Source organism: Devosia riboflavina (assembly GCF_000743575.1).
Taxonomy (GTDB): Bacteria; Pseudomonadota; Alphaproteobacteria; order Rhizobiales; family Devosiaceae; genus Devosia; species Devosia riboflavina.
Genome location: NZ_JQGC01000019.1, coordinates 57,672 through 108,661, shown reverse-complemented (window position 1 = coordinate 108,661; position 50,990 = coordinate 57,672). Strand labels below are relative to the sequence as shown.

At 62.4% G+C, this 50,990-nt stretch carries 53 protein-coding genes and 1 riboswitch (1 of these 54 only partly in view); of the genes, 29 read left to right on the top strand and 24 right to left on the bottom strand.

Annotation, left to right across the window (positions count from 1 at the left end):
- Window positions 1-254: 254 nt before the first annotated feature.
- Window positions 255-902 carry a glutathione S-transferase family protein gene (locus JP75_RS18380; RefSeq protein WP_035085792.1) on the bottom strand — a complete coding sequence of 216 codons (648 nt, stop codon included), beginning with the start codon at window positions 900-902 and terminating at the stop codon, window positions 255-257.
- A gap of 269 nt (window positions 903-1,171) precedes the next feature.
- On the opposite strand from JP75_RS18380, the gene JP75_RS18375 reads away from it, so the two are divergent.
- Window positions 1,172-1,501, top strand: coding sequence for a putative quinol monooxygenase (locus JP75_RS18375; RefSeq protein ID WP_051960908.1), 330 nt, complete (start codon window positions 1,172-1,174; stop codon window positions 1,499-1,501).
- Here the strand turns inward: JP75_RS18375 and JP75_RS18370 are convergent, their stop codons facing one another.
- Together JP75_RS18370 and JP75_RS18365 are read right to left on the bottom strand one after the other, a co-directional pair.
- Window positions 1,502-1,711 (bottom strand): 2TM domain-containing protein, encoded by a 210-nt coding sequence (locus JP75_RS18370; protein WP_035085790.1) that lies wholly within the window; start codon window positions 1,709-1,711, stop codon window positions 1,502-1,504. It lies immediately after the preceding gene.
- A 151-nt stretch (window positions 1,712-1,862) separates the two neighbouring features.
- On the bottom strand, window positions 1,863-2,606 hold the full coding sequence (locus JP75_RS18365; RefSeq protein ID WP_035085788.1) for an alpha/beta fold hydrolase: 744 nt from the start codon (window positions 2,604-2,606) through the stop codon (window positions 1,863-1,865).
- 152 nt (window positions 2,607-2,758) lie between these two features.
- On the opposite strand from JP75_RS18365, the gene JP75_RS18360 reads away from it, so the two are divergent.
- Window positions 2,759-3,751 carry an AraC family transcriptional regulator gene (locus JP75_RS18360; protein WP_035085786.1) on the top strand — a complete coding sequence of 331 codons (993 nt, stop codon included), beginning with the start codon at window positions 2,759-2,761 and terminating at the stop codon, window positions 3,749-3,751.
- A gap of 118 nt (window positions 3,752-3,869) precedes the next feature.
- Window positions 3,870-4,820 carry a ring-cleaving dioxygenase gene (locus tag JP75_RS18355; protein WP_035085785.1) on the top strand — a complete coding sequence of 317 codons (951 nt, stop codon included), beginning with the start codon at window positions 3,870-3,872 and terminating at the stop codon, window positions 4,818-4,820.
- 45 nt (window positions 4,821-4,865) lie between these two features.
- Here the strand turns inward: JP75_RS18355 and JP75_RS26880 are convergent, their stop codons facing one another.
- The 3 genes from JP75_RS26880 to JP75_RS18340 are packed head-to-tail and all read right to left on the bottom strand — an operon-like array spanning window position 4,866 to window position 8,193.
- Window positions 4,866-5,567, bottom strand: coding sequence for a hypothetical protein (locus tag JP75_RS26880; protein ID WP_035085783.1), 702 nt, complete (start codon window positions 5,565-5,567; stop codon window positions 4,866-4,868).
- A gap of 26 nt (window positions 5,568-5,593) precedes the next feature.
- A complete protein-coding gene (locus JP75_RS18345; protein ID WP_035085781.1) occupies window positions 5,594-7,642 on the bottom strand; it encodes a vWA domain-containing protein in 2,049 nt (682 codons plus the stop codon).
- Window positions 7,639-8,193 carry an RNA polymerase sigma factor gene (locus tag JP75_RS18340; protein ID WP_244446352.1) on the bottom strand — a complete coding sequence of 185 codons (555 nt, stop codon included), beginning with the start codon at window positions 8,191-8,193 and terminating at the stop codon, window positions 7,639-7,641. The genes JP75_RS18345 and JP75_RS18340 overlap by 4 nt, the downstream gene beginning before the upstream one ends.
- Window positions 8,194-8,300: 107 nt before the next feature.
- Here JP75_RS18340 and JP75_RS26635 point away from each other — a divergent pair, with 107 nt between their 5' ends.
- Complete coding sequence (locus JP75_RS26635) at window positions 8,301-8,474, top strand: hypothetical protein (protein ID WP_160194722.1); 174 nt, start codon at window positions 8,301-8,303, stop codon at window positions 8,472-8,474.
- A gap of 284 nt (window positions 8,475-8,758) precedes the next feature.
- On the opposite strand, the gene mnmA is transcribed toward JP75_RS26635, so the two are convergent.
- Complete coding sequence (mnmA, locus tag JP75_RS18335; protein ID WP_051960907.1) at window positions 8,759-9,910, bottom strand: tRNA 2-thiouridine(34) synthase MnmA; 1,152 nt, start codon at window positions 9,908-9,910, stop codon at window positions 8,759-8,761.
- Window positions 9,911-10,192: 282 nt separating this feature from the next.
- Here mnmA and JP75_RS18330 point away from each other — a divergent pair, with 282 nt between their 5' ends.
- On the top strand, window positions 10,193-11,620 hold the full coding sequence (locus JP75_RS18330; RefSeq protein ID WP_152565907.1) for a flagellar hook-length control protein FliK: 1,428 nt from the start codon (window positions 10,193-10,195) through the stop codon (window positions 11,618-11,620).
- Between the two features lie 12 nt (window positions 11,621-11,632).
- On the top strand, window positions 11,633-12,334 hold the full coding sequence (locus tag JP75_RS18325; protein ID WP_035085778.1) for a flagellar hook assembly protein FlgD: 702 nt from the start codon (window positions 11,633-11,635) through the stop codon (window positions 12,332-12,334).
- A gap of 31 nt (window positions 12,335-12,365) precedes the next feature.
- Here the strand turns inward: JP75_RS18325 and JP75_RS18320 are convergent, their stop codons facing one another.
- Entirely contained in the window at window positions 12,366-13,289 is a 924-nt protein-coding gene (locus tag JP75_RS18320; RefSeq protein ID WP_035085776.1) for an SDR family oxidoreductase, read from the bottom strand.
- Between the two features lie 83 nt (window positions 13,290-13,372).
- Between JP75_RS18320 and JP75_RS18315 the strand changes: the two genes are divergently transcribed.
- Together JP75_RS18315 and sciP are read left to right on the top strand one after the other, a co-directional pair.
- Window positions 13,373-13,969 carry a TetR/AcrR family transcriptional regulator gene (locus JP75_RS18315; RefSeq protein ID WP_084587784.1) on the top strand — a complete coding sequence of 199 codons (597 nt, stop codon included), beginning with the start codon at window positions 13,373-13,375 and terminating at the stop codon, window positions 13,967-13,969.
- A 130-nt stretch (window positions 13,970-14,099) separates the two neighbouring features.
- Window positions 14,100-14,378 (top strand): CtrA inhibitor SciP, encoded by a 279-nt coding sequence (sciP, locus tag JP75_RS18310; RefSeq protein ID WP_035085775.1) that lies wholly within the window; start codon window positions 14,100-14,102, stop codon window positions 14,376-14,378.
- Between the two features lie 192 nt (window positions 14,379-14,570).
- Here the strand turns inward: sciP and JP75_RS18305 are convergent, their stop codons facing one another.
- Window positions 14,571-15,191, bottom strand: a complete 621-nt coding sequence (locus JP75_RS18305) for a glutathione S-transferase family protein (RefSeq protein ID WP_035085774.1) — start codon at window positions 15,189-15,191, stop codon at window positions 14,571-14,573.
- A gap of 150 nt (window positions 15,192-15,341) precedes the next feature.
- Between JP75_RS18305 and fliF the strand changes: the two genes are divergently transcribed.
- From fliF to flhA, 6 genes are all read left to right on the top strand, one after another.
- Window positions 15,342-16,994: a flagellar basal-body MS-ring/collar protein FliF gene (gene fliF / locus JP75_RS18300; protein WP_035085773.1), complete on the top strand. Its 1,653-nt coding sequence runs from the start codon at window positions 15,342-15,344 to the stop codon at window positions 16,992-16,994.
- A gap of 6 nt (window positions 16,995-17,000) precedes the next feature.
- Window positions 17,001-18,080, top strand: a complete 1,080-nt coding sequence (fliG, locus tag JP75_RS18295; RefSeq protein WP_084587782.1) for a flagellar motor switch protein FliG — start codon at window positions 17,001-17,003, stop codon at window positions 18,078-18,080.
- Between the two features lie 4 nt (window positions 18,081-18,084).
- Window positions 18,085-18,768 (top strand): FliH/SctL family protein, encoded by a 684-nt coding sequence (locus JP75_RS25485; RefSeq protein ID WP_051960905.1) that lies wholly within the window; start codon window positions 18,085-18,087, stop codon window positions 18,766-18,768.
- A complete protein-coding gene (gene fliN / locus JP75_RS18285) occupies window positions 18,765-19,115 on the top strand; it encodes a flagellar motor switch protein FliN (RefSeq protein ID WP_035085772.1) in 351 nt (116 codons plus the stop codon). The genes JP75_RS25485 and fliN overlap by 4 nt, the downstream gene beginning before the upstream one ends.
- Before the next feature lie 20 nt (window positions 19,116-19,135).
- Window positions 19,136-20,503, top strand: coding sequence for a sigma-54-dependent transcriptional regulator FlbD (gene flbD, locus JP75_RS18280; RefSeq protein WP_035085771.1), 1,368 nt, complete (start codon window positions 19,136-19,138; stop codon window positions 20,501-20,503).
- 92 nt (window positions 20,504-20,595) lie between these two features.
- Window positions 20,596-22,752, top strand: coding sequence for a flagellar biosynthesis protein FlhA (flhA, locus tag JP75_RS18275; protein WP_035085770.1), 2,157 nt, complete (start codon window positions 20,596-20,598; stop codon window positions 22,750-22,752).
- A 60-nt stretch (window positions 22,753-22,812) separates the two neighbouring features.
- Here the strand turns inward: flhA and JP75_RS18270 are convergent, their stop codons facing one another.
- Together JP75_RS18270 and JP75_RS18265 are read right to left on the bottom strand one after the other, a co-directional pair.
- A complete protein-coding gene (locus JP75_RS18270; protein WP_035085768.1) occupies window positions 22,813-23,010 on the bottom strand; it encodes a DUF2934 domain-containing protein in 198 nt (65 codons plus the stop codon).
- Between the two features lie 79 nt (window positions 23,011-23,089).
- Window positions 23,090-23,701, bottom strand: a complete 612-nt coding sequence (locus JP75_RS18265) for a LysE family translocator (RefSeq protein ID WP_035085767.1) — start codon at window positions 23,699-23,701, stop codon at window positions 23,090-23,092.
- 96 nt (window positions 23,702-23,797) lie between these two features.
- Here JP75_RS18265 and JP75_RS18260 point away from each other — a divergent pair, with 96 nt between their 5' ends.
- The 3 genes from JP75_RS18260 to JP75_RS18250 all read left to right on the top strand — a co-directional run bounded on the left by JP75_RS18260 (window position 23,798) and on the right by JP75_RS18250 (window position 26,403).
- The gene (locus tag JP75_RS18260; protein ID WP_051960904.1) at window positions 23,798-24,889 is read left to right on the top strand and encodes a zinc-binding metallopeptidase family protein; all 1,092 of its coding nucleotides are present in this window, start codon (window positions 23,798-23,800) and stop codon (window positions 24,887-24,889) included.
- Window positions 24,890-24,930: 41 nt separating this feature from the next.
- On the top strand, window positions 24,931-25,389 hold the full coding sequence (locus tag JP75_RS18255; RefSeq protein WP_035085766.1) for a GNAT family N-acetyltransferase: 459 nt from the start codon (window positions 24,931-24,933) through the stop codon (window positions 25,387-25,389).
- Window positions 25,390-25,761: 372 nt separating this feature from the next.
- Window positions 25,762-26,403, top strand: a complete 642-nt coding sequence (locus JP75_RS18250) for a PRC-barrel domain-containing protein (RefSeq protein ID WP_051960903.1) — start codon at window positions 25,762-25,764, stop codon at window positions 26,401-26,403.
- An 87-nt stretch (window positions 26,404-26,490) separates the two neighbouring features.
- Here JP75_RS18250 and fliJ read toward each other — a convergent pair whose 3' ends face one another.
- Window positions 26,491-26,904: a flagellar export protein FliJ gene (fliJ, locus tag JP75_RS18245; protein WP_035085765.1), complete on the bottom strand. Its 414-nt coding sequence runs from the start codon at window positions 26,902-26,904 to the stop codon at window positions 26,491-26,493.
- A 58-nt stretch (window positions 26,905-26,962) separates the two neighbouring features.
- Window positions 26,963-28,291: a flagellar protein export ATPase FliI gene (gene fliI, locus JP75_RS18240; RefSeq protein WP_035085764.1), complete on the bottom strand. Its 1,329-nt coding sequence runs from the start codon at window positions 28,289-28,291 to the stop codon at window positions 26,963-26,965.
- Window positions 28,292-28,721: 430 nt separating this feature from the next.
- On the opposite strand from fliI, the gene ctrA reads away from it, so the two are divergent.
- The gene (ctrA, locus tag JP75_RS18235) at window positions 28,722-29,429 is read left to right on the top strand and encodes a response regulator transcription factor CtrA (protein WP_035085763.1); all 708 of its coding nucleotides are present in this window, start codon (window positions 28,722-28,724) and stop codon (window positions 29,427-29,429) included.
- Between the two features lie 59 nt (window positions 29,430-29,488).
- Here the strand turns inward: ctrA and JP75_RS27240 are convergent, their stop codons facing one another.
- Window positions 29,489-29,617, bottom strand: a complete 129-nt coding sequence (locus tag JP75_RS27240; RefSeq protein WP_280114001.1) for a hypothetical protein — start codon at window positions 29,615-29,617, stop codon at window positions 29,489-29,491.
- 163 nt (window positions 29,618-29,780) lie between these two features.
- Between JP75_RS27240 and JP75_RS18230 the strand changes: the two genes are divergently transcribed.
- Window positions 29,781-30,647: an alpha/beta fold hydrolase gene (locus JP75_RS18230; protein ID WP_035085762.1), complete on the top strand. Its 867-nt coding sequence runs from the start codon at window positions 29,781-29,783 to the stop codon at window positions 30,645-30,647.
- 81 nt (window positions 30,648-30,728) lie between these two features.
- Window positions 30,729-31,994 (top strand): RNA polymerase sigma factor, encoded by a 1,266-nt coding sequence (locus tag JP75_RS18225; RefSeq protein ID WP_035085760.1) that lies wholly within the window; start codon window positions 30,729-30,731, stop codon window positions 31,992-31,994.
- Here JP75_RS18225 and JP75_RS18220 read toward each other — a convergent pair.
- From JP75_RS18220 to JP75_RS18210, 3 genes are all read right to left on the bottom strand, one after another.
- Entirely contained in the window at window positions 31,991-32,362 is a 372-nt protein-coding gene (locus JP75_RS18220) for a response regulator (RefSeq protein ID WP_035085758.1), read from the bottom strand. The genes JP75_RS18225 and JP75_RS18220 overlap by 4 nt on opposite strands.
- A gap of 76 nt (window positions 32,363-32,438) precedes the next feature.
- Window positions 32,439-33,149, bottom strand: a complete 711-nt coding sequence (gene chpT, locus JP75_RS18215) for a histidine phosphotransferase ChpT (protein WP_035085756.1) — start codon at window positions 33,147-33,149, stop codon at window positions 32,439-32,441.
- Window positions 33,150-33,218: 69 nt separating this feature from the next.
- Window positions 33,219-33,716, bottom strand: a complete 498-nt coding sequence (locus tag JP75_RS18210; RefSeq protein ID WP_152565906.1) for a YHS domain-containing (seleno)protein — start codon at window positions 33,714-33,716, stop codon at window positions 33,219-33,221.
- Between the two features lie 97 nt (window positions 33,717-33,813).
- Here JP75_RS18210 and JP75_RS18205 point away from each other — a divergent pair, with 97 nt between their 5' ends.
- Both JP75_RS18205 and JP75_RS18200 read left to right on the top strand, forming a co-directional pair.
- Window positions 33,814-34,386 (top strand): DUF1134 domain-containing protein, encoded by a 573-nt coding sequence (locus tag JP75_RS18205; RefSeq protein WP_035085754.1) that lies wholly within the window; start codon window positions 33,814-33,816, stop codon window positions 34,384-34,386.
- Between the two features lie 183 nt (window positions 34,387-34,569).
- A complete protein-coding gene (locus JP75_RS18200; protein ID WP_152565905.1) occupies window positions 34,570-35,739 on the top strand; it encodes a hypothetical protein in 1,170 nt (389 codons plus the stop codon).
- Window positions 35,740-35,750: 11 nt separating this feature from the next.
- Here the strand turns inward: JP75_RS18200 and JP75_RS18195 are convergent, their stop codons facing one another.
- Window positions 35,751-36,104, bottom strand: a complete 354-nt coding sequence (locus JP75_RS18195) for a DUF6476 family protein (protein WP_035085750.1) — start codon at window positions 36,102-36,104, stop codon at window positions 35,751-35,753.
- Here JP75_RS18195 and JP75_RS18190 point away from each other — a divergent pair.
- Entirely contained in the window at window positions 36,103-37,131 is a 1,029-nt protein-coding gene (locus JP75_RS18190) for an RluA family pseudouridine synthase (RefSeq protein ID WP_051960901.1), read from the top strand. The two genes, JP75_RS18195 and JP75_RS18190, sit on opposite strands and share 2 nt — an antisense overlap.
- Here the strand turns inward: JP75_RS18190 and JP75_RS18185 are convergent.
- On the bottom strand, window positions 37,128-37,712 hold the full coding sequence (locus tag JP75_RS18185; protein WP_051960900.1) for a TetR/AcrR family transcriptional regulator: 585 nt from the start codon (window positions 37,710-37,712) through the stop codon (window positions 37,128-37,130). The genes JP75_RS18190 and JP75_RS18185 overlap by 4 nt on opposite strands.
- Window positions 37,713-37,793: 81 nt before the next feature.
- On the opposite strand from JP75_RS18185, the gene JP75_RS18180 reads away from it, so the two are divergent.
- Window positions 37,794-38,627, top strand: coding sequence for an N-acyl homoserine lactonase family protein (locus JP75_RS18180; RefSeq protein ID WP_051960899.1), 834 nt, complete (start codon window positions 37,794-37,796; stop codon window positions 38,625-38,627).
- Window positions 38,628-38,863: 236 nt separating this feature from the next.
- Window positions 38,864-39,733: an RNA polymerase sigma factor RpoH gene (rpoH, locus tag JP75_RS18175; protein ID WP_035085749.1), complete on the top strand. Its 870-nt coding sequence runs from the start codon at window positions 38,864-38,866 to the stop codon at window positions 39,731-39,733.
- A 60-nt stretch (window positions 39,734-39,793) separates the two neighbouring features.
- Here the strand turns inward: rpoH and JP75_RS18170 are convergent, their stop codons facing one another.
- The gene (locus JP75_RS18170) at window positions 39,794-40,471 is read right to left on the bottom strand and encodes a thiamine diphosphokinase (RefSeq protein ID WP_160194720.1); all 678 of its coding nucleotides are present in this window, start codon (window positions 40,469-40,471) and stop codon (window positions 39,794-39,796) included.
- A 33-nt stretch (window positions 40,472-40,504) separates the two neighbouring features.
- Window positions 40,505-40,604: riboswitch (TPP riboswitch) on the top strand.
- Window positions 40,605-40,674: 70 nt separating this feature from the next.
- Between JP75_RS18170 and thiB the strand changes: the two genes are divergently transcribed.
- From thiB to JP75_RS18155, 3 genes are all read left to right on the top strand, one after another.
- Entirely contained in the window at window positions 40,675-41,679 is a 1,005-nt protein-coding gene (gene thiB, locus JP75_RS18165) for a thiamine ABC transporter substrate binding subunit (RefSeq protein WP_035085747.1), read from the top strand.
- 136 nt (window positions 41,680-41,815) lie between these two features.
- Window positions 41,816-43,411: an ABC transporter permease family protein gene (locus tag JP75_RS18160; protein WP_051960897.1), complete on the top strand. Its 1,596-nt coding sequence runs from the start codon at window positions 41,816-41,818 to the stop codon at window positions 43,409-43,411.
- Complete coding sequence (locus JP75_RS18155) at window positions 43,398-44,036, top strand: ATP-binding cassette domain-containing protein (RefSeq protein ID WP_051960896.1); 639 nt, start codon at window positions 43,398-43,400, stop codon at window positions 44,034-44,036. The genes JP75_RS18160 and JP75_RS18155 overlap by 14 nt, the downstream gene beginning before the upstream one ends.
- Here the strand turns inward: JP75_RS18155 and JP75_RS18150 are convergent, their stop codons facing one another.
- Both JP75_RS18150 and JP75_RS18145 read right to left on the bottom strand, forming a co-directional pair.
- Window positions 44,037-46,067 (bottom strand): hypothetical protein, encoded by a 2,031-nt coding sequence (locus tag JP75_RS18150; RefSeq protein ID WP_035085745.1) that lies wholly within the window; start codon window positions 46,065-46,067, stop codon window positions 44,037-44,039.
- Between the two features lie 48 nt (window positions 46,068-46,115).
- Entirely contained in the window at window positions 46,116-47,405 is a 1,290-nt protein-coding gene (locus JP75_RS18145; RefSeq protein WP_035085744.1) for an adenylosuccinate synthase, read from the bottom strand.
- Window positions 47,406-47,585: 180 nt separating this feature from the next.
- On the opposite strand from JP75_RS18145, the gene JP75_RS18140 reads away from it, so the two are divergent.
- A complete protein-coding gene (locus tag JP75_RS18140; protein WP_051960895.1) occupies window positions 47,586-48,533 on the top strand; it encodes a DMT family transporter in 948 nt (315 codons plus the stop codon).
- Between the two features lie 64 nt (window positions 48,534-48,597).
- Here the strand turns inward: JP75_RS18140 and JP75_RS18135 are convergent, their stop codons facing one another.
- Together JP75_RS18135 and serA are read right to left on the bottom strand one after the other, a co-directional pair.
- Window positions 48,598-49,527, bottom strand: a complete 930-nt coding sequence (locus JP75_RS18135) for an aldo/keto reductase (protein WP_035085742.1) — start codon at window positions 49,525-49,527, stop codon at window positions 48,598-48,600.
- 134 nt (window positions 49,528-49,661) lie between these two features.
- Window positions 49,662-50,990, bottom strand: the 3' portion of a protein-coding gene (serA, locus tag JP75_RS18130) for a phosphoglycerate dehydrogenase (protein ID WP_035085740.1). It continues 255 nt past the right edge of the window; only the last 1,329 of its 1,584 coding nucleotides appear in the window; its start codon lies beyond the right edge, outside the window; its stop codon occupies window positions 49,662-49,664.

Here is a 50,990-nt window from a genome sequence, read left to right as displayed (position 1 = left end):
GCCCGCGGCAAACCATTCAAACTTGCTATGATCGCAACCGTCCGGAAACTCATCACAATCCTCAACGCCATCGCCAGAACCGACATAGCTTTTGCAGACTGATCCACGGTTGCTTGACCCGAGGGCGCTGTACTTGCCGGCGGCGCATGAAGTGAAGTGTCCTCGGGTCAAGCCCGAGGATGACGGGCGGTGGGTGGGGCGAGTGGCGTGATTAGGGCGGAGGGGTGGTAGGTGATTTATATGCGTATCAACCATCACCCTGCCCTTGCCGCGTCAGCCACCGCCTTTTGCGCGGCGAAGGCGCGTTGATAGGCTGGACGGCGTTCGCCGCGGGCTACATAGGCCGAGAGGTTGGCGTATTCCGCGAGCATTTCGGGTTCGAGCCGACGCAGGACCATGACCATCATCAGGTCGCCGACGCTGAAGGCACCATCGAGCCAGTCGGCATCGCCGAGGCGCGCCGAGAGAGGGTCGAGGCGCGAACGGATCTGTTCGTCGATGAACGGCAGGCGGGCCCGGTACCAGGACTCGTCGCGCTCGGTAAAGTAAACCCGCTCGCGTTCGACGATCGTTGGTTCGATGCTGTTGAGGGCGGCAAAGAGCCAGGCCATGGCGCGAGCCTGGCCAGGTTCATCGGCGGGCAAGAGGCCAGGATGATGCTGGGCGATGTGGAGAACGATAGCACCGGATTCGAAAATTACGATACCGCCCTCCTCATAGGTCGGGATCTGCCCGAAGGGCTGGCGCGATGTGTGCGCCTGCTGCTTCATGCTCTTGAAAGAGACGAGGCGCACGTCATAGGCGAGCCCGACTTCTTCCATGGCCCACCGCACGCGCATGTCGCGGGCGAGGCCCTGGCCGCCATCGGGTGAATTCTCGAATGCGGTAATGATCGGCTTCATTGCAGTGTCCTCCTTGGATTCAGTCATAGGACGAACGCCGCGCCGGCATTTCGACTAATATTTTTTGCCAGTAGTTTGACTGACCAGGTGCTCATGGGGAGCAAGATGTGGGCCTTTCTCGTTGATAACGAAGGGTTGCCGAAGCGCTTCATCACTTACTGTCTGTCATCCCGGCGAAGGCCGGGATCCATCCTGAGATTTGGAGATGGGCCCCGGCCTTCGCCGGGGTGACAATCGAGGTTGGAACGAGATCACTGCCAGGAGCAAAGATGGACATTTTGAACAACCTGCCGGAGCAGGGTCCGGTTTCGCTGATTGCCGAATTTACGGCGCGGGCGGGGTACGTCGAAAGGGTGGCTGTTCTGTTGGCGGGGTTGGCGGCCGATGTGCGGCGCGAGCCCGGCAATGTGGCCTTTGATTGCTTCCAGCGGCTGGACGATGAAGGCAAATTCGTCGTCTATGAAATCTATCGCGACAAGGCCGCTTTCGCCGCCCATATCGCCGCGGACTATGGAGCCGTCTTCAACGCGAAGCTGCGCGAGCTTATTGTCGAACCCAACTCCATCCTGACGTTTCTGACGCCGCTGCGGGCCGGCTGATCAGGCGCGTGCCAGCTTGTGGCGGCGCGTTGCTGCAAAGCTGATGGCGTGGGCAGCAAGGCCGATGCCCCAGGCGAGGAAGACCCACAGGGCCCAGAAGGGGGCGCCGGTGAAGAGATTGATGGCAAAGAGCAGAGCCATGGTTGCCGCGAAGACGATTGCGTGAATTTGGAGGCCGAGGCGGCCGTCGCATTTTTCTGTGTTGGTCATGATGATCTCCTGTGGGTTGAGTGGCTCCCCGCCCCCACCCTTGATCCCTCCCCACAAGGGAGAGGGAGACGAAGGAACCGGGGCATCGAGGCCAGCGCCTCCCTCCCCCTTGTGGGGAGAGAATGAGGGTGGGGGGGTAGAAGGACCCGCCTTAGCGAGCCGCGTCTTCGATGACTTTCGCCACCGCTTCGGCCTGCGAGACGAGGCCGGAATGGCTGGCGGCGATCTCGGTGGTGGTGGCGCCTATACGGCCGGCAAAGAAGCGCTGGGCATCGGGCGGGATCACCAGATCCTCGGAGGTAACGACGTAGAAGTTCGGCTTGCCATGCCAGGCGGCAACTTCGGCGACGGCGTCGAAATTGGCCGGGTTGGACGGCAACTGGCTTGCGGCCATGGCTTCGGCTTCTTCCTGGGGCAGATCGCCGGCAAAGAGCGCCGGGAAACTGGCGGGGTCAAAAATCAGGCCGCCCTGTTCATTGGGACGGATGGCTTTGACGCCTTCACTGGGTTCGCCGCCCGAGAGCAGCGCATTGAGCGTTTCGCCCTTGTCCGGCGCGAAAGCCGAGACATAGACCAGCGACTTCACCTTCTCGTCGGCACCGGCTTCGCCGATGACCACACCGCCCCAGGAATGGGCGACAAGGACGGTCGGGCCATCCTGGGCGTCGAGGGCAGCCTTGGTGGCGGCGACGTCATCGGCCAGCGAGGTCAGGGGATTCGCGACCTGGGTGACATTAAAACCCTTGGCCGAGAGGATGGCGGCAACCTTGTCCCAGGAGCTTTCATCGGCAAAGGCGCCGTGCACGAGGACGATGTTCTTGGCTTCCTGAGCCGTGGTGGCGGTAACCCCGATTGCGGCGGCGGCAAGCATGAGGGCGGATAGTGCGGTTTTCATTTTCATCTCCAAAATTTGGGCGAGGTTGGACGATCGGCAAAGTTCCCCTGCCGCTGGCTTTGCGCTAGCGTGTGCTTGTTGGATTTTGCGTTTCGGCCGAGGATTGCTTGATTTCCTCGCCAAGTGATGGGCTCTATTTAGAGGCTTGCAGCATGAACAGCCATGACCGCGCCTCCGGACCTCTTGCTCCGGAATCCGACGCCGCTTTTCCCATGATGGCATCGCGCGTTGATCTGCTCTCGCAGGTCCTCACACTGATCAAATTGCGCGGTGAACTGGTCTTTTCAGCCGAACTCACCGCGCCCTGGGCGCTGAATTTTGATGCCGGTTCGGCCTATTTTCACGTCATGCAGGATGGCGCGATGCGCGTCAGTGCCAGCGACGGGCGCGTGATCGAGGCCGGGCCGGGTGACCTCCTGGTCTTGCCGCAGGGGCGCGGGCATGTGATCGGCACGCCGGATGGCAAGCCGGTTTCGGCGCGGCTGGTGCTCTTTGCGCAGATGAAGGAAGAGAGCCTGACCATCAGCCTTGGCGGCGGCGGGGCTGCGACCAACCTGATCAGCGGGGCCTTTCGCTTCGAGGGCGACAACCTGCCCTCCATGCTCGCCGTGCTGCCCTCGATCATCCATATTTCGCGCGAGGCGCTGGCCGAGGAGGCTGGCTGGCTCGACGGGCTGGCGCATTATCTCCATGCCGAGGCCAGGGCGCCGCAATCGGGCGCGGCCATCATGATTTCGCGGCTGATCGACGTGCTGGTGATCCGCGCCATGCGGACCTGGGTGCACAAGGCGCCGCCCGAGAACAAGGGATGGCTGGGGGCGCTGGCCGATATCCGGATCAGCCGGGCGCTCAAAACCATTCACGACGCACCATTCGAGCGGCGCAGCGTGGCCGAACTGGCCGATATTGCCGGCATGTCGCGATCGAGCTTTGCCGAGCGGTTTACGAGCCTGATCGGGGCGGCGCCGCTGCACTATCAGACGCGCTGGCGGCTGCTGCTGGCCAATGAAATGCTCAAGGGCGGACGGACGCGGGTGAGCGATGTGGCGCGGCGGGTGGGCTATGAATCGGACGCGGCCTTCAGCCGGGCTTTCAAGGCGCAGTTCGGGGTTTCGCCTGTGAGCGTTGCGCACCCGGAGGAGTAGTCGTTCAATAATCGACACCAGTGCGTTGCAATTGTATCGCTGGGAATAGCGGATGGGGTCGCCTACATTCATATTCGAACACGGCGCAGGACGCCGCGATATTGGGAGTTTTGGAAAAATGACCCTGGAACTTGGCGGCATCCACCACCTGACAGCCGTAACCGCGGACGCACCGCGCAACCTCAAATTTTATACCGAAACGCTGGGCATGCGCCTGATCAAGAAGACGGTGAACCAGGACGATACCTCGGCCTATCACCTCTTTTATGGCGATGGCGTCGCTTCGCCGGGCGCGGACCTGACCTTCTTCGATTTCCCCACCATGCGCGAACAGCGCGGCAACCATACGGTGGGCCGCACGGGCCTGCGCGTCGATAGCGAAGAGACGCTGCAGTGGTGGAAGGAGCATCTGGAAGCAAGCAAGGTGTCCACGAGCGGCATCAAGGAACGCTTTGGCCATGTCTCGATGGATTTCGAGGATTTTGAAGGTCAGCGGTTTCGCCTGGTTGTCGATGGCGCCAACAAGGTGATCCCCTGGGCCAAGTTGCCGCTGCCGGCGGACAAGCAGATCATTGGCCTTGGCCCGATCACCCTGTCGGTACCAAAGCTCGAGCCGACCGATGCCATGCTCACCCGCGTGATGAACATGCGGCAGGTGCGGCACTATCCGGCCCGCGAACGCGGCGGGGAAACCTTCGTCTATGAAATGGGCCCGGGCGGCCCGTCGGCGGAACTGCATGTGTCGGTCGATCCGAGCCTGCCCAACGCTCGGCCCGGTGCCGGCGGTGTGCACCATGTGGCCTTCCGCACGCCGGACGAGAATTCCTTACGCGAATGGATCGAGCGGGTGAATAGCTTTGGCATCCGCTCTTCGGGCGAAGTCGAGCGGTTCTACTTCACCTCGCTCTATTTCCGCGAGCCGAACGGGATCTTGTTCGAAATCGCCACCGATGTTCCTGGCTTTGCCGCGGACGAGCCGATGGAAACGCTGGGCGAAAAGCTGTCGCTGCCGCCCTTCCTCGAAAGCCAGCGGGCGCAGATCGAGGCTGGCTTGAAGCCGCTGGTCTAAAGATTGAAGGCTGGTCACTTTGGTGGCCGGTCTTTTTGTTGGGTGTCAGCGGGAGGCCTCGGGATCATCGGCGCTTCCGCCGCCCATACCCATACCCATTCCCATGCCGCCGCCACCTCCTCCTCCTCCTCCACCGCCGCCCTGGCGGCCACCTTCGCCGCCGCCTTCACCCTTGCCCCGACCAGAGCTGGCGGAGGGGCGTTTGGGGCCCTGGACGGGAATGGCGAGATCGGCGGGGACGGGATCGAGGTCGAGCGCCTTGCGGATGAAATCGCGCAGGGAAACGACCAGGGCATCGGTGCGGACGGCTTGGCCGGCGACGAGGTCGCGCGCGGCCTTTTCGGCAAGGCGCACATGCTCCTCGGTGCCGAGCAGGATGATGTCGGAAAGCGAGGCCTCGACATCGTCGCGGATGCGGCGCTGGCGGTCGGAGCCGGTGATGATTTCGGTGGTCTCGTCTTCCCCAGCGCGCTTTTCATCGCGCTTGTGAGCAGGGTTGACGGTGAGATTGCCGGTGAAGGACCCGCCCAAGACCTTATAGGCGGCAATCAGGGTGCGCAGGCGCTCGTTGATCTGGCGGTTCATCCGCTGCTGGCGCTGCTGGATGGTGGTCATGACCAGAAGGCGGATGCCGATGCCGACCAGGGCGAAGAGGGCGATGCCGATCAGCGTGCCGAGCACGCTTTCCCAGGAACTGAAATCGAAACTGCGCAGTCTGGCCTCCTGTGATTGGGGCCAGACTGGCATGGTTTGGCAGGACTGGGAATTGCCCCTTACCTGGCGTCGGGTTCGAGCAGCGCGGCGTCCCCGACAAGACGGATGAACTCGGCGCGGTAGCCGCCTTCGTCTTCGCCACGGCCGGACTTGGCCAAGGCTTCAATTTCGGCCCAGGTCATGTCGGCTCCATAGACGCTGCCCTTGAGCTTTTGGCCGAAGGCGGCGACGGCGGTGGCGAACTGGGCGTCACTGCCGGCGAGATTGATGTCGTCGTAGACGACCTCGGGGGTAACCGGTTGTTCAATCAACTGGCTGACGCTTTCGCCCGGCAGCTTGTAGCGCATTTTGAGGAACGCGATTTCATCGCTGCCGCCGGTCGCCGTTTCGCCGCTGCCATAGCGCAGGGGATCGACCTGGCCGGCGCCGACCGGGGTGATTTCATAAAGCGCGGTGACCGTGTGGCCGGCGCCGATATCGCCGGCATCCACCGCGTCATTGTTGAAATCTTCGCGTTCCAGATGCCGGGTCTCGTAGCCGATGAGGCGATATTCCGACACCAGGGCCGGGTTGAACTCGACCTGGATTTTCACGTCCTGGGCAATGGTGTGGAGCGTGCCGCCCACTTCCTCGACCAGCACTTTCTTGGCTTCGGCGAAGTTTGAAATGTAGCTGGCATTGCCATTGCCGTTCTGGGCCAGGGCCTGCATGGTCGCATCGTCGAGATTGCCGCGGCCAAAGCCGAGCACCGAGAGGCTGATGCCCGACTGGCGCTTCTTGGCGATGAACTGCTTCAATGCATCGGGATCGTCGATGCCGACATTGAAGTCGCCATCGGTGGCGAGGATGACGCGATTGGTGCCGTTGGTCTTGCCTTCTTCGGCGAGGCGATAGGCCAATTCGATGCCTTCGGCACCGGCTGTCGAGCCCCCTGCCCCGAGTTCGTCGAGCGCAGACAGGATTTTTGCCTTCTCGCTGGCCGCAGTGGGTTCGAGCACGACGCCGGCCGAACCGGCATAGGCAACGATAGACACCGTGTCCTTTTCCGAAAGCTGGTCGAGCAGCAGCGCGAAGGAGCGCTTCAGCAAGGGCAGCTTGTCGGGCTCGTCCATGGAGCCGGATGTGTCCACGAGGAAGACGAGATTGCTCGGCGCAATGGCTTCCGCCGGCGGCTCAAAGCCGCGGATACCAATGGAGAGGATCTGCGTCTTGTCGTTCCACGGCGTCGGGAAGACTTTCAGGGTCGGCTGGAACGGCACCTCGGCGCTGGGCGCGGCGGGGTAGTCATAGGGGAAATAATTGATCAATTCCTCAATGCGCACGGCATCGGGCTCGGGCACATAGCCGTCTTCGAGCATCCGACGGGCGTATGAATAGCTTGCGGTGTCGACGTCGATGGAAAAGGTCGAGACCGGCTCTTCGGCGGCGACCTTCAGGCGCTGCTCGTCAAAGCTGGTGAATTCGTCGCCGCTGGGCAGCGGCGCGATGCGACCCATCTCGTCGGTGACGACGCTCTGCTTGGCAAGGCCGGTGGCTGGTGCGCCGCCATAGGCTTCGTTCTGGACGGCCGAGAGAGAGGGCGCAATTGCTGGCGTCGGGGCTGGCATCGGCGGCGGAGCGACCATGCGCATTTCCGGCGCGGCTTCGGTTTCGAGCAGCATGGGTTCGGGAGCCGCCAGGGCATCGCTATCGGCGGCGACCTCGGCCGGCGCTTGCTGCACGGTGATGTCGACCACCTCTTCGCGGGCGCGAGGGGAGACCGGCTCGACGGCAGGCGTTGCAATCTGCGGGCGCGGCGGCGTCTCGAGCGAGGTCATCGCGGTCGTCGAATAGAGCTGGTAGCCGAGCGGCAGGAGCAGCAGGGCCACGGCGGTGGTGCCGAGAGGAATGCGGATGTCCATGATCGAAAGTCCCTTCAGGATTTCTTTGATGGACATGTGACGGCAGCCGCGATCCGATCCTTGGGTCGAACCAGCGTTTTTTTTGGTTTCGGCTTCGGCATAGGCGGCGCGGGCGGCAGCAAGCGCTGCGGCCTTGGCAGAGGCACGCGGCGGCGGCACGGGCGACTGGCCCAGAGTTTCGAAGGGATCGGGGCGGTGATCGGTCATAGTAGCCCCCTCAAGGTCTTGCGGGCTTCGTGGACGTGAAAGGAAACGGTGGCCTCCTTGATCCCCATGATCTCGGCGGCCTGGGCGTGGCTCATCTCTTCGGCATAAACGAGCAGCACGGCATCGCGCTGCTTTTCCGGAAGGTTTCGCACGGCGGCCCAGAGCTGGCTGCTGGTGGCGGCGTCTTCCTGGGTTGCCGCCTCTTCGGTCGGGGCGATCTCGGCATAGGCGTCGACATGGGCGCCCCGGCGGCGGCCGGCGCGTTGCCAGTCGCGGACCATGTTGAGCGTGATGCGATAGACCCATCTTGAAAAGGCGCTGCGGCCATCGAAAGATTGCAGCGCCGCCCCGAGGCGGACGCAGACATCCTGCGCTATGTCCTCGGCATCGTGACCATTGCCGCACCATCGCCAGGCGGTGCGGTAGATGCGGTCATATTGGTCCTCGATCAGCTCGGCAAAAGCCTCGGCATCGCCATTTTGCGCGCGCCGAACCAGCGCCTCGGTAAGGGCGGCCAATGGATCGGGTATGGATGCGGCAGTCAGTCCCACCAATCGTGCCTGCACAGAAAGCCTCTTTGCAGCTAGTTTAGCTGTAGGACGCCGGTGCTGCTGCAATCCTTTGGTCGTCGCCGAAATTTTTCTGTATGGAGACGAGCATGTCCGAAAGCCCCTTCAAGCTGAACCGTACGCGCATCTTCATTCTCGCCATGGGCGCGGTGGTGGTGCTGATCGCCATTTCCATGATGATGGGTGGGCTGGGGCAGTATCAGGCGCTGCGGGAGGCGGCCAATGCGGCGAAGGAGCCGACGGTGGAGCAGTCGGGGCAGTAGGGGCTGCGAAGGCCGCGAGGGGCATCGGTCACTTGTGGAATGGGCGGGATATGGCGGAGGGAAGGCCCTAATGGCCGGCTTCACCGTCGACCTCGCCAAAGGGCGAGATGCGCTCTGCGCGAGATTTCCGGCCCGAGCTCCCACACCCACCGCCGTCACCCCGGCGAAGGCCGGGGCCCAGCCCCGGTTGACGGCAGGCCCCGATAGATTGGTGAGGACCAAAACACCTCAGGATGGGCCCCGGCCTTCGCCGGGGTGACATCCTGTGATTGGTGGCCGAGGTTTCAGGCCACCAGAGCCTGCGGTACCGCTTCAGCGATAAACCCGCCACCCAAGACTTCCGCCGTCTGGCTATCATCTGCATAAAAGACGCAGGCCTGGCCCGGCGAAATGCCGTACTCACCAGTGACGAGGGTCACGAAAACCTCGCCGCCCTGCATCTGGATCACGGCCGGCTGGGGACCGCGGGTGGAGCGGACTTTTACTTCGACAGGGGCGCCATTGCCGGCGCTGGCTTCGGCCAGCGGGGTGGCGCCGAGCCAGTTGACGTCGCGGAGCCTGACCGTGTGCGTCTTGAGCGCTTCGCGCGGGCCGACGATGACGCGGCCGCTGCGATGGTCGAGTTTTACGACATAGAGCGGCTCGCCCGCGGCGACACCGAGGCCCTTGCGCTGGCCGATGGTATAATTGACGATGCCTTCATGCGTGCCCAGCACGCGGCCATCGAGATGCACGATTTCGCCCTGGGCCAGGGCCTCGGGATGCATCTTGCGGATGATGTCGGCATATTTGCCCTGGGGCACGAAGCAGATGTCCTGGCTGTCGTGCTTTTCGGCGATATCGAGGCCGAATTCACGGGCGAGTTCACGCACCGCCGGCTTGCTGAGGCCGCCAAGCGGGAAGCGCAGGAAATCGAGCTGTTCCTGCGTGGTCGCGAAGAGGAAATAGGTCTGGTCACGATCGCTATCGACCGGGCGGAAAAGCTGGCGGCGACCATCTTCGAGAAGGCGCGTCTGGACATAGTGGCCGGTGGCCAGCACGTCGGCGCCGAGATCGCGCGCAACGGTCATCAGGTCGACAAACTTTACCGACTGGTTGCAGGCAATGCAGGGCACCGGGGTTTCGCCCTGCTGATAGGCATTGGCGAAAGGCTCGATGACCGAGGCCTTGAAGCGCTCTTCATAGTCGAGCACGTAATGCGGAATGCCGAGCTTGGCGGCGACGCGGCGGGCGTCGTGGATATCCTGGCCGGCGCAGCACGCGCCCTTCCGATGGGTGGCTTCACCATGATCGTAAAGCTGCAGGGTGACGCCGATGACTTCATAGCCCTCTCGGGCGAGTACACCGGCAACGACGGAGGAGTCGACGCCCCCGGACATGGCGACAACAACGCGCGTGTCCTCGGGACGCTTGGCGATATCAAGCGAATTCAACATGTCTTTCCAATCCGGATGGGGTCAAGGGCCAACGGATAAGTGTGAGGCCGCGTCATACCGCCATTGTGCAATTCTGGCAATTGCCCTGCCCGGCAGGAATTGCCGGGTTGAGGGCGAAACTGACCCAAAGGGCATCGGAAACCGGGCGGGCGGCATGGGGATTTGGAAAGGTTTGGGGTGAGTAAAGCCTTGAAAATACTGTGATCTCGGCGTGCGGAGAGAACTTGGCAAGGCTCTTGCATTGTCCGGCAGGAGTTCTTTCGTGTTCGAAGAGGCGCAATCGTGGCTTCACAACTGGCAAATCTTTTGGTCTCGGCCGTCGGCTCCGCCGCAAAGCCGGTGCAACCGCCCGTCAAATCCAACAATGACGACCAGTTCGCGCGCCTTCTCGACGCTCCGGCGACCCCGGCCAAGCGCAATGATGCGCCGGCGGCGCCGAGCAGCACGACCAGCAGCGACAACAAGCCGACGACGCCCGAGACTGCGCCCAAGGATGCGGCTGAAACCACCGAGACCGCAGCCGCCGCACCGGCAGAGACGGAAACCGAGGACGACAGCACCGAAGATACCGGCACGACTTCGCTGGCCGATACGCTGCTGGCCGCACTTGCCGCGCTGGGCCTGACGACCGAAGGCGCAACCGATGGCGAAGCCGGCGAGGACGATCTCGTCGACGCCACCGCGCTTTCCGACATCAAGGATGCCATCGGCGAGCTCTCGCAATTGCTGGGCATGGACGTGAAGACGCTCATGCAGCAGCTTGCGGCACTGGCCAAGGGCGTTGCGGCGGAAGGCGGCGGCGAGGCGGAACTGGCGGCCAAGCTCAATGGCTGGCTCGGCGAGCGCCTTGGTGCTGCCGGCCTGACGCTCGACGTCAATGCCGAGGCAAGCCTTGCCAAGCTGATGGACGGGCTCGGCGAATTTGCCAAGGCCATCCCGGCCGAACCGGAACTGGCTTCGGCCCAGCTCAAGATGCCCGAACCGGTATTGGCGCCGAAAACCGCCGCGCCTGAGCCGAAGATCGAGGCCAGCGAACCCGCACTCAAGGTCGAACCGCAAAGCCTCGAACGCAAGGCCGACGCCAAGCCGACGGAACCGGCCGAGGCCCCGAACAAGGGCCAGAATACCCAGGCCCATGCGGCCCGCACCAATGGCGGCCAGGACAATAACCTCAACCTGACGCCGACCGCGCCTGCTGCGGCGGCGCAGGCCGATGCGCCGCAGCGGGTGGATGCGGCAACGACGCCGCGCGTGGTGCAGACCGGCTACCAGACGAGCCAGCAGCAATTGAACCTGCCGCAGATCGCCTTCGAGCTGTCGCGCCAGGTGACGGACGGCAATACGCGCTTCCAGATCCGGCTCGACCCGGCGGAACTGGGGCGGATCGACGTCAAGCTCGACATCGACAGCAATGGTCAGGTGCATGCGCGGCTGACGGTGGAAAAGGCCGAAACGCTCGACCTGATGCAGCGCGACCAGCGCGCGCTGGAACGTGCGCTGCAACAGGCCGGCCTCGACCAGAGCAAGACCAATCTCGAATTTTCGCTCAAGCAGAACCCGTTTGCCGGTGATCAGAACCAGCGTTCGGGCGAGGAGCGAAGCGGGTCGGGCAGCGGCCAGGATAGCCAAGAGGAGACAGAAGTCTCCGCCCCCGCCATCACCCTTTATCGCGGCGCGCTCCAGGCGAGCGGCCTCAATATCCTGGCATAAGGACGTTTCACCATGGTCGACGGCGTTTCCGGTTCGTCCTCAGCAAATAACAGCTCGCTCGCCGGCTCGCGCCAGACGATCGCGCAGAATTTCGACACCTTCCTGTCGATCCTGACCACGCAGCTCAAGAACCAGAACCCGCTCGATCCGCTGGATACCAATCAGTTCACCCAGCAGCTCGTGCAGTTCACCGGCGTCGAACAGCAGCTCAAGACCAATACTTTCCTTGAAAGCCTGCTCGCCTCGACCCAGACGGCCGGCCGCATGGACGCGGTGGGCTATATCGGCAAGCAGGTGACGATCTCGGGCAAGACCACGCAGCTCAGCGGCACCAATGCCATGTGGGGCTACAATGCCGAGGCGAACGTGGCCAATGCCACGATCACCATCAAGAACGCTTCGGGCGACACGGTCTATTCCCAGAATGGGTCGCTCAATATGGGCGACGGCGTCTTCACCTGGGACGGTATTTCCACCGACGGCCAGCCGCAGCCGGATGGCCTCTACACGATGACCATCGAAGGCACGAACCTCTCGGGCAAGCCGGTCAAGGTCACGACCTCCGCCATCGGCATTGTCAGCGCCGTCGACTTCTCCAGCGGCCAGCCCATGGTCACCGTTGGCGCTGCCAAGGTGCCGCTGAGCGACGTTTCGGAGGTCCGTATTCCGGACGCGCCGACGACGCCCGACAAGGACGACGAAACCAAGGCTTGATGCATGGTGGCGCGAGGCCGGCGCATGAGCGTCAGGCCTCCGCGCTAACCCCAATTCCGGCCAATTGCTCGGACACCTGCCAGAGACGCCGCGCGACAGCCTGGTCTGCCGCCCGCTCCGGAACCTTCGAGAAGGCCGGATAGCCACGAATCTCGCCGAACGCGTGCGGCCCATAATAGGCGCCCGGTACGGCGGCAGGCGATGTTGCGGCATAAAGGGTCGGCAAGGCGCCCTGCGCTGCCGGCTGGAATATGAACCACATGGCGGAGCGCGCGGCGCTTATCAGGCTGCCCCGTCCCGGCGCATTGTGCAAAAGCTCGGTGCGGGAAACGCCGGGATGGGCCGCAAGGCTCGTCACGCCCCAACCCTCGGCCGTGCTTCGGCGCTGCAGCTCGAAGGCGAGCATCAGGCAGGCGAGCTTGGATTGGCTATAGGCCTGCATGGGTTTATAGGTCTTGCGACTCTGCAGGTCATCGAAATCGATCTTTCCCGGACGGGCAGCGATGCTGGACAGGGTGACGACACGAGCCTCCTTTCCGCGCCGCAGGAGCGGCAACAGATGCGCCGTGAGTGCGAAATGGCCGAGATAATTGGTACCGAACTGCAGCTCGAAACCGTCAGCGGTCTCCTGCCTTTCGGGCGGCACCATGACGCCGGCATTGTTGACGAGCAGGTCGAGGCTGTCCAATTGGCCATTGAGGCGCGTGGCGAAGTTTTCGACAGACTTGAGGCTGGCGAGATCGAGTTGCTCGAAGCGGACTTTGGCGGCGGGGACGGCCGCACGAATGCTGGCAACGGCATCGGCACCCTTTTGGGCATTGCGGCCAGCGACGATGACATCGGCTCCGGCGAGCGCCAGCGCCAGCGCATCTTCATAGCCCAAGCCGCCCGTGCCGGTGACGATGGCCGACCGGCCCTGTTGCGACGGGATATCTTTTGCAGTCCATTTTTCCATGGGACGCGTCCTTCCTTGCAATTATGCACTCAGTGCAAAAATATATATTGCACTGAGTGCATAAATTTCAAGAGGCTTGCACAATGACCGTGATGGGTGACGATGAAGGCGTGCGGGAGAGGAAACGGCGGGAGACTCGGCAACGCATCGTGGATGCCGGATTGAAGCTCTTTGGCCGCCATGGCTATGAGGCGACGACCTTGGACGCCATTGCCGCCGAGGCCGGCATTTCGCGCCGGACCTTCTTTCACTATTTTAAGTCCAAGGACGAGATCCTCATCTCGATGCAGGCGGGCCTCGGCGAGCAATTGTCGGCAGCGCTCCGCGCTCAGCCTGCCCACCGGCCCCCGCTTGACGCCATGCGCGCCGCCCTGCTGGCTCTGGTCGCGCCATATTCGCCCGAGAGCCTTTTGGCCATCGACAGGCTGATGCACTCGAGCGAGACCGTGCAGGCCCGCAAGCAGGCAAGTTATATCCGCGATGAGGCCATGGTGTTTGCAGCGCTGCGCGAGCACTGGCCCGACGAGCCCGAGCCGCAGATGCGCCTATTGGCGTCATTCGCCATAGCGGCAGTGCGCCTCTCGCTCGATACTCTGAGCCGCGAGGAAGGAAGGCGCCCGCTGGGCACATTGCTCGAGGAAAGCTTCGAGGCTCTCGAAGCGCTCGCCCGGCACAGATGAAGTCCCCATGACGGATCAATTGATTGATTTTCCGTCGTAATCTTAACTGGTTGTAAGTTTCCCTTTAGCGGTATCTTAAGGTCACCGTCCTACTCTCTTGGTCATATGGTCAGGTTGAGTAGAGAGTAAAATGACCGTACAGATGCGTCCTCGCGTAAAGTACGTTATCGGTCCGGACGGTAGCCCGCTCACCATTGCGGATCTGCCTCCCGCCAATACCCGTCGTTGGGTAATTCGCCGCAAGGCGGAAGTCGTTGCCGCCGTGCGTGGTGGCCTTCTAAGCCTCGAAGAGGCTTGTGAACGCTATACGCTGAGCGTCGATGAATTTCTTAACTGGCAGGCTGCCATCGACAAGCATGGCCTTGCCGGTCTCAGGACAACCTGGATTCAGCACTACCGAGAAGGCTGACATCCCGGTCACGACGATTGCGTTGCCCCCACGGCCCGAGGCCATGGGGGTTTTGCGCATTTGGGGTGGGCCGTCCTGCGAAGCGCCACCGATTTCTCCCATTCCCCCGTGTCATCCCCGCGAAAGCGGGGACCTCCGTTTCAAAACAGGGGTTCCCGCTTTCGCGGGAATGACACCGTGAGCGGGATGACTCTAAACCATATCGTCCGGCATCCAGCGGGCACCCGCGGGACGCTGCTTCAGCCGTTCGTAATAGGCCTGCGCATGCGGCATGGGTTTATGGTCGAAGGGGACGATGAACCAGCGATGGATCGAGAGTCCGAGGACGATATCGGCAATGCTGAATTCGTCGCCGGCAATGAAGGCGCTCCCCTTCCCCAGTTCCGCCTCGAGCAGGTCCATCCGCGCCGTCCATGTGGCGATTGATTCGGCAATTTTTGCCGGGTCTTCGTAACCGGGACGCTTTCGCACCAATGCGTTGAGCGCATATCCCCAGGGTGGATTGAGCTCGGTTGCCTGCCAGGTGAACCACTGCAGCGCAAGGCCAAGGGCCTGCGGCGCCTGGGGCAAGAGGGCCTTACGGGTCTGGGCGAGGTAAACGAGAATGGCATTGCTCTCCCAGAGCGTGCTGCCATCGTCTTCGACGAAGACCGGCACCTGCGCATTGGGATTAAGCGCCAGAAACTGGGGCTCCCTGGGGTCGCGCAGCGGCAGGCCCCAATCCTCGCGTTCATAGGAAATCCCCAATTCGTCCAGTGCCCACAATACCTTGCGCACATTGATCGAGGTTACGCGGCCGAGCACCCGAACCATTTTTAACTCCTGAATCGACTAGGCAGTTTTTGCCTGATTTTTCGTTTTGGTTCGAGTGGTTAAGAGATTGTTTACCATCTGATGGGTAATTTTTGCCCAGCGGTCGACGGGGGCTCCGACGATTGCACTTGACCAAACTCGAGTGGCAGCGTGGAAAGTCTAACTACTCTCATCAACCGCATCGGTATGGCGCGCCTGGCCGCCATGGCGACGGTCGCCGTCCTGATCATGGGCTTCTTCGTCTTCCTGATGATGCGAGCCCAGACGCCGAACCTTTCCCCGCTTTATAGCGGGCTCAGCCTCGAAGACTCTTCGGCCATCATCTCCCAGCTCGAAACGGCCAATGTGCCTTACGAACTGCGCGGCGATGGCGACACCATTCTCGTGCCGCGCGACCAGATCACCACGCTGCGCATGAACCTGGCCGGTGAAGGCCTGCCCACGCGCGGCCAGGTCGGCTACGAAATCTTCGACCAGCAATCGACCCTGGGTGCCACCAGCTTCGTCCAGAACATCAACAATGTTCGCGCCCTCGAAGGCGAACTGGCCCGCACCATTTCCTCGCTCTCGCGCATCAAGGGTGCGCGTGTCCACCTCGTCCTGCCCGAGCGCGAACTTTTCCGCCGCGAGCGCAAGGACCCGTCGGCATCAATCGTTCTTTCCGTGCGCGGCGCGCTTTCGAACGGCGAAATCCGCGCTATCCAGCACCTCGTGGCTTCGGCCATCGAGGGCCTGAGCCCCCAGCGCGTATCGATCGTCGACGATGCCGGCAATCTTCTCGCCTCCGGCACCGAGGACGACGGCCTCGGCGCCATGTCGGGCCAGGCCGAGGAACGCTCACTCGCTTTCGAAAACCGCCTGCGCACCCGTGTCGAAGACATGCTGGCCAATGTGGTCGGCGCCGGCCGGGCCCGCGTCGAAATCTCGGCTGAGATGGATTTCAACCGCTCGACCGTGACCGAAGAAACCTTCGATCCCGAAGGCCAGGTGGTGCGCTCGACCCAGACCCGCGAAGCCCAGAACCAGTCCGGCGCGGCCGCGGGCCAGGTGACCGTGGCCAATGAACTGCCCGGCGCCAGCGGCAACAATGCCGCCAATGGCAATACCGAACAGGGCAATTCGACCGAGGAAGTCGTCAACTACGAGATTTCCAAGAAGACCCAGACGGCCGTGACCGAAGCCGGCGCCTTGAAGCGCCTGTCGGTGGCCGTGGTGGTCGACGGCACCTATGCCGACGATGGCGCGGGCAATATGACCTATACCGCCCGCTCGGCCGACGAGATCGCCCAGATCCTGACGCTGGTCCGCTCGGCCGTCGGCTACTCGGCCGAACGCGGCGACAATGTCGAAGTCGTCAACATGCAGTTCGCAGAGCGTCCGGAACTGGCGCCGCCCGGTACCGACCAGCAGGGCGGTCTCCTCGACTTCACCCGCGACGACCTGATGAATGGCGCGGAAATGGCCGTGACCCTGCTCATCGCCCTCGCCCTCCTCTTCTTCGTGCTGCGTCCGCTCTTGAAGAAGGTGATCAGCCCCGAACCCGCGCCGCTGGCCCTGCCGGCCGCAGTGGAACTGGGTCAGGGCACGACGCTCGATGCCGAAGGCAATGTCATCAGCAACGACAATGGCGAGCCGATGAGCGATGCGGCCCGGGCGGCTCTCGCCAACCACGACTGGATCGAAGACGCCAAGGCGCTGGGCGAGCAGCAGCTTCAGCAGCTCAAGTCGGTCGGTTCGCTCGTCGAAGAAAACCCCAAGCAGGCAGCGCTGATCGTGCGCGGCTGGCTCTCCAACGCAGCGTGATCTGACATGGCCCTTGTAGCTCAAGCCGTTGAAACCCCAGAAGCCCGCGCAGGCGGCCCCCAGCTCAAGATCGGCGGCGCTTCGAACTATCGCGCCCTCAAGGGCGACGAGAAGGCCGCGGCCCTGATGCTGGCGCTCGGCCCCGACCACGGCAAGCCGATCTTTGAAGAACTCGACGAACACGAGATCAAGACGCTCTCGCGCGCCATGGTCAAACTGGGTCCGATCACCCCGGCCATGCTCGACGAACTGATGGCCGAATTTGTCACCAACATCGCCTCCAACGGCAATGTGGCGGGCAATTCGGACTCCACCGAACGCCTGCTGCTGAGCTTCCTGCCCCAGGACCGCGTCGATGCGATCATGGAAGAAATCCGCGGCCCGGCCGGCCGCAACATGTGGGAAAAGCTTTCCAACGTGCAGGCCGACGTGTTGGCGGCCTATCTCAAGAACGAATATCCACAGACCGTTGCCGTGATCCTCTCCAAGATCGCGCCGGAGCACGCCTCCGACGTGCTCGCCTCGCTGCCCGAGGAACTGGCCATGGAAGTCGTGCAGCGCATGCTCGGCCTCGACGTGGTGCAGAAGGATATTCTCGAAAAGGTCGAGCAGACCTTGCGCACCGAGTTCATCTCGACGCTCAATACGTCCAAGCGCCGCGACAGCCATGAGCTGATGGCCGAAATCTTCAATACCTTCGATCGCCAGACCGAAGCGCGCTTCATCACGAGCCTTGAAGAAAAGAGCCGCGAAGATGCCGAGCGCATCAAGTCGCTCATGTTCACCTTCGAGGACCTTGCCAAGCTCGACATGTCGGCGATCCAGACCCTGCTCTCTCGCGTCGACAAGCGCGAACTGGCGCTCTGCCTCAAGGGCGCCAACGACGAGATCAAGGATTTCTTCCTGAAAAACATGTCGAGCCGCGCAGCCAAGCTGATGCAGGACGACATGATGGCCATGGGCCCGGTGCGTCTGAAAGACGTCGACGAAGCCCAGGCGCGCATGGTGTCGGTTGCCAAGGACCTGGCGGCGAAGGGGGAAATCCTCATCGTCAAGTCCAAGGGCGACGACCAGATGATCGGTTGACGCCATGGCCGCCCTTGCCCGTTTCACCTTCGATCTCGATCTGGCCGACCGCCCGGTCCTGCCCCAGAGCGTCGTGCCGGAGCTGCCGCCCGAGCCTGTCGGCATTCCCGAGGACGTGGTCGAGCGCCTCGTGCGCGAGGCCCGCGAAGAGGGCTATGCCGAGGGTCTGGTGGCCGGCGAAGGCAATGCTACGTCCATGGCAAGCCAGACCATTGCCGCCGCCGCGGGTACGCTTGCAGCGCACGCCGCCAGCATGACCGCCGCACTCGATGAGGCACGCGCCGAAAGCCACGCGGAAGCCGTGGGCCTCGCCGTCAGCATCGGTCGCAAACTGGCTTTCCATCTCGTCGGCCGCGAGCCGACGGCGGAGCTCGAAGCGCTGATTGCCGAATGCATGCCGAGCCTTTCGGGCGTGCCGCATCTGGTGATCCGCTGCCACGAAGACCTGGCCGACCAGATCCGCGACATCGCCACGGCCCAAATCGCCACCTCCGGCTATGCCGGGCGACTGGTGGTGATGGGGGAACCCGATATCCGTCTCGGCGACGGCAGGCTCGAATGGGTCGATGGCGGTCTCATCCGCGATTCCGACGGCCTCGACACCGAGATCAACGAAACAATCGCCGCCTATCTCGCCGCCAAGGCGAACAAGGCCGGATCACATATAGCCAAGGAGAGCGGTGAATGAACCCGACCGATCCTGAGACCAACGCAGCGGAAATGGAAGACTTTGGCGCGGGCGATATCCCCGTGCCCGGTTCCGACACCCGCGCCGAGGCCTATGTCGAGCGTACCGCGGACGACCTCGAAGCCGTGTTCGACGTGCCCGTGCGCGTCTCGGTCGTGCTCGGCCGCACCAAGATGCCGGTTGCGAGCCTCCTCAAACTCAATACCGGCACCGTGGTCGAACTCGACCGCCAGGTTGGTGAAGCCGTCGAAATCTACGTCAATGACCGCCTCGTGGCCCGTGGCGAAATCGTGCTGGTGGAAAACCGGCTCGGCGTCACCATGACCGAGATCATCAAGCCTCAATAACAAGAACGGGAGTGACTGGTATGCGTCTCCTCATCGTCGGAGCCCTCGAAGGTCAACTGAGCCAGGCCACCAAAATGGCCATGGATGGCGGCGCCAAGGTCGCTCACGCCCCCGGCATCGATATCGCCATGGCCGCGCTACGCACCGGCCGCGGCGCTGACCTGCTGCTCGTCGACGTGATGATGGACATTGCCGGTCTCATCGCCGCTCTCGAAGCCGAACGCATCGCCATTCCCGTCGTCGCCTGCGGCGTCGAGACCAATGCCGCCGCCGCCGTCAACGCCATTCGCGCCGGCGCCAAGGAATATATCCCCCTGCCCCCCGATGCGATGCTGATCGCGGCGGTCATCCAGGCCGTGTCGCGCGACAGCGAAGATTTCCTCTTCCGCGATCCGGCCATGCAGCGCGTCGTCAAGATGGCCGAGCAGGTCGCAGCCTCCGAGGCGTCGATCCTGATCACTGGCGAGAGCGGCACCGGCAAGGAAGTTGTCGCCCGCTTCGTCCATTCCCGGTCCAAGCGCGCCAATAAGCCCTTCATCTCGGTCAATTGCGCCGCCATTCCCGAAGCCCTGCTCGAATCCGAACTCTTCGGCCATGAAAAGGGAGCCTTCACCGGCGCCATCGCCCGCCGCGTCGGCAAATTCGAGGAAGCCACGGGCGGCACGCTGCTGCTCGACGAAATCTCGGAAATGGATGTGCGCCTGCAGGCCAAGCTCCTGCGCGCCATTCAGGAGCGCGTCATCGACCGCGTCGGCGGCACCAAGCCCGTGCCGGTCGATATCCGCATTCTCGCCACCTCGAACCGCAACCTGACGGAAGCGGTGCGCGAGGGATCGTTCCGCGAAGACCTGCTGTTCCGCCTCAACGTCGTCAACCTCAAGCTTCCGGCCCTCCGCGAGCGTCCGGGCGATATCGTGGCGCTGGCCGATCACTTCGTCGCCAAATATGCCAAGGCCAATGGCCTCCCGAAGCGCGAGCTTTCCGAAGATGCACGCACGGCGCTGCTCCATGCGCCCTGGCCGGGCAATGTGCGTGAACTCGAAAACACGCTGCATCGCGCGGTGCTTCTTGCCACCGGCACCATGATCGGGTCCGAAGCCATCGTGCTGCCCGACGGCATGGGCCTTAATGAAGCCGCGCGCATCCATTCGCCGGCCCAGCAACTTGCCGAAACCGCCGAAGCCATGTCGCGGGCTCTGGTCGGCCGCACCGTGGCCGATGTGGAGCGCGAACTGATCCTCGATACGCTCGACCACACCTGGGGCAACCGCACGCATGCGGCCAATATCCTCGGGATCTCGATCCGCACCCTGCGCAACAAGCTCAACCAATATTCCGACGAAGGGCTCAACATTCCCGAGCCCGGCGAACGGCGGAACGTGGCTTGAGCGCCCGCCTCGCTCACATCGATCTTTCTTCCCCCTCTCCCATCCTGGGAGAGGGGTTTTCGACTTTGGCCTGAGGCCATAGGACCGGCACGATGACCGATATTTCTTCTTCGCCTTCCCGCCTCAGCTTCAAGCTGCCGTCAGTGAAGTCCATTCTGGATACGCTGCGCTCGGGCGACATCGCGCTGGCCACCGGCGTGATGGGTCTCATCGTCATCCTCATCGTGCCGCTGCCGGCGCTGCTGGTCGACGGGCTCCTCGCCATCTCGATCGTCTTCTCGGTGATGATTCTGATGACGGCCCTGTTCATCCAGAAGCCGCTCGAATTCTCGTCCTTCCCGACGGTGCTGCTGATCGCAACCATGTTGCGACTTGGCCTCAACCTCGCGACGACGCGCCTGATCCTCTCGGAAGGCCACAACGGTCCGGCCGCTGCCGGTCACGTGATTGAAGCCTTCGGCAACTTCGTGACGCGCGGTAATTTCGTCATCGGTATCGTGATCTTCATCATCCTCGTGATCGTGAACTTCATCGTCATCACCAAGGGTTCCGGCCGTATCGCCGAAGTCGCGGCGCGCTTCAGCTTGGACGCCATGCCCGGCAAGCAGATGGCCATCGACGCCGACCTCTCGGCGGGCCTCATCGACGAAGACACCGCCAAGAAGCGCCGCGCGGAACTCGAAGGCGAAAGCGCCTTTTTCGGTAACATGGACGGTGCGTCCAAGTTTGTGCGCGGCGACGCCATTGCCGGCCTCATCATCACCTTCATCAACGTCTCGGCCGGCATGGCCATCGGCATCATGCAGGAAGGCCTCTCGCCCGGCGAAGCAGGCAGCGTCTATACGCTGCTGACGATCGGCGATGGTCTCGTCTCGCAGATCCCGGCCCTGATCGTGTCGACCGCAGCCGGTATCCTCGTGTCGAAATCCGGCGTTTCGGGCGCTGCCGACAAGGCCCTTACCACGCAGTTCGGCGGCTATCCCAAGGCGCTGGGCATGGCATCGGCCGTGATGGCCGCGCTGGCCCTCCTGCCCGGCATGCCGCTTATTCCCTTCCTCGCGCTCTCGGGCGGTGTCGGCTATGCCGCTTTCCGCGCCTCCAAGAGCAAGGCCGTCCGTGACGTGGCCGAACGGGCCAAGGCCGTGGCTGATGCTGCCGCCAAGGCGCCCCAGGGCGCTCCCGGCCAGCCGGGTGCTGCTCCCGCCGGTGAACCGCCGATCAGCGACAGCCTCAAGATCGACGATCTCAAGCTCGAACTCGGCTATGGTCTTCTGGGCCTCGTCAAGGAAGACGAAAGCGGCACCGACCGCCTCACCGAGCAGATCAAGGCCCTGCGTCGGCAACTGGCGCTGGAACTGGGCTTCGTCATGCCTCCGGTTCGCATTCTCGACAACATGCAGCTCGAGCCCAACGACTACAAGGTGCGCATCAAGGAAGTGGAGGCCGCCCACGGCCAGATCCACGCCAACCTCCTCATGGTCATGGACCCCTATGGCAATCCCATCGACCTGCCGGGCCACCAGACGACCGAGCCGACCTTTGGCCTGCCGGCCACTTGGATCGACCCGGCGCTGCGCGACGAAGCGGAATTGCGTGGTCTCTCGATCATCGATCCGTCGACCGTGATCTCGACCCACCTGACCGAAGTGCTGAAGGCCAACGTCGCCGAACTCCTCAGCTATGCCAATGTGCAGACCCTGCTTTCGGGCCTGCCCAAGGACCAGCAGAAGCTGGTGGAAGACATTATCCCAAGCCAGATTTCTGTTTCGGGCGTGCAGCGCGTCTTGCAGGCCCTCCTCACCGAACGCATTTCCATTCGCGACCTTTCGACCATTTTGGAAGGCATTGCGGAAGTGGCGGCGCCCGGCCGCTCCATCCAGGCGATCACCGAGCATGTGCGTTCGCGCCTTGCCCGCCAGATCTGCGCCGCCAATCTCGGCCAGGACGGCAACCTGCCGCTCCTGACCCTCTCGCCGCAATGGGAGCGCGACTTTGCCGAAGCCATGGTGGGCGAAGGCGAGCACCGGCACCTCGCCATGGCGCCGAGCCGCTTGCAGCAGTTTATCGTGTCGGTTGGTCAGGCCTTCGAAAAGGCAGCTCAGCAGGGCGAATTGCCGGTGATGATCACCTCGCCCTCGATCCGTCCGCATGTCCGCGCCATCATCGAGCGCTTCCGTCCACAAACGGTGGTGATGAGCCAGAACGAGGTTCACCCCCGCGTGCGCCTCAAGACGGTGGGCGCCATCTAGGCCCCAGGCGAAATCAGAAAAGCGAAAGGGCGATCCCGCGGGGTCGCCCTTTCTTTTTGGTCAGTTCGCGATATTGCCTGCGGTCAGCGGCGGTAGATCGATCACCGAGGCTTCGCGCGAGGTATCGACCTCGTCTTCCTCGGCCAGTTCGCGCTCGGCCTGGAACCAGAATTCCTGCTCCCGATCCTCGGGCTGGCCGGCTTCGTCCCAAAGCTGATAGGCGCGGTCCCTGATCTTGTATTCCTCTACATGCGGCATGGTGCTCTCCTCGTAACGCATGAATGCAGAACGCTGGGATGACCTAGCAGTTGCCGACGACGGCGCTGTGACTGAGATTTTACCGCGACGTTAGCGCCAGCTTGGCGCCGAGCGCTACGAAAGCAGCCGCAAAGGAGCGGCGCATCCAGGTCATGATTGCGGGTTTTGAGATGACATGACCGCGAATGGCGGCGGCGAAGAGCCCGTAAAGCGCGAAGACCACGAAGGTCATGAGCATGAAGACAAGGCTCAGTTGCAGCATCTGCGGCACCGCGCCCGGCGCATCGGCCGGCACGAATTGCGGCAGGAAGGCGAAGAAGAAGATCGAGAGCTTTGGATTGAGGAGATTGATCAGCACGACCTCGACGGCCATGTCTTTGAGGCTCTTGGGTTCGGCATTGGCCGAGACCGAGAGCGAGCCGGTTTCCTTGAGCGTCGCCCAGGCCATGTAGAGCAGATAGGCGACGCCGAGATATTTGATGATCTCGAAGGCGAGCGCGCTGGCATGGAGAATGGCGGCGAGGCCGGTAATGGCAGCGATCATGTGCGGCACAATGCCGATGGTGCAGAAGAACGCCGCCCAGAGGCTCGCCTTGCTGCCGCGGCCGAGCCCGGCAGCGATGGTGTAGAGCGCACCCGCGCCGGGAGAGACGACGACGATCAGGGTCGTGATGAGAAATTCGACGCTCATGGCGGTGCTCCGGGCGGTTTTGGCGAACAGTTTCTCTTTTCGTTCGGAACGGCAAGTCCTGCGTGACATTATCCCCGTCACCAACAGGGGACCAGCATGCGCCTCTTCGTCTGCGATCATTGCGGCAATACCGTCTATTTCGAGAACAGCCGCTGCGAGCATTGCGGCCACGCGCTGGGCTATCTGCCCGAGGAGAATGCTCTGATTTCGCTCGATGAGGCGGCGGGGGGCTGGCTGGCGCCGGCCTTTCCGGGAAAGACTTACATCTATTGCGACAATGCCCGGCACGGAGCCTGCAACTGGCTGATACCGGCCGAGCAAGGCGGACCTGTGCTCTGCGCGGCCTGCATACATAACGAAACCATTCCCGCGCTCGACAATCCCGATAACCTCCTGCGCTGGCAGGTGGTCGAACGGGCCAAGAAGCGCCTGGTTTATTCGCTGCTGCGCCTGGGCTTGCCGCTGAAAACCCGGGACGAGGACCCCGAGCACGGCCTCGCCTTCCGCTTTCTCGCCGATGCCGGCAGTGCGCCGCATGTGATGACGGGGCATGAAAGCGGCGTCATCACCATCGCGCTGGCGGAAGCCGACGACGCCGAGCGGGAGCGCCGCCGTACCGGCATGGGCGAACCCTATCGCACCCTGCTCGGACATTTCCGGCACGAGATCGGACACCACTATTGGGATCTGCTCGTGGGTGGACAGCCGCCGGAGCAGCAGTTTCGCGCGCTGTTTGGCGATGAGCGGGCCGACTATGGCGCGGCGCTGCAGGCCTATTACGCCAATGGCGCGCCTGCGGGCTGGCCGCAAACCCATATCTCGGCCTATGCCACGGCCCATCCCTGGGAGGATTTTGCCGAAACGTTTGCGCACTATCTCCACATCACCGACACGGTAGAGATGGCAGCCGCCTTCGGCATCAGGGCAAGGCCACGGACGGGTGACGGGAACCTCGCCATGCCGCCAGTACACTTCGATCCCTATATGGCGCCGGACATGGCAGGGATCATCGACAACTGGATTCCGCTCGCTTCGCTGCTCAACAATCTCAATCGCGCCATGGGACAGGCCGACGCCTATCCCTTCGTGCTGACGCCGGCGGTGATCGAAAAGCTGGGATTCGTGAATGATCTCGTGCACCAAGCGCCGGCATTGGGGCATCTGGCGGCGCTTGACGTCGAGGACTGACGGACTTCCAGCATCAGGCGCTTGCTGGTAAACCCTCGTTTATGTCCGACATCATCATTCTTTCCGTCCCCGTTTTTTCGACCCTTTCCAATGCCGCCTTCGCCCTGCGCAAGGAGGTGTTCGTCTGGGAGCAGAAAGTGCCCGAGGAGGAAGAGCTCGATAGCTATGACCTCACCGCGATTCATTATGTCGCCGTGGCCGAGGGCAATGTGGTCGCAACGCTGCGGCTCATCACCCAGCCCGAGCACATGAAGATCGGGCGCGTTGCCGTGCATCAGGCCTGGCGCGGCAAGGGTGTGGCGCGAAAGCTGATCGAAAGGGCCATGGCGGATGCGCGGGCCAAGGGGCAGGAGCGCTTTTACCTGACCGCGCAATCGGACAAGCTGGGGCTCTACGAGAAACTCGGCTTTGTCGCTTTCGGCCCGGAATTCATGGACGGCGGCATGCCGCATAGGGCCATGCGCGACTATGACAAGGCTAGTGCAACCTTAATCGATTAATTCAAATTTAACGCATTAACCTCGCCGAGGGACTCCTGCCCTCAAAGCTGCGTTATTGTGGGCTTGTCGCTCATAGAGCGCGTCCTGCCGGGCGGCAACCAGGTGTGGTGCTACTTAAGGCAAGAACGCGAATTCTTGTCTTTTCGCAGGACGCGACCAACCGCCAGGGAGGCGGAAAAGGGCCGGCACCGCCTCGCGCGGGAGCCGGCCTTTTCAATGAATCGTTCAAGGGTTCCACGATCACTTGGGAAATTGATGGGGAACGCCATGGGGATCGAGGCGTTCACCAATCATAACGGGCCACGCGGCACGCTACCGGCAAGTTTTGCGCCGCATGGCCCTGTTCAAACAAATGAACCATTGGAGCCTACAATGATCCGCACGCTTTTGACTACTACGGCCGTTGCCGTGCTCATGGGTACTGCTGCTATTGCTCAGGAAGCCCCTGCCCCGACCGATGCGCCCGCCACCACCACCGAGGCCCCGGCCACGGACGCTCCGGCGACCACGCCGGCTGATGCGACGACGCCCCCGAGCGTCGATGCAGCCCCGGTTGATACAGGCGCAGCCGAGGAAACCGACGTCAATGAGCCCTGGGACATGTCGGCCGGCTATGTAGCCGCTGATACCGACAATCTCGGCACGCGCCTCATCGGCCAGCCGGTTTATTCGAGTGCCGGTGATGACGCCGAAGAAATCGGTTCGATCAACGATCTTGTCTTCTCCGAAGGCGGCCAGATCGAAGCCGTCGTGATCGGCGTCGGTGGTTTCCTGGGCATCGGCGAAAAGAATGTCGCCGTTGATTTCGACTCGCTCGAATTCACCCTGGCGGCCGACAATACCGAGCGTTGGGTGCTGCCGACTACGGCCGAAGCCTTGACCACTGCCCCCGACTTCGTCTGGGAGGAAGACGTGCCGGCCGATGGCGCAGCACCTGCCGATGCCATGGCTCCGGCTGCCCCCGACGCGATGGCCCCGGCCGTCGACCCGGCGGCTCCCGTCACCACGCAGTAATCTTTCCTCTGGGCCTTTGCTCACTGGAGGTCCACGGAAAGGAAAAGGCCCGCTTCGGCGGGCCTTTTTGCATTCTGAATTCCGGGTTCAGCGGTTACGAAAACGCTGGCGGGCGACTTCGTCGAACTCGGCCTGCTCGATCTTGTTCTGCTCGTCGCGCTCGCGCTGATGTTCGCGCTGGTCGAGCAGTTCGACCTTTTTGAGATCTTCAAGGGCTTCGGCGAGCTGGTCCTGCGCCGTCTCGAGCTTGCCGCGCATATCGTTGGCGGAAGCGAGAAGATTGTCGCGGCGCTGCAGGGCGGCCTTGGCGAAGGTGGAATAGGCAAAATGGGCGACATCGGAAATGCCGGTCTTGGTCTGCTCGATCTCGATCTGCTGATCGAGTTCAGAAGCCATGCGCTCGAAGTCCGCGACCATCATTTCGATCTGCATGACCTGTCGGCGCTTTTCGTCGACATTGAACTTCTTGAGCCGAATGAGGCTCTCACTGCGCGATTTCAAGACCTGTACTCCTTACACATCAAGTCAGTCTCCGAAAGAGGCCCCAAGCACACTCCCGTCAGACCTGCGCATCCGCCTCGGCGATGATCTCCGCGAGGCGTTCATAGCCCTCGGCGATCGTCGACGTCTCCTCCCGCTGCTGGTTCAAGAACCCTTCCAGCTTGGGATTGACGGCGATGGCGCGGTCCACATTCGGATCTGACCCTTTGCGGTAAGCCCCCAGCCGGATCAGCTCCTCCATGTCCGAAAATATGGACATGAGCTCTCGCGCCCTTGCCAGAACCGGCCGAACCTCGGTCGGTACGCACCCTGGCATGGTGCGCGAAATGGACCGGAGCACGTTGACGGCGGGATAACGCCCCCGCTCGGCAATGCCGCGCTCCATTACGATGTGCCCATCGAGAATACCGCGCACGGCATCGGCAATGGGCTCATTGTGATCATCACCTTCCACCAAAACGGTAAATAGTCCGGTAATAGAACCGGTAGAAGGCGTTCCAGGGCCGGCGCGTTCGAGCAAACGCGGCAATTCGGTGAAGACGGTCGGTGGATAACCCTTGGCCGTGGGCGGTTCGCCGATGGAAAGACCGATCTCGCGCTGCGCCATGGCAAAGCGGGTGAGCGAGTCCATCATGCACAGAACCCTGAGCCCCTCGTCGCGCAGGTATTCCGAGAGGGCCAGCGAGATATAGGCAGCCTGCCGACGCATGAGCGCAGCTTCGTCCGAAGTTGCGACCACGACGATGGCGCGCTTGAGGCCTTCTTCGCCCAGATATTCCTGGATGAACTCGTGCACTTCGCGGCCGCGTTCGCCGATAAGGCCGATGACCGAGACGTCGACATTGGTATTGCGCGCCAGCATCGACATCAGCACCGACTTGCCGACGCCCGAACCGGCAAAGATGCCCATGCGCTGGCCTTCGCAGAGCGTGGTGAAGGTATTGAGGGTGCGCACGCCGAGATCGAGGGGATCGCCCACGCGCACGCGATCATGCGCGGCAAGCGGGGATTGGCGCAGCGGATAGGACTTTGCGCCGCGCGCCAGCGGCCCCATGCCGTCGATCGGTTCACCATTGGCATTGATGACGCGGCCGAGCCAGGCCATGGACGGATTGACGGCGCCATCGTGGCGCTTGAACACGGCCTTGCAGCCCATGCGCACGCCGCCCAGCTCGCCGAAGGGCAGGCAGAGGGCGTGACCATCGCGAAAACCGATGATCTCGGCGGCGAGATGCCCGCCGTCGCTACCCTCGATCATGACGCGGCCGCCTACGCGCAATTCGCGCACGGGACCGACCACCTCGATCAGCAGCCCCTGGACCGATTTGACGCGCCCGAACACCTCGACATCGTCGATGGCGTCGATGGCCGATATGAGGGCCTTCATGCTTGGCTCGGGCCTTTTGCTGACACAAATATGGTTTACGTCGCGGCTCCGAATCGGGGCCGGCGCGAATCGCAAGATAACCGAACATTAACTTAAATTCGCTATTGGCTGCGTGTTCGGGCCGCTGGCGTAGATGGCGGAGCTTTGTGCCCAAATCACTCCCACATCAGTGAATGCACGAGTCGCCTGAATCGCTTGTAGGCACTTCTTAACGTACTACCTTAAGAAATTTTCATCTATTTTTATTAACAATTTCAAACACTTAAATTAAAATCACCCTAACAGTGTTTGCGTATTGCCGAAGCGAATTAAACTTTGTTAACTATTTGGGCTTAGGCTTCAGTCATATCCAGTAGGGTTGGAGCGTGGTGGTTGGACTTGTCATCCCATCACGCGGGTTCCAGCAGGAACGAATGACAAGGGGAATATAATGCGGGTACTCCTCATCGAGGACGATAGCGCCACGGCGCAGAGCATCGAACTGATGCTCAAGTCCGAAAGTTTCAACGTCTACACCACCGATCTCGGTGAGGAAGGCGTCGATCTCGGCAAACTCTATGACTACGATATTATCCTGCTGGACCTCAATCTGCCCGACATGAGCGGCTATGAGGTTCTGCGGACGCTGCGCGTCGCCAAGGTGCAGACGCCGATCCTTATTCTCTCGGGCCTTGCCGGCATCGAAGACAAGGTGCGTGGTCTCGGCTTCGGTGCCGACGACTATATGACCAAGCCCTTCCACAAGGACGAACTCGTGGCTCGCATCCACGCCATCGTTCGCCGCTCCAAGGGCCATGCCCAGTCGGTCATCTCGACGGGCGACCTCATGGTCAATCTCGATACCAAGACCGTCGAAGTGCAGGGCGCCCGCGTCCACCTGACGGGCAAGGAATACCAGATGCTGGAGCTGCTTTCGCTCCGCAAGGGTACGACGCTTACCAAGGAAATGTTCCTCAACCACCTCTATGGTGGCATGGACGAGCCGGAACTGAAGATCATCGACGTCTTCATCTGCAAGCTGCGCAAGAAGCTCAGCGTTGCCACCGGCGGCAAGAATTACATCGAAACCGTCTGGGGCCGCGGCTATGTGCTGCGCGAGCCCGATGAGGCCGATGTCTATAGCGAAAACGTCGCCTGATCTCAGGTCGATAGAAACGAAAAGCCCCGCCTCCGCTGCGGGGCTTTTTGTTTTTGGCCTCAATTAGCGGCCGTTGTGCCCTCAGCATTGGTGCCGAAAATCAGCTCCTGCCAGAGCGCCTGAGGCCGGACGCCCCCGATGGACACGGCAAAGCAGGCGATAAAGACCAGGATGGATATGGTGCGCATGACGTTTCCCCTCGAAACATGTGCGCGTGCCTCTAGCCGTGCCAAGCTGAACCGAAGCTGACTGCATTACGGGTAAAAAAGTGCGTGGGCTGTGTCTGTTTCCGCGCAACTGGTTCGTCGTCTTGTCGAAATGCCCCTTAGGGCCACTATCGAGGAGACGAAAATGCTGCGCTTTGCCCCTATCGCCGCCATGATGCTGATTGCGACCCCTGCCCTCGCCCAGACAGCGCCGGAGGGCAAGACGGTCGAGGTCAATGGCATGGACCTTTATTATGAAGTGTCCGGCTCCGGCGATCCGATCGTCGTGCTGCACGGCGCCTATATGAACATCCCGACCATGGGCGGCATCATTCCGGCGCTGGCGGAAAACCACACGGTCTATGCCATCGAGTTCCAGGGGCATGGGCGGACGGAAGATATCGACCGGCCGATCACCTATCCCAATCTTGCCAGCGATGTTGCTGCCTTCATGGACGCGGTTGGCCTGGAAAAGGCCGATATCTTTGGCTATTCCATGGGCGCCGCTGCCGGGCTGCGGCTCGCCATCGACCATCCGGAAAAGGTCGACCAGCTTGTTGCTGCTTCAGTCAGCTATGACATGGAAGGCGCACAGCCGGCCTTTCTCGCCATGATCCCGACCATGGTGCCCGAAATGTTCATCGGTTCGCCGATGGAAGATGCCTGGAAGCAATATGCCCCCAATCCCGAGGGCTTTCGCCCCTTTGTCGAGCGCATGATTGCGCTCGAGCACGAGCCGCTTGCCTGGGGCGACGAGGTCAAGGAATTGAAATCGCCGGTGCTGATCATTGCGGGCGATGCGGACATGATGACGCTCGAACATCTCGTGAGCATGTTCCGCCTGCTGGGCGGCGGCGAGCCGGGCGATATGGGCCAGCCACTCGGCGCCTCGCGCCTTGCTATTCTGCCGGCAACCTCGCACACGGCGGTGATCGATCAGGTCGACCTGCTGATGGGTTTTACGGAGCCCTTCCTCGAGGGTGAAACGCCCAAGGGCATGTTCGATCAATGATCACGCCTGCCGGGATCAGTCACTCCGGTCTTTTCCTCGTGCCACTTCGCTGGCAGATTTGCCCGCGATTTGGAGGGGCCGATGAGCAATCGCCAAGAAACCGACAAGGCCATAGCGACCGTCTGGCGCGTCGAGCAGGCGCGGCTGATCGCCGGTTTGACGAGGCTCGTGCGCGACATCTCGCTGGCCGAGGAACTGGCGCAGGACGCCCTGATGGCGGCGCTGAAACACTGGCCGGAAACCGGGGTGCCACGCAATCCCGGCGCCTGGCTGATGCAGGCGGGCAAGCGCAAGGCCATCGACTATTTCCGCCACCGCAAGATGGCGGCGGGAAAGCTCGAAGAGGTCGGCCGCATCATGGAGGACGAGGTGCCGGACGCCGAAACCGCCATCCATGACAGCATGGACGACGATGTCGGCGACGATCTCCTGCGCCTGATTTTCACATCTTGCCATCCGATTCTGCCGGCCGAAAGCCGCGTCGCGCTGACGCTGCGGCTGATCGGCGGGCTGACGACGGAAGAGATCGCCCGGGCCTTTCTCGCCAATGACACGACCATCGGCCAGCGCATCGTGCGCGCCAAGCGCACCATTGCCGATGCCGGCGTGCCCTATGAAGTGCCTCGCGGCGAGGAGCGCGCCGAGCGGCTCCAATCCGTGCTGGGCGTGCTCTATCTCATTTTCAACGAAGGCTATTCGGCGACAGCAGGCGAAGACTGGATGCGGCCGCAGCTCTGCGAAGAGGCGATGCGCATGGGGCGCATCCTGGCGCGGTTGATGCCGGACGAGCCGGAAGTCCATGGGCTCCTGGCGCTGATGGAAATCCAGCATAGCCGCGTCAATGCCCGCACCAATGCCAAGGGCGAACCGATATTGCTGCCGGACCAGAACCGGGCGCTCTGGGACCAGTTGATGATCCGCCGCGGCCTTGCCGGGCTCGATCGCGTCAATGCGCTCAATGGCGTTGCCGGGCCCTATGCCTTGCAGGCCGCCATTGCGGCGTGCCACGCCAGGGCCCGTCGGGCCGGCGATACGGATTGGCGGCGGATCGCGTCGCTCTATGCCGTGCTGGTGGAAATCATGCCCTCGCCGGTGGTCGAATTGAACCGGGCCGTGGCGGTATCCATGGCCGAAGGGCCGGCGGCGGCGCTGCCTCTCGTCGAATCCATCCATGCCGGCGGCATGCTGGAGAATTATCACCTGCTCTATGGCGTGCGCGGCGACCTCCTCCGCAAGCTCGAGCGGCATACGGAAGCCAATCTCGATTTTCTGAAGGCGGCGGAATTGACGCGCAACGAGCGCGAGAAGGCTTATCTGCTCGGCAGGGCGGCGGAGGTGGCGGCCTAGGCCGCTTCGATCCGGCTGAGGTCGAACTTGGCTTCGAGGCTGTTCCGGTCGAACGGCTTCAGCATATAATCGTCGGCGCCTTCCTTGCGGGCAAGGGCGATGGCGCCGATGTCATGCTCGACCGTGCAATAGACGATGCGCGGCTTCTCCCCGCCAATATAGGCGCGCAGAAGCTTCAGAAATTCGAGCCCGCTCATGATCGGCATGTTCCAATCGAGGAGGATCGCGTCGGGCATGTTCGCCTTGCACTTTTCGAAGGCTTCCTGGCCGTCTTCCGCCTCTTCGACCGTATAATCGATATCTTCGAGAATACGGCGCGCCACTTTGCGTACGACGGTGGAGTCGTCAACGATCAGGCATGTGGGCATGACAAAGCTCCGGGCAGACAGGCGCTGCCCGGACTATGCGCGGTAAGTGGTTTGGGAATGGTTAGCAAAGTGCCAACTATTCGCCGGCGGTCTCCGCCTTGGCCTCTTCGGCCACCGCTTCTTCCTTGGCTTTCGGAATCGCGGTGAAGAAGAAGACGTCGGTTTCGATGCCGATATCGAGCTCCATATCGGTCATGCGGGCGAGAAGGCCGGTATAGAAGGGCTGGATGCCGCGGGCATCGACCGAACCTTCTTCCGGCATGCCCGAGAGAAGGCCGGCGGAACCGGAAGGAACCAGGGTCTTCTGGCGCTTTTCCGGGTCACTCTTGGAATTGAATTCGAACTTTTCTTCGCCGGCGGGGCCGGTGACCTTGACCGTGACGAGGCCGCCGCGCGGCACGGAACCCGCTGCGATCAGCAACATGTTCATGAGGAGCTTGGCCTTGTGCTTGGGCAGGAGGATCAGCGGCACCTGCCAGTCGAGATCGGCTTTTTCGATATCGAAGAGAATGCGTGCGACGCGCTCGCATTCGCGCGTATCGATATCGGTACCGGCGGTCGAGGAAGCGCCATAGGCGAGGCGGGCGAATTCGAGTTTTGCGCGGCTCTGCTTGGCGGCGCTGGCGATGAGGTCGCGCGCGCCTTCCGACATTTCGGCCTGCGAGGGATCGGCAAGAACTTCGAGCCCGTTGCCGATGGCGCCGATGGGGTTGATCAGGTCATGGCAAACCCGCGAGCACAGCATTGCGGCGAGGTCCGTTGCCTTGAGCTCAATGATATCGGTCATCTTAGGTCTCCATGCCCGCCGAAGCGGTGAATCAGTCATTGAGAGGATAAAGGGAGGCGCGGCGCAGCACTACTGCGTCGATAGCGTTTTGGACAATGAGGGCCAGTTCGCGGCGCCCTGGCGGGCGGCAGCATCGGGCGCGAGCAGGAATGCCTCGCGATTGGCTGCCGAATAGAAGAGGAAGAGGCGGTCCTTGAACACGGTATAGAGCCGCGGATCGGAATCCGAAACGAAACCGCGCGCCATGCTCATGGCGCCATGGCCACCATATTGGGGCGCATAGATTTCCGGATGGCGCTTGAAAACCTCGAAATTGGCCTCATTGGCAAAATGCCAGGGCGCGCCCATCCAGTAGAATTCATATTCCGGCTTGCCCGGCTGCGGCGCGGTTTCGGTGAAATAGGAGACCGGATCCATGCCGCCGATGGCGATGCCGGTGAGCGGATCGGTGGTGATGTAGCTGACGACGGACTGAGCGAGCGCGGGGGTAAAATGGGCGGAAAACGGCCAGAAAAGCGGCAGCACCACGGCGAACATGGTTAAGATTTGTTTAGAGGTTTGCTGCATGATCGAAATCCAGGAACGGCACGTCGTCGGCGGTAAATTTGCCGCAAAGACCTTAATGTCTTCGTAACCACGCTGAGCCGCCCAAGGGAGATGATCCATGTTCAAACGCCTGGCCAAAATCGGTGCCCTTTTGCTGGCGCTCGCACTGCCCGCCGCGGCGCCCGCCCTGGCACAGGGTTCGCTGAGCGATACCTATTCCGGTGAAGAACTGGTCGAAAGCGGACACCAGTTCTTCGGCTCTGCCAGCCAGGGCCTCGCCTCGGTCGTTGAAAAGGCCGTGAGCCAGTTCGGCCTGCCCAATGGCTATATCCTCGGCGAGGAAGCCGGCGGCGCGCTTTTTGTCGGCGCCAAATATGGCGAGGGCAAACTCTATACCCGCAATGCCGGGGAATATTCGATCTTCTGGCAGGGTCCGAGCATCGGTTTCGACGTCGGCGGCGACGGCTCGAAGGTCATGATGCTGGTTTATAATCTGCAGACCATCGAGGAAATTCTGGGCCGCTATCCCGGCGTCGATGGCTCCGCCTATGTGATCGGTGGCCTGGGCATGACCGTGACCAAGCGCGGCAATGTGGTGGTCGTGCCGATCCGTTCCGGCGTCGGCGCCCGTCTCGGCATCAATGTCGGCTATCTCAACTTCACCAATCAACCGACCTGGAACCCGTTTTGACGGCAGGATTTTCCGTTGAGCAAATTGATGAGCCGGGGCTTTGTCCCCGGCTTTTTCGTGACTCGTGTCCTAAAGCCGTTAGGGTTAATCTTCTGTGGAGATGGCCAGGATAAAACCTGAGCGGTAAATCGGAATATGGACGAGCCGGCTTTGCCGGGGCTGCTTGCAGCCGGAGTACGCACGATGCTGATCGAAAACATGATGTATTTTGCGCTGGGCCTGCTGGTGGCAGGGCTGGTCGCGCTGATCATCATGCCGGCGGTGTGGAAACGTGCCGTACGCCTGACCAAGCGCCGCATCGAAGCTGCGACCCCGATCACCCTCTCCGAATTCCGCGCCGACAAGGACCAGTTGCGGGCCGAATTCGCGCTTTCGACCCGCCGGCTCGAAATGAATGTCGAGACGCTGCGCAAGCGGCTCGCTGAGCAATTGAGCGATGTGAACCAGAAGCGCACCGATCTCGGTGCGTTGAAAGCCGAGCGCGAGCAGCACATGGCCGTGGTTTCCGAGCTTGAAAGCCGGCAGGTCGATCTGCGGGCGCGTATTCTGGAGCTTGAAAAAGACGGCACGGACCTCGCCCAGCGGTTGCGCATGCGCGACCGCGACGTTGAAGTGCGCCAGGAAGAAATCGAAACCCTGCGCGGGAGCCTGCGCGAGGGTTTTCCGGAGGCAACCGGCGGCGAAAACCTCAGCGGCGACTATGACCAGGATGTCGATCGGCTGACTGCGCTGCTCGCCATCGAGCGCAAGCGCGCCAGCTTTCTCGAAGAGCAGGCGCGCAGCCTGATCGAGCGGTTGGAAAATTCCGATCGCCGCTCCTCGGACGCCAATGCCGCCATCGCCCAGATGCGCGATGCCCTCGCCCGGCGCGATGCGCGCGACGAGGAAAATGCCGAAGCGCTGGTGGCGGCGGAAGCACGCATGGCCAGCGCCGAAAATCGGCTCAATGCCCTATTGGCAGAGTCGAGCGAGGCAGTTGCAGAGAGCAATGGCCGCGTCGAGCAATTGCTGGCCGACAAGCTTGGCCTCGAAGACGAGGTGGAGCGCCTGCGTTCCAAGGTCGCCAATGTCGAATCCTCGATCCTTGCCGATTGGCAGACCGAGCGGTTCGAAGAGGCGCATCTGCGCGAAAAGCTCAATGATATCGCCGCCAGCGTCAGCCGGCTGGTCTATGCCGTCGATCACGATACGCCGCTCGAAACCAATGTCGAAGAGAGCCTCTTCGACCGTGTCCAGCGCTTTGCCGACGATGGCGAGACAATGGGCACGCTGGAGCCGCCGACGGGCGAAGGTCCGCGTCGCGGTTCGGTGTCGGATCGCCTCGCAGCGCTGCGGGAAATTCAGGGGCGCTAGGCCCTCCAGCACTACCGCGCCGCGATTTCCGTGCTCTGGCGCAATTCGCCGGTCTTGGAATCGAACACGGCCAGCATCACCGCGCCCCCGGCGCGATAGGTGACCTGGATGGTGCCATCGACGGTGAGCGAGGAAAGCACCTCCGAACCCTGGGGCACGCTGACGCTTGCGGCGATGGTCGGCGGGGGCGCATCGCGCATGAGGCGATAGACAACGGCCACGCCAATCGCCATAAAGCCCAGCAACATGATGCCCATGGCGACACCCGCCGAGCGGCGTGCTTTTCCAATAGCGGCGGCAGCCTCGGGCGAGACTTCGGTTTCGGCAGGGGCGGGCTTATTGCCGGACTTTTCAGGATCACTCATGGCGGACGATACCGATTTCGAATTCGAGGGCGAGCCGATCGAACTTGTCGTCGATGAAACCAACGCCGGGGGCAGGCTCGATGCCGTGCTCGCCAAAGAGCACGACGTCCTGAGTCGCAGCCGCATCAAGGACCTGATCCTCAATGGCGCCGTCACCATCGACGGCAAACCCGTCAGCGAACCCAAGTATCGCTTGAAGGCCGGCGAGACAATCGTCCTTCTTGCCCCACCCCCGGAAGATCCCGAACCGGCGGCAGAGGATATTCCGCTCGATATCCTCTATGAGGACGACGACCTCATCGTCATCAACAAGCCCGTTGGCATGGTGGTGCACCCTGCTCCCGGCTCGCCCAATGGCACGCTGGTCAATGCGCTGATCTTCCATTGCGGGGAAAGCCTGAAAGGCATTGGCGGGGTCAAGCGCCCCGGCATCGTGCATCGGCTCGACCGCGACACCTCGGGCGTCATGGTGGCCGCCAAGACCGAGAAGGCGCACAAGCATCTCTCCGAGCAATTTGCCGATCACGGCCGCACTGGGCCGCTGCACCGCGCCTATATCGCCTATGCCTGGGGTTCGACGCAGAGCGCCATGGGCTCGGTCGATGCGCCGCTCGGGCGCGATCCCGGCAATCGGCTGAAGCAGGCCGTGCGCAAGGATGGGCGCGAGGCGATCACGCACTATGCCGTGGAAGCGCGCTATGGCGAAGAGAAGTGGGACATTACCCGCATCCAGTGCCAGCTCGAAACCGGCAGGACCCACCAGATCCGCGTACACCTGGCCCATATCGGCCATCCGCTGGTCGCCGACCAGATTTATGCCTCGGGCTATGCGACCAAGGTCAATCGCCTGCCCGCGGAATTGGCCGGCGCCATTCGCGCCCTTGGGCGGCAGGCGCTGCATGCCGCCGAACTCGGCTTCGAGCATCCGGTGACGGGCGAAGAGATGATGTTCGAGGCTGACATGCCCGAGGACTTGCAGGCACTGCAGGACGCGCTCGAACCCTATGACAAGGCTTTTGCGCGCTAAAGCCAGGCAAGCCCGGCGCCCGGAGCGCCGGAACTGCCCTTGAAAATCGCGGCTTCGGCCGTATTGCCCATGACGAGGGTCAGCAGGGTCGCCGCCACGGCCCCGGCATCGGCTTCCGGGGCTATCAGTTGCTGGGCTTTCCATTGCGCGACGATCGTTTCGAGCGCCAGACGATAGCGCGCATGCGCAGCCGTGAGAATGTCGGCCATGGCCGGATTGCGCTGGGATTCGGCCCAGCCCAGCACCGCCACCTGACGCAGGTCGAAGCCGGCGCGTTGCGCGAAATGCTCTATGGCTGCGATGAGACCGGAAAGAAAAGCCGCCGGCGGCGGCAAGGGCCGCTCGGCAAAACACGGGGCCAGCACCTCTTCGAGCCGCAGCATCGAACCGGCGAGGGCCGAAACGATGATATCGTCCTTGCCCTTGAAATGCGCATAGACCGCGCCGGCCGAGAGGCCGCAGGCGGCGATGATGTCGTCCATGGAAGTGGAATGCAGCCCCTGGCGCAGGAAGCAGCCGCGGGCGGCATCGAGAATCTGGTCGCGCCGCTGCTGGCGGCGCTCTTCGGTCAATCTGGGCATGGCGCCTTATAAAAAGAACGATCGTTCTTTACAAGTCAGCTTTCGCGATATATAGAACGATCGTTCTTTTATGGTGCGAAAATGATCACGGTGACGGCAATTGAAACGGGCAAGGCCCGGATGAAGACGGCGCAGCGATTGGGGCGCGAAGGGAGGAGCGGCATCGGTCGCAAGATCGATATCTTTCGCGACCACAACTGGGTCGAGCCCATGCCGATCTTCGCCTATCTCATCGAGCATCCCGAAGGCCGGTTCCTGGTCGACACGGGCGACACCTGGCGCAATTCGGTGCCGGGCTATCTGCCGGACTGGAATCCGTTCTTCAAGCAGGTGCAAATCAAGGTGGCGCCGGCCGAAGAAATCGGCCCGCGGCTCAGCGCCATGGGGATCGATCCGGCGCGCGATATTGCCGCCGTCATTCTCACCCATATGCATCACGATCATACCGGCGGGCTCGATCATTTCCCGCATAACCGTATCTTGGTGACACGCGAAAGCTGGCAGGCCTCGCGCGGGTTCTCGGGCAAGATGGCGGGCTGCCTGCCGCAACGCTGGCCGATCTGGCTGCGGCCCGAGCTGATCGACTTCACCGGCCCGGCCATCGGCCCCTTTGCCGCCTCCTACCCGATCACCAGGGACGGCAGCATCGCCCTGGTGCCGACGCCCGGCCACGCCACGGGCCACGCCTCGGTGATCGTGCGGACGCCTGATCTCGTCTATTTCCTCGCAGGCGACGCCACCTATGCCGAGGCCGACTTGAGGGCAGAGCGGCCCGATGGCGTCACCTTCGACCCCGCCTTGTCCCGCCGGACGCTGCGCGCCATCAAAGAGTTCTGCGCGGCCGAACCGACCCTATTGCTGCCCGCTCACGATCCCGGCGTGCCGCAACGCCTCGCCGAACGCCTGGTATTCTAGCCCCGCCCTCACACGAAGTTGAGAGAACCGGAAGCTCCCTTGGATCGTATATTAAGAAACCGGCTTGCGCAGGGAGCAAGGCATCCTGTCGAAATTGTAATGTCATCTTGCGTGTCGGCCTCTTAAATTCGCCAAACTGCCGCCTATATTAGGCGGTGCGTCTTCGCCTGTGCCGTATGGACAGGGGGAGATTCTTCCGCCCGCGCAATGCGGGGGATACGAAAGGGGGTGCGTCCATGGCCCAAACCAATTTGCCCGTCCTCTCCTCGGAAGGCGGCCTTAGCCGCTATCTGCAGGAAATCCGCAAGTTCCCCATGTTGGAACCGGATGAAGAATATATGCTCGCCAAGCGCTACAAGGAACATGCCGATCCAGGCGCGGCCCAGAAGCTGATCACCAGCCACCTGCGCCTCGTCGCCAAGATCGCCATGGGTTATCGTGGCTATGGCCTGCCGATCTCTGAAGTCATCTCCGAAGGCAATGTCGGCCTCATGCATGCGGTCAAGCGCTTCGAGCCCGAAAAGGGCTTTAGGCTCGCGACCTACGCCATGTGGTGGATCAGGGCCGCCATCCAGGAATATGTGCTGCGTTCGTGGAGCCTCGTAAAGATCGGCACCACCGCCGCCCAGAAGCGCCTGTTCTTCAACCTGCGCAAGGTCAAGGGACAGATCGCGGCCCTGGACGATGGAAGCCTCCATCCGGACCAGATCAAGCAGATCGCGACGACGCTCAACGTCACCGAAGACGACGTGGTGTCGATGAATGCGCGTCTGTCCGGTGACGCTTCGCTCAACTCGCCCATGCGGGCGGATGAGGGATCGTCGGAATGGCAGGACTGGCTGGTCGACGACACGCCGGACCAGGAAACGAGCCTGGGTGAAACCCAGGAATTCGACGAGCGCATGACCCTGCTCAATCAGGCCATGGACGTGCTCAACGAACGCGAACGCGCCATCTTCCAGGCCCGCCGCCTGCAGGATAATCCCGCGACGCTCGAAGAACTGGCCCAGCAATACGACGTCAGCCGCGAGCGCATCCGGCAGATCGAAGTCCGTGCCTTCGAAAAGGTGCAGGAAGCCGTGCAGCAGGCTGCGCAAGCACACTAGGCGCATTAGCGATTGAAGATATGGCTCCCGCGTTTCGAAAGAGACGCGGGAGTTTTTGTTTTAGGCGGCGACCAGATCCCAGAGCCGCTCCTTGCCAAGAATAAGAAGCCAGGGGGTTTCGTCCTCCGGTTCCACTTCCACGCGGGCGCCGACGCCTTCGTTGGAGGTACCGATGAGGCCGCCGGGTTCGAGTAGCAGGCCATCCATGGGGTAGAAAAGTCCCGAAGAGCGGACGAAGCGGATGGGGGCGAGCGGGTGGATGGAAACGCGCTCGCGTTTTCCTGCCTCGAATGAGACGCAACCGGTGACGGCGAGGGCGACATCGACCTCGTCGACGAGCATGAGGCGCCTTGTCGGGGCATATTGCAGCACGGCGCTGAGGGCGGCGAGCGTGTGGTCGAGACGCTTGCCGGTCATGCCCAGCGCGAGGGTGACCGGCGCCTCGGTCGAATAGAGCGCCTTCTGGAAATCGGTGGTGATCTGTTCGGGGATATGGATGACGCGGGTGCGGCTCTCCCAGGCGGCGCGATTCGTCAGGGAATCGAGATCGCCGATCACGGCATCGGGCAAAAGTCCGGCTGCGTCGATCGTATCTGCACCGCCATCGGCCCCGACAAGGGCCACGCCCTTTTCGGCCAATTCACGCAGCAAAGCCCCGTCTACCGTGCCCCCGCCGACAATGGCGAGGGGGGACGCGAAGACCAGCGGCAGCGCTTCCGGGCTGCGTTCTGAAGTCACTTGCACTGTCACATTTCTCTCAATAAGGTCCGACCCGTCTCGCTGGGGTGTTCCGGATGCAAGCCGGAGCTGAGAGTTACCCATTGAACCTGAACCAGGTCATGCTGGCGGAGGAAGTTCGAGATGGCAAGAGCGCCTTTTCGTGCTCTTCCCATTGACACATGCCCTTCTCCCATGGCCGCAACCGTTGAAGGGATGACCAAATGGTCAAATCCGTCTCCATGGCGCTTGCGGTCCTTATTGGATTGTCTGCTGTTTCTGCGCAGGCGCAGGACGTGCCCACGCTCACCATCTATACCTATGACGGCTTTGCCGCCGAATGGGGCCCCGGCCCGCAGCTTTCGGCCGCGTTCGAGCCGATCTGCAACTGCAAGCTCAACTGGGTCGCTGCCGACTCCTCGATTGGCACGCTGCGCCGCGTGCAGCTCGAAGGCGCGACGACGGAAGCCGATCTTATCGTTGGGCTCGATACCGCCATTGCCGGGGAAGCCCGCGCCACGGGGCTTTTTGCCGATCATGGCCTGACGCTCGACAATCTGGCGCTGCCGGAAGCCTGGACCGACGCGCAATTCGTGCCCTTCGACTATTCGCACTTTGCCTTCATGTACGACACGGACCGGACGGCAACGCCGCCAAAGTCGTTCGAAGAGCTGATTGCCATGCCGGAAGACTTCAAGATCGTGGTGCAGGACCCGCGTTCGGCAACCCCGGGCCTTGGCCTCGTGCTCTGGATCAAGGCGGCCTATGGCGATCGCGCCTCCGAAATCTGGGCAGGCCTCAAGCCGCATATTCTCACGGTGACGCGCGAATGGAGCGAGAGCTACTCGCTCTTCCTCGATGGCGAGGCCGATATGGCGCTCTCCTATACGACCTCGCCCGCCTATCACATCATCGAAGACAAGGATGAAACCATCAAGGCGGCGCTGTTCGAAGAGGGTCATTACCCGCAGATCGAAGTGGCTGGCGTCCTGAAATCTTCGGATCAGCAGGAACTGGCCAAGCAATTTTTGGCCTGGTTCGCTTCGCCCGAGGGCCAGAAGATCATCCCGACGACCAACTGGATGTTCCCGGTGGTTGATCTCGGGGCTGACCTCAATCCGGCCTTTGCCGGCCTGCCGCAGCCTGAAAAGACGCTGCAGCTCAGTGATGAGGATATTCTGGCTAACTCCTCGGCCTGGATCGACGAGATGCTGGCGGCGGTGCAGTAACGTGAATACCCCCACCCTCATTCCCTCCCCACAAGGGGGAGGGAGGTGCGCCCGCGCTTGCTTATGTCATTGCGCCGGCCTTCGGCTCCAGGGTCTCCCTCCCCCTTGTGGGGAGGGATCAAGGGTGGGGGTACTTATGTCGGCTGAATTGCTTCCCCCCCGCCCTGCCCGCATCGCTGTTTCAGGCGTTCTCGCCATTGCCATTGCCGGCCTGATCGCGGCCGTGCTCTGGGCCATTCTCGACGCCGCGACTGAACCAAGTAGCGCCTCGCGGGTCGACATTTTCCATCTGCTGCGCATGACCGCCATTCAGGCCGGCCTGACGACCGTGCTGTCTCTCGCTGTCGGCACGGCACTCGCCTGGGCGCTGAACCGCTTGCGCTTTCCGGGACGCGATCTCGTCGTCGGCCTCTTTGCCGCGGCCATTGTTACGCCGGGCATGGTGGTCGCCTTCGGACTCCTCTCCATCTGGGGGCGCAATGGCTGGATCAATCAGACGAGCGAGGCGCTGTTCGGTTTTTCGCTCGGCAATCCGGCCTTCGGGCTTTCGGGCATCCTGCTCGCCCACGTCATTCTCGATGGCGCCTTTGCCGCCCGTATCCTCCTCGCGCGACTCGATGCCATTCCGGCAACGCGGCTGAAGGTCGGGCAATCCCTGGCACTCTCGGCGACACAGCGTTTTGCGCTGATCGACTGGCCAGCCATACGCTCGAGCCTGCCGGGACTTGGCGCCATCATCTTTCTGCTGGCGTTCACCAGCTTCCCGATCGTGCTGCTGCTCGGCGGCGGGCCGGCCAATCAGACGCTGGAAGTTGCCATCTATTCCGCCGTGCGGCTCGATTTCGATCTCGTTGGCGCGGTGCGGCTGGCGCTGACCCAGATTGCGGTCTGCGCCGTGGTCATTCTCCTCGCTTCGGCCAGCACGCCCGTTGTCAGCGTGCATGGCCGTTCGGTTGCGCCGAGCTGGCGCGACGCCCTCCCCGCGCAGGCGCTGCAATGGCTGGTGCTGCTGCTGGCCACGGTCGGCTTTGCACTGCCGCTCCTGTCGGTATTGATTGACGGCGTGGTTTCCGGCTTCGGTCGGGTGCTAGCACAATCGACCTTCTGGTGGTCGCTGACAACGAGCCTCATCATCGGCAGCGCCTCGGCCATCCTGACGCTGTTGCTCGCCCTCGCTTTGACGCTGGGCCGCGCGGCGAGCGGCAAAAGGCCGGTGCGCATTCTGTTGGGGACGCCCAGCTTTGCCTATCTCGCCGTGCCGGCTGTCGTTCTCTCGCTGGGCTTCTTCCTGATCGTGCGCAATCTCGGGCTTGCTCCGGCGCAAGCGGCGCCCGTGGTGGTCATCATCGCCAATAGCCTTCTCGCGCTGCCCTTTGCCGTAGCAACGCTCGGACCACCGCTCGATGCGATGGTACGGGCGCGTGGAAAACTCATCCGCTCGTTGGGGCTTTCGGGCTGGCAACAGTTCTGGCGGGTGGAATACCCGCTGCTCGGGAAAGATATCGGGCTCATGCTCGCCCTCGCCTTCTGCTTTTCGCTTGGCGATCTCGGCGTCATTGCCCTCTTCGGTACGCAGGATTTCCAGACCCTGCCACTGATGATGTTCCGCGCTCTCGGCGCCTATCGCAGCAATGATGCCGCGGCCATCGCCGCCATCCTGCTGGTGGGCACTATCATTGCCTTTGTCGGCCTGCCCCGCCTCTTTGAAAGGATCGCCCATGCTCCGCGCTGAGCACCTCGCCTTCGCCTATGGGAAAGCGACGCAGACCTATGACTTTTCCTTCGAGGCCGAAGCCGGTTCGGTGACAGCCATTTCGGGGGCAAGCGGCTCCGGCAAGTCGACATTGTTCGATCTCATCGCCGGCTTTCTCACGCCCAAGAACGGCACCCTGACGCTCGATGGCACCAATCTGCTGCCACTGCCGCCCGAAACGCGGCCACTCTCGCTGCTGCTGCAATCGGACAATCTCTTCGATCATCTCAGCGCCCGCGAAAATGTCGCCCTCGGTCTCCCCAGGGGGAGCGGCAAGGCGGAAAGCCGGCAGCGGGTTGACGATGTTTTGCGGCGCGTCGGGCTTGAAGGCATTGCCGACCAGACCGCGGCAACCCTTTCAGGCGGACAAAAGCAGCGCGTGGCGCTGGCCCGTACGCTGCTGCGCCACCGCGAAATCCTGCTGCTGGATGAACCCTTCTCCGCGCTCGATGATGAAACGCGGCAGGTCATCCGCGCGCTTGTGGGCGAACTGACCAGAAGCGAAGGTTGGCACACCATCCTTGTGAGCCATCACGAGGACGACATAGCGGCGCTTGCCGCGCGCCGCTATCGCCTGACGGAAGGCCGGCTCACGCCGGCCTGATCACTGCGCCCAGGCAGCAAACACTTCGTTGAACAGCGCCTGCGCATCGGAATCCTTTTCGAGCGTCAGGATGGCATTGCGACCTGTGCCATAGACGATGGCGAGGTCGAGCCAGCGGCGCGATTCCAGAAGCTGCGAATTGGTCGTCTGGTCGTCTGGCGAAGCCGAGAGCGCGAAGAGGAAGCTATTGCCCATGACGCGGGCCGAGGCGCCGACCAGCGGCGTGCCGGGCACGAGTTCCTCGTTCTTCAGGAGCACGCCCGGCAGGCTCGAAATCGCGCCGCCGACAAAGGTGTCGTTGACGTCGAAATTGACTTCCATCAGGTGGCTGGCCGGCAGGCTCGGATCGCCATTCTTGCGGATCGTCACCGAGACGTTGAGGTTGCGCGCCGGAATACTGGCTTCGCCGACAAGGGTCGGCAGGCCCAATTCGTCCTCGCCCTTGGTCCATTCGACCGTGCCCGAGAAGGGCACCGCACCGGTGCGGCCATCGGCCGAGGCCTCGAGTAGCAGCGATTGGCTGCCGGCGAGCACGGCCGGGTCGACACTATTGGCGGGGTCATTGGTTGCGGCGATGCTGGTATCGGCGCCGGAGAGACGTTCTTCGGTCTTGTTCTCACCACCATTGATCGAGGGCAGCACTGTTTCTGTGCCGCTCGGGGTCACCGCTTCCGGTGTCGGCTCCAGCCGCTCGTCGAGATCGATGCCTTCGATGGCCGTGGTCGGCTCGCTGGTCGTGGTCGTTGCCGTATTGCCAGGACCGGTCGTGGTATCGGGCGACGCCGGAGCGTCGAGCGTCGGGGTCGTGGGCACGGGAGCTTCGGCGGTCTCGGTCACGGCCGGTTCGGCCCGACCGAACATCTGGTCGAGATCGACATAGCCTTCGCGCCAGGCCCAGAAGCCGGCGCCACCGGCGCCAACCAGGAGAAGCGCAAAGACGATGAGGAAGATCGTCATGCCCGCGCCGGAGCGCCGTTCGCCATCGGCTGCGTCAAAAGCGTTGGAATCGGCGTTTTCATCGACAAGGGTTTCGTCGAGCGCCGCGCGGGTTTCGCGCTCGGGCAACATTTCGGTCGGCTCGCCGCGGGCTTCGCGATCAAGCGTTTCGATGGCCCGTTCGATGGCGCCTTCGGCTTCGCGCGTCTCGTCGGGCTCGACTTCAACCTCGCGCACGCTCGAAAGGGCTGTTTCGACCTGCGGTTCGATGACGCTGATTTCGGGCTCGACCACAGCCTGGCGGGCCAGGGCGGCACTCGATCCGATGGAAGGCTCGACGCGCGCCAAAACCGGCTGGGCACCAAAACCGCCATTGGCGGCAGTGCTGACGGCAGCCGAGGCATCGCGGCGCGGCAGAATGCTGGGGCGCTTGAGCGGCACCGGAGCCGAAACGGGAGGCGGAGTAATCTCCTCGACCACCGCGTGCACTGGCGGCGGGGCTGCGACCTCGTCCTGCGCCGGAACGGGGGCCACAACGGGTTCGACCTGGGCGCCGCTGACGCTCGCGGCCTGACCGATGATCTCTTCGATCGAGAGCGGACCTTCGTCCTCCTCGACCGCTTCGGTCGGCACGACATCGGCCGGCAATTCGTCCGATTCAGGCTCGGCTTCCGCCTCGACCACTACGGGAGCGGGCGGTTCGACGGGTTTGGCGACGGCTGCCGGGAGAGGCTCGGCAATGACGGGCTTGGCTTCCACCACGGGCGCCGGTTCGGGCGCCCGCGGGATCGGTGCTGCTGGAGGCGGCGCTGCGGCCGCGGGAGCCGCTGCGGCGGGTGCCGGGCGCGCAGCAAACAGGTTGTCGCGCCCGAGGCTGATGACCGCTTCGCTCGCTTCCTGTTCGACCTGGCGGATACAATCTTCGAGCTGGAGCCGGTGCTGCGTGATCTCGCGGGCAGGCAAAGGAGGCTGGATAGCCCGCAATTGTCCGACCAGGGCCGCGCGCGCCTTTTCATAAACTGCGCGTCGCGCAGCTCCGTTGTTCTCCGGCAGCGCCGAGATCGCTCGGCGCAACAGCTCCTTATAGTCCGCCATAGGCTACTGGGTACTCACAATTGCAGCGACGTCTTTTAGCAAAGTTTATCAGTCTTGGAACGGGTCAACCACCAAGATGGTATCCGCCCGTTCCGGACTGGTAGACAGAAGCGCGACCGGGGCCCCGATCAGCTCTTCGATATAGCGAACATACTTTACGGCCTGTGCCGGGAGCTCGGCCCAGGAGCGCGCTCCGGCCGTCGTTTCCGACCAGCCCTCGAGTGTCTCATAAATAGGCTTAACGCGAGCTTGTGCCCCCATTGAGGCGGGCAAATAATCAATCCGTGATCCATCAAGCTCATAGCCGACGCAGACCTTGATCTCCTTGAGGCCATCAAGCACGTCGAGCTTGGTGAGCGCGATGCCGGTAATGCCCGAGGTTTTGACAGTCTGGCGCACCAGAACGGCATCGAACCAGCCGCAGCGGCGCGGACGGCCGGTATTGACGCCTACCTCCTTTCCGACAGTTGCCAGGTGACGACCGATCTCGTCGCCGAGTTCGCAGGGGAACGGGCCTTCGCCGACGCGGGTCGTATAGGCCTTGGTGATACCCAGCACATAGCCGATGGCCGTGGGGCCAAGGCCAGAACCAGCGGCAGCCTGGCCGGCAACGGTGTTGGACGAGGTCACGAAAGGATAGGTGCCGTGATCGTTGTCGAGGAGCGCGCCTTGTGCACCTTCGAAGAGGATACGGGCGCCTTCGCGGCGCTTGTCGTCAAGCACGCGCCATACCTGGTCCATGAAGGGCAGGATTTCGCCAGCGATGGAGGTCAGCTCGTCATAGATGGTCTGGGCTTCGATTTCGGCGAGACCGATGCCCCGGCGCAGCGCATTGTGGTGGCTGAGGAGACGCTCGATCTTGGGCATGAGCGTATCGGGTTCACTGAGGTCGATGAGGCGGATGGCGCGACGACCAACCTTGTCCTCATAGGCCGGGCCGATGCCGCGGCGCGTCGTGCCGATCTTGAGACCGGAATTAGCGTCTTCGCGGATGCCATCCAATTCGCGATGCAGCGACAGGATCAGCGGCGCATTGTCGGCGATGCGCAGGATTTCCGGCGTGATCTTGACGCCCTGGCCACGCAGCTTGGCCATTTCCTGGACGAAGTGATGGGGATCGACGACCACGCCATTGCCGATCACCGACAGCTTGCCCTGCACGAGGCCCGAAGGCAGCAGCGCCAGCTTGTAGCTGACACCATCGATGACAAGCGTATGGCCGGCATTGTGACCACCATGGAAACGCACGACGACGTCGGCGCGCTCCGAGAGCCAATCCACGATCTTGCCCTTGCCCTCGTCGCCCCACTGAGAGCCGACGACAACCACATTCGCCATAGTCCAGTCTTCCTTAAACTGAGGCGTGCCAAAATCCGGCACGATGAAATCGGGCCGGCTGTGCTGGCAGCACCCTTACCCAGGTTGCGGACATCCGTCCGTTCGGCCACCGCCCCTCGCGGGTTTGATTGCAGCCGAATAACTGATAAGTCCGACTGTCCTTACATCACTGAAGCCGCAATGACAAAGCCGCAGACCACTGAAAAGCGCGGCATTTCCGCCGGAATTCTCGATCAGCCCTATCTCCTGCTGGTTCTGGCGCCGCTTTTCTGGGGCGGCAATGTGGTTGCAGCCAAACTGGTCGTGGGCGAAATCAGCCCCTTCCTGCTGCTTGCCTGCCGCTGCGTTTTGGCGACGCTGTTTATTTTGCCCTTTTCCTACAGGCACTTGCGGAACGACTGGGCGGAAGTGAAGCGCACCTGGCCGGTGCTGATGGCTTTCGGCATTGTCGGCTATGCGTTCTTCAACGTCTTGCTCTATGTCGGCCTGACCATGACCACAGCAGTCAATTCGGCCATCGAACAGGCCTCGCTGCCGATGCTGATTCTCGGTGCAAACTTTCTGTTTTTCCGCGTGCGCGCCAATCTCTTGCAGATCTTTGGCGTGCTGCTGGCGATCTTTGGCGTGATCCTGACCGCGACCCATGGCGATCCCTCGCGCCTCCTGCGCATGGACATCAATCTCGGCGACGGCTTTGTCATCCTCGCCTGCCTCGCCTATACCGGCTACACGCTGGCGCTGCGTTTTCGGCCTAAGGTGCACATGTTCAGCTTCATGGCCGTGTCCTTCTTCGGTGCGGCGAGTTCGGCGGTGATCATGCTGGCTCTATTCGGCGGCGGGCTTGGTTCTGTCAGCACCCTCGCCCATGCCTCGCCGACGGTATGGCTGGTCATCGCCTATGTCGCGACCTTCCCCTCCATGTTCAGCCAGATCGCCTATGCCCGCGGGGTTGAACTGGTCGGCGCCAATCGCGCGGCGCCGAGCCATAATCTCATTCCGGTTTTCGGTACGCTTGGTTCGGTGCTGATCCTCGGGGAGAGCCTTGAGGGTTATCACTTCCTCGCGGCCGGAATCATCATCTTCGGCATTGTCCTGGCGGAGTGGGCGGCGCGCAGACGCACCGCCTAGCACCAGCAGCCCTAATGGTGAGGTGCTTTGCAGCGCAAAGCACCTCAGGATGGGACGACTGGATTTACGGCAGCGTATGTCCCGCAGCACGGAACAGGCGGTACCATTCCTCGCGCGTCAGCGGCACGGAGGAGCCGGCAGCGCACTCTTCGACACGCGAGGGCTTTGTGGTGCCGAGGACGACCTGCACATTGGCCGGATGGCGGGTGATCCAGGCGACGGCGATACCCGTGGGGGTCACGCCATACTTGGTCGCCAGTTCATCCAGGGCATCGTTGAGCTCGGCATACTCCTCGCGGTCGCCGACGAAAACGCCATCGAAAAAACCCTTCTGGAAGGGCGACCAGGCCTGCAGCATCATGCCTTTCAGGCGCGAATAATCGAGGAGGCCATTGTCGCGGCTGATCGATTGGTCGAGCCCGTTCATATTGGCCGCAACGCCCTGCGCAAAGAGATTGGCATGGGTGATGCTGAGCTGGACCTGGTTGAATAGCAGCGGCTGCGTCACCGCTGTTTTCAGCACCTCAATCTGGCCCGGCGTGTGGTTGGAAACGCCAAAATGGCGAACTTTTCCCGAAGCGGCGAGCTTGTCGAAAGCCGAGGCGACGTCTTCGGGCTCGACGAGGGTATCCGGACGATGCAGCAGCAATACATCGAGATAGTCGGTACGCAGCGCCGCGAGAGATTCATCGACCGTCTGCAAAATGTGCTCGGACGAAAAATCGAAGAAACCCTTGCGGATGCCGACCTTGCTCTGGATCAGGATCTTTTCGCGCTCGACCGAAGAGAGCGTGATGGCCTCGCCGAACCGTTCCTCGCAGCGGTGACGCTCGCCGCCATAGATATCAGCATGGTCGAACACGGTAACGCCGGCATCGACGGCCGCGCCGAACAGGGACTGGATTTCAGCATTGCTCATCTTGGCGATGCGCATGAGCCCCAGAACGACACTCGAAACGGTGAGATCGGTGTGGGGCACCTTGAAGGTCTTCATAAGAACCTCGGAAATTTGGGGATGGCGCCGACACGGCGGCGCAAGGGGAACGGCGCGACACTAGCGCGCCCTACCACCAAAAAGAAAGCCCCGCCGGCGTGAACCGGCGGGGCAATTGTCAATAATTCCGACTTTTAGAAACGGACGGCCTTCGCCTGCTTGACGCCCTCAAGCGCGGCGATCTTGCCAAGCTGCTCGTCGGTCAGCGTGCCATCGATGGAGACCAGGGCGATGGCATCGCCACCCACTTCGGCACGGCCGAGGTTGAAATTGGCGATATTGATGCCGAGTGTACCGAGCAGCGTGCCGAGGCGACCGATATGGCCCGGCTTGTCCTCGTTGGTGACATAAAGCATGGACGGCGACAGTTCGGCTTCCATGTTGATGTCCTTGACCTGGATGATGCGCGACTTGCCATTGGCAAAGATCGTGCCGGCGACGCCGCGCGTCTGGCGCTCGGTAGTCACGGTCAGGCGGATATAGCCTTCATAGGCGCCCTGCTGGTCGCGGGTCGTGGTTTCGACGGTAATGCCGCGATCCTTGGCGATCTGCGGGGCCGAAACCATGTTGATGTCACCCAGCGACGGTTTCAGCACGCCATTGATGGCGGCCGCGACCATCGGACGGATATTGAGCCCGGCCGGAGTGCCTTCGAATTCGATCTGAATGCCCTTGATACCGGTTTCGGTGAGCTGGCCGGCAAAGGAACCGAGCGCTTCCGCAAGCTTCACCCAGGGGGTGATGATCGGGGCTTCTTCCGCCGAAATCGACGGGAAGTTGAGCGCATTGGTGATTTCGCCGGTCATGAGATAGGCCGAAATCTGCTCGGCAACCTGCAGCGCGACGTTTTCCTGGGCTTCGGTGGTCGAAGCGCCAAGGTGCGGCGTGCAGATGACGTTGGGCAGATCGAACAGCGGATTGTTCTCGGCCGGTTCAACGAGGAACACATCAAGCGCTGCGCCGGCGACATGGCCGGACTTCAGCGCATTGTAGAGCGCTTCTTCATCGATGAGACCGCCACGGGCGCAATTGATGATGCGCACGCCCTTCTTGGTCTTGGCGAGGTTTTCCGCATTGAGAATATTGCGGGTCGCATCGATCAGCGGCGTGTGCAGCGTGATAAAATCGGCGCGGGCGAGAAGATCATCGAGCTCGACCTTCTCAACGCCCAGCGTCTGGGCGCGCTCCGGGGTCAGGAAGGGGTCGAAGGCGATGACCTTCATGCGCAGACCGATGGCGCGGTCGGCAACGATCGAACCGATATTGCCGGCGCCGATCAGGCCGAGCACCTTGTTGGTGACTTCGACGCCCATGAAGCGGTTCTTTTCCCACTTCGAAGCGCGGGTCGAAGCGTCGGCTTCCGGCAGCTGGCGAGCCAGAGCGAACATCATGGCGATGGCGTGCTCGGCCGTGGTGATCGAATTGCCGAAGGGCGTGTTCATCACGATGATGCCCTTCTTGGT

Excerpts from the sequence above, each read along its gene's own strand:
- JP75_RS18380 (WP_035085792.1), bottom strand. The coding sequence starts at position 902 with ATGAAGCCGATCATTACCGCATTCGAGAATTCACCCGATGGCGGCCAG.
- JP75_RS18375 (WP_051960908.1), top strand. The coding sequence starts at position 1,172 with ATGGACATTTTGAACAACCTGCCGGAGCAGGGTCCGGTTTCGCTGATT.
- JP75_RS18370 (WP_035085790.1), bottom strand. The coding sequence starts at position 1,711 with ATGACCAACACAGAAAAATGCGACGGCCGCCTCGGCCTCCAAATTCAC.
- JP75_RS18365 (WP_035085788.1), bottom strand. The coding sequence starts at position 2,606 with ATGAAAACCGCACTATCCGCCCTCATGCTTGCCGCCGCCGCAATCGGG.
- JP75_RS18360 (WP_035085786.1), top strand. The coding sequence starts at position 2,759 with ATGAACAGCCATGACCGCGCCTCCGGACCTCTTGCTCCGGAATCCGAC.
- JP75_RS18355 (WP_035085785.1), top strand. The coding sequence starts at position 3,870 with ATGACCCTGGAACTTGGCGGCATCCACCACCTGACAGCCGTAACCGCG.
- JP75_RS26880 (WP_035085783.1), bottom strand. The coding sequence starts at position 5,567 with ATGCCAGTCTGGCCCCAATCACAGGAGGCCAGACTGCGCAGTTTCGAT.
- JP75_RS18345 (WP_035085781.1), bottom strand. The coding sequence starts at position 7,642 with ATGACCGATCACCGCCCCGATCCCTTCGAAACTCTGGGCCAGTCGCCC.
- JP75_RS26635 (WP_160194722.1), top strand. The coding sequence starts at position 8,301 with ATGTCCGAAAGCCCCTTCAAGCTGAACCGTACGCGCATCTTCATTCTC.
- mnmA (WP_051960907.1), bottom strand. The coding sequence starts at position 9,910 with ATGTTGAATTCGCTTGATATCGCCAAGCGTCCCGAGGACACGCGCGTT.
- JP75_RS18325 (WP_035085778.1), top strand. The coding sequence starts at position 11,633 with ATGGTCGACGGCGTTTCCGGTTCGTCCTCAGCAAATAACAGCTCGCTC.
- JP75_RS18320 (WP_035085776.1), bottom strand. The coding sequence starts at position 13,289 with ATGGAAAAATGGACTGCAAAAGATATCCCGTCGCAACAGGGCCGGTCG.
- JP75_RS18315 (WP_084587784.1), top strand. The coding sequence starts at position 13,373 with ATGACCGTGATGGGTGACGATGAAGGCGTGCGGGAGAGGAAACGGCGG.
- sciP (WP_035085775.1), top strand. The coding sequence starts at position 14,100 with ATGACCGTACAGATGCGTCCTCGCGTAAAGTACGTTATCGGTCCGGAC.
- JP75_RS18305 (WP_035085774.1), bottom strand. The coding sequence starts at position 15,191 with ATGGTTCGGGTGCTCGGCCGCGTAACCTCGATCAATGTGCGCAAGGTA.
- fliG (WP_084587782.1), top strand. The coding sequence starts at position 17,001 with ATGGCCCTTGTAGCTCAAGCCGTTGAAACCCCAGAAGCCCGCGCAGGC.
- JP75_RS25485 (WP_051960905.1), top strand. The coding sequence starts at position 18,085 with ATGGCCGCCCTTGCCCGTTTCACCTTCGATCTCGATCTGGCCGACCGC.
- fliN (WP_035085772.1), top strand. The coding sequence starts at position 18,765 with ATGAACCCGACCGATCCTGAGACCAACGCAGCGGAAATGGAAGACTTT.
- flbD (WP_035085771.1), top strand. The coding sequence starts at position 19,136 with ATGCGTCTCCTCATCGTCGGAGCCCTCGAAGGTCAACTGAGCCAGGCC.
- flhA (WP_035085770.1), top strand. The coding sequence starts at position 20,596 with ATGACCGATATTTCTTCTTCGCCTTCCCGCCTCAGCTTCAAGCTGCCG.
- JP75_RS18270 (WP_035085768.1), bottom strand. The coding sequence starts at position 23,010 with ATGCCGCATGTAGAGGAATACAAGATCAGGGACCGCGCCTATCAGCTT.
- JP75_RS18265 (WP_035085767.1), bottom strand. The coding sequence starts at position 23,701 with ATGAGCGTCGAATTTCTCATCACGACCCTGATCGTCGTCGTCTCTCCC.
- JP75_RS18260 (WP_051960904.1), top strand. The coding sequence starts at position 23,798 with ATGCGCCTCTTCGTCTGCGATCATTGCGGCAATACCGTCTATTTCGAG.
- JP75_RS18255 (WP_035085766.1), top strand. The coding sequence starts at position 24,931 with ATGTCCGACATCATCATTCTTTCCGTCCCCGTTTTTTCGACCCTTTCC.
- JP75_RS18250 (WP_051960903.1), top strand. The coding sequence starts at position 25,762 with ATGATCCGCACGCTTTTGACTACTACGGCCGTTGCCGTGCTCATGGGT.
- fliI (WP_035085764.1), bottom strand. The coding sequence starts at position 28,291 with ATGAAGGCCCTCATATCGGCCATCGACGCCATCGACGATGTCGAGGTG.
- ctrA (WP_035085763.1), top strand. The coding sequence starts at position 28,722 with ATGCGGGTACTCCTCATCGAGGACGATAGCGCCACGGCGCAGAGCATC.
- JP75_RS27240 (WP_280114001.1), bottom strand. The coding sequence starts at position 29,617 with ATGCGCACCATATCCATCCTGGTCTTTATCGCCTGCTTTGCCGTGTCC.
- JP75_RS18230 (WP_035085762.1), top strand. The coding sequence starts at position 29,781 with ATGCTGCGCTTTGCCCCTATCGCCGCCATGATGCTGATTGCGACCCCT.
- JP75_RS18225 (WP_035085760.1), top strand. The coding sequence starts at position 30,729 with ATGAGCAATCGCCAAGAAACCGACAAGGCCATAGCGACCGTCTGGCGC.
- JP75_RS18220 (WP_035085758.1), bottom strand. The coding sequence starts at position 32,362 with ATGCCCACATGCCTGATCGTTGACGACTCCACCGTCGTACGCAAAGTG.
- chpT (WP_035085756.1), bottom strand. The coding sequence starts at position 33,149 with ATGACCGATATCATTGAGCTCAAGGCAACGGACCTCGCCGCAATGCTG.
- JP75_RS18210 (WP_152565906.1), bottom strand. The coding sequence starts at position 33,716 with ATGCAGCAAACCTCTAAACAAATCTTAACCATGTTCGCCGTGGTGCTG.
- JP75_RS18205 (WP_035085754.1), top strand. The coding sequence starts at position 33,814 with ATGTTCAAACGCCTGGCCAAAATCGGTGCCCTTTTGCTGGCGCTCGCA.
- JP75_RS18200 (WP_152565905.1), top strand. The coding sequence starts at position 34,570 with ATGCTGATCGAAAACATGATGTATTTTGCGCTGGGCCTGCTGGTGGCA.
- JP75_RS18190 (WP_051960901.1), top strand. The coding sequence starts at position 36,103 with ATGGCGGACGATACCGATTTCGAATTCGAGGGCGAGCCGATCGAACTT.
- JP75_RS18195 (WP_035085750.1), bottom strand. The coding sequence starts at position 36,104 with ATGAGTGATCCTGAAAAGTCCGGCAATAAGCCCGCCCCTGCCGAAACC.
- JP75_RS18185 (WP_051960900.1), bottom strand. The coding sequence starts at position 37,712 with ATGCCCAGATTGACCGAAGAGCGCCGCCAGCAGCGGCGCGACCAGATT.
- JP75_RS18180 (WP_051960899.1), top strand. The coding sequence starts at position 37,794 with ATGATCACGGTGACGGCAATTGAAACGGGCAAGGCCCGGATGAAGACG.
- rpoH (WP_035085749.1), top strand. The coding sequence starts at position 38,864 with ATGGCCCAAACCAATTTGCCCGTCCTCTCCTCGGAAGGCGGCCTTAGC.
- thiB (WP_035085747.1), top strand. The coding sequence starts at position 40,675 with ATGGTCAAATCCGTCTCCATGGCGCTTGCGGTCCTTATTGGATTGTCT.
- JP75_RS18160 (WP_051960897.1), top strand. The coding sequence starts at position 41,816 with ATGTCGGCTGAATTGCTTCCCCCCCGCCCTGCCCGCATCGCTGTTTCA.
- JP75_RS18155 (WP_051960896.1), top strand. The coding sequence starts at position 43,398 with ATGCTCCGCGCTGAGCACCTCGCCTTCGCCTATGGGAAAGCGACGCAG.
- JP75_RS18150 (WP_035085745.1), bottom strand. The coding sequence starts at position 46,067 with ATGGCGGACTATAAGGAGCTGTTGCGCCGAGCGATCTCGGCGCTGCCG.
- JP75_RS18145 (WP_035085744.1), bottom strand. The coding sequence starts at position 47,405 with ATGGCGAATGTGGTTGTCGTCGGCTCTCAGTGGGGCGACGAGGGCAAG.
- JP75_RS18140 (WP_051960895.1), top strand. The coding sequence starts at position 47,586 with ATGACAAAGCCGCAGACCACTGAAAAGCGCGGCATTTCCGCCGGAATT.
- JP75_RS18135 (WP_035085742.1), bottom strand. The coding sequence starts at position 49,527 with ATGAAGACCTTCAAGGTGCCCCACACCGATCTCACCGTTTCGAGTGTC.